The sequence below is a fragment of the Mycolicibacterium canariasense genome, assembly GCF_002101555.1.
Taxonomy (GTDB): Bacteria; Actinomycetota; Actinomycetes; order Mycobacteriales; family Mycobacteriaceae; genus Mycobacterium; species Mycobacterium canariasense.
Genome location: NZ_LQOL01000075.1, coordinates 1 through 56,006, shown reverse-complemented (window position 1 = coordinate 56,006; position 56,006 = coordinate 1). Strand labels below are relative to the sequence as shown.

54 protein-coding genes and 1 tRNA gene (1 of these 55 running past the window's edge) are annotated in these 56,006 nt (G+C 69.6%); 29 read left to right on the top strand and 26 right to left on the bottom strand.

Annotation, left to right across the window (positions count from 1 at the left end; genetic code table 11):
- The 7 genes from AWB94_RS25965 to pcaH all read right to left on the bottom strand — a co-directional run.
- On the bottom strand, positions 1–579 hold part of the coding region annotated (locus AWB94_RS25965; protein WP_085122526.1) for an HNH endonuclease signature motif containing protein (this coding region is incomplete at its 3' end). 668 nt of the annotated region lie to the left of the window's left edge; 579 of 1,247 annotated nt are visible.
- 123 nt (positions 580–702) lie between these two features.
- Entirely contained in the window at positions 703–1,209 is a 507-nt protein-coding gene (locus tag AWB94_RS25960) for a M15 family metallopeptidase (RefSeq protein ID WP_062654492.1), read from the bottom strand.
- A gap of 5 nt (positions 1,210–1,214) precedes the next feature.
- The gene (locus AWB94_RS25955; protein WP_062654493.1) at positions 1,215–1,619 is read right to left on the bottom strand and encodes a YchJ family protein; all 405 of its coding nucleotides are present in this window, start codon (positions 1,617–1,619) and stop codon (positions 1,215–1,217) included.
- 158 nt (positions 1,620–1,777) lie between these two features.
- On the bottom strand, positions 1,778–2,152 hold the full coding sequence (pcaC, locus tag AWB94_RS25950; protein ID WP_234811888.1) for a 4-carboxymuconolactone decarboxylase: 375 nt from the start codon (positions 2,150–2,152) through the stop codon (positions 1,778–1,780).
- Entirely contained in the window at positions 2,149–3,345 is a 1,197-nt protein-coding gene (locus AWB94_RS25945; RefSeq protein ID WP_062654494.1) for a lyase family protein, read from the bottom strand. The genes pcaC and AWB94_RS25945 overlap by 4 nt, the downstream gene beginning before the upstream one ends.
- On the bottom strand, positions 3,342–3,890 hold the full coding sequence (gene pcaG / locus AWB94_RS25940) for a protocatechuate 3,4-dioxygenase subunit alpha (RefSeq protein WP_062654495.1): 549 nt from the start codon (positions 3,888–3,890) through the stop codon (positions 3,342–3,344). The genes AWB94_RS25945 and pcaG overlap by 4 nt, the downstream gene beginning before the upstream one ends.
- Entirely contained in the window at positions 3,887–4,672 is a 786-nt protein-coding gene (gene pcaH / locus AWB94_RS25935; protein ID WP_062654496.1) for a protocatechuate 3,4-dioxygenase subunit beta, read from the bottom strand. The genes pcaG and pcaH overlap by 4 nt, the downstream gene beginning before the upstream one ends.
- 69 nt (positions 4,673–4,741) lie before the next feature.
- Here pcaH and AWB94_RS25930 point away from each other — a divergent pair, with 69 nt between their 5' ends.
- Complete coding sequence (locus tag AWB94_RS25930; RefSeq protein WP_062654497.1) at positions 4,742–5,491, top strand: IclR family transcriptional regulator; 750 nt, start codon at positions 4,742–4,744, stop codon at positions 5,489–5,491.
- Between the two features lies 1 nt (position 5,492).
- Here AWB94_RS25930 and AWB94_RS25925 read toward each other — a convergent pair whose 3' ends face one another.
- The 3 genes from AWB94_RS25925 to AWB94_RS25915 all read right to left on the bottom strand — a co-directional run bounded on the left by AWB94_RS25925 (position 5,493) and on the right by AWB94_RS25915 (position 8,471).
- Positions 5,493–6,827: an MFS transporter gene (locus tag AWB94_RS25925; RefSeq protein WP_062654498.1), complete on the bottom strand. Its 1,335-nt coding sequence runs from the start codon at positions 6,825–6,827 to the stop codon at positions 5,493–5,495.
- Between the two features lie 39 nt (positions 6,828–6,866).
- The gene (locus tag AWB94_RS25920) at positions 6,867–7,727 is read right to left on the bottom strand and encodes a shikimate dehydrogenase (RefSeq protein ID WP_062654499.1); all 861 of its coding nucleotides are present in this window, start codon (positions 7,725–7,727) and stop codon (positions 6,867–6,869) included.
- Positions 7,728–7,826: 99 nt separating this feature from the next.
- Positions 7,827–8,471: a TetR/AcrR family transcriptional regulator gene (locus AWB94_RS25915; RefSeq protein ID WP_062654500.1), complete on the bottom strand. Its 645-nt coding sequence runs from the start codon at positions 8,469–8,471 to the stop codon at positions 7,827–7,829.
- A 107-nt stretch (positions 8,472–8,578) separates the two neighbouring features.
- On the opposite strand from AWB94_RS25915, the gene AWB94_RS25910 reads away from it, so the two are divergent.
- From AWB94_RS25910 to AWB94_RS25900, 3 genes are read left to right on the top strand one after another with little or no spacing between them, the layout of a single operon-like run.
- Complete coding sequence (locus AWB94_RS25910; RefSeq protein WP_062654544.1) at positions 8,579–10,363, top strand: sugar phosphate isomerase/epimerase and 4-hydroxyphenylpyruvate domain-containing protein; 1,785 nt, start codon at positions 8,579–8,581, stop codon at positions 10,361–10,363.
- The gene (gene aroQ, locus AWB94_RS25905) at positions 10,360–10,800 is read left to right on the top strand and encodes a type II 3-dehydroquinate dehydratase (RefSeq protein WP_062654501.1); all 441 of its coding nucleotides are present in this window, start codon (positions 10,360–10,362) and stop codon (positions 10,798–10,800) included. The genes AWB94_RS25910 and aroQ overlap by 4 nt, the downstream gene beginning before the upstream one ends.
- The gene (locus tag AWB94_RS25900; RefSeq protein WP_062654502.1) at positions 10,797–11,183 is read left to right on the top strand and encodes a hypothetical protein; all 387 of its coding nucleotides are present in this window, start codon (positions 10,797–10,799) and stop codon (positions 11,181–11,183) included. Before aroQ ends, AWB94_RS25900 begins: the two co-directional genes overlap by 4 nt.
- On the opposite strand, the gene AWB94_RS25895 is transcribed toward AWB94_RS25900, so the two are convergent.
- Genes AWB94_RS25895 through AWB94_RS25885 form a run of 3 tightly spaced genes read right to left on the bottom strand, consistent with a single transcriptional unit; the run spans position 11,180 to position 13,312 of the window.
- On the bottom strand, positions 11,180–11,662 hold the full coding sequence (locus AWB94_RS25895) for a GNAT family N-acetyltransferase (protein ID WP_062654503.1): 483 nt from the start codon (positions 11,660–11,662) through the stop codon (positions 11,180–11,182). The two genes, AWB94_RS25900 and AWB94_RS25895, sit on opposite strands and share 4 nt — an antisense overlap.
- Complete coding sequence (locus AWB94_RS25890) at positions 11,655–12,737, bottom strand: isochorismate synthase (RefSeq protein ID WP_234811887.1); 1,083 nt, start codon at positions 12,735–12,737, stop codon at positions 11,655–11,657. Before AWB94_RS25890 ends, AWB94_RS25895 begins: the two co-directional genes overlap by 8 nt.
- The gene (locus AWB94_RS25885) at positions 12,722–13,312 is read right to left on the bottom strand and encodes an acid phosphatase (protein ID WP_062654545.1); all 591 of its coding nucleotides are present in this window, start codon (positions 13,310–13,312) and stop codon (positions 12,722–12,724) included. The genes AWB94_RS25890 and AWB94_RS25885 overlap by 16 nt, the downstream gene beginning before the upstream one ends.
- Positions 13,313–13,481: 169 nt before the next feature.
- On the opposite strand from AWB94_RS25885, the gene AWB94_RS25880 reads away from it, so the two are divergent.
- Positions 13,482–14,285 carry a ParA family protein gene (locus AWB94_RS25880; RefSeq protein WP_062654504.1) on the top strand — a complete coding sequence of 268 codons (804 nt, stop codon included), beginning with the start codon at positions 13,482–13,484 and terminating at the stop codon, positions 14,283–14,285.
- 6 nt (positions 14,286–14,291) lie between these two features.
- On the opposite strand, the gene AWB94_RS25875 is transcribed toward AWB94_RS25880, so the two are convergent.
- The gene (locus AWB94_RS25875; protein ID WP_062654505.1) at positions 14,292–15,509 is read right to left on the bottom strand and encodes an Rv3212 family protein; all 1,218 of its coding nucleotides are present in this window, start codon (positions 15,507–15,509) and stop codon (positions 14,292–14,294) included.
- Positions 15,510–17,006: a DEAD/DEAH box helicase gene (locus tag AWB94_RS25870; protein ID WP_062654506.1), complete on the bottom strand. Its 1,497-nt coding sequence runs from the start codon at positions 17,004–17,006 to the stop codon at positions 15,510–15,512.
- Between the two features lie 293 nt (positions 17,007–17,299).
- Between AWB94_RS25870 and AWB94_RS25865 the strand changes: the two genes are divergently transcribed.
- Positions 17,300–17,992: a ferritin-like fold-containing protein gene (locus AWB94_RS25865; RefSeq protein ID WP_062654507.1), complete on the top strand. Its 693-nt coding sequence runs from the start codon at positions 17,300–17,302 to the stop codon at positions 17,990–17,992.
- Here AWB94_RS25865 and AWB94_RS25860 read toward each other — a convergent pair whose 3' ends face one another.
- Positions 17,993–18,775 carry a hypothetical protein gene (locus tag AWB94_RS25860; protein ID WP_062654508.1) on the bottom strand — a complete coding sequence of 261 codons (783 nt, stop codon included), beginning with the start codon at positions 18,773–18,775 and terminating at the stop codon, positions 17,993–17,995.
- A 295-nt stretch (positions 18,776–19,070) separates the two neighbouring features.
- On the opposite strand from AWB94_RS25860, the gene AWB94_RS25855 reads away from it, so the two are divergent.
- Positions 19,071–19,319 (top strand): DUF3107 domain-containing protein, encoded by a 249-nt coding sequence (locus AWB94_RS25855; RefSeq protein WP_062654509.1) that lies wholly within the window; start codon positions 19,071–19,073, stop codon positions 19,317–19,319.
- On the opposite strand, the gene AWB94_RS25850 is transcribed toward AWB94_RS25855, so the two are convergent.
- Positions 19,306–19,965 carry an HTH-type transcriptional activator FasR gene (locus AWB94_RS25850; protein ID WP_024454419.1) on the bottom strand — a complete coding sequence of 220 codons (660 nt, stop codon included), beginning with the start codon at positions 19,963–19,965 and terminating at the stop codon, positions 19,306–19,308. The genes AWB94_RS25855 and AWB94_RS25850 overlap by 14 nt on opposite strands.
- A 127-nt stretch (positions 19,966–20,092) precedes the next feature.
- Here AWB94_RS25850 and AWB94_RS25845 point away from each other — a divergent pair, with 127 nt between their 5' ends.
- The 11 genes from AWB94_RS25845 (at position 20,093) to AWB94_RS25795 (ending at position 30,842) form a co-directional block, all read left to right on the top strand.
- Positions 20,093–21,154, top strand: a complete 1,062-nt coding sequence (locus AWB94_RS25845; RefSeq protein WP_062654547.1) for a DUF3152 domain-containing protein — start codon at positions 20,093–20,095, stop codon at positions 21,152–21,154.
- A 97-nt stretch (positions 21,155–21,251) separates the two neighbouring features.
- Positions 21,252–22,427, top strand: a complete 1,176-nt coding sequence (gene moeZ / locus AWB94_RS25840; RefSeq protein WP_062654510.1) for an adenylyltransferase/sulfurtransferase MoeZ — start codon at positions 21,252–21,254, stop codon at positions 22,425–22,427.
- Positions 22,428–22,464: 37 nt separating this feature from the next.
- A complete protein-coding gene (locus tag AWB94_RS25835) occupies positions 22,465–23,319 on the top strand; it encodes a TIGR02569 family protein (RefSeq protein WP_062654511.1) in 855 nt (284 codons plus the stop codon).
- A gap of 209 nt (positions 23,320–23,528) precedes the next feature.
- Positions 23,529–24,050 carry an MSMEG_0572/Sll0783 family nitrogen starvation response protein gene (locus AWB94_RS25830; RefSeq protein ID WP_062654512.1) on the top strand — a complete coding sequence of 174 codons (522 nt, stop codon included), beginning with the start codon at positions 23,529–23,531 and terminating at the stop codon, positions 24,048–24,050.
- 8 nt (positions 24,051–24,058) lie between these two features.
- Positions 24,059–24,928, top strand: coding sequence for a carbon-nitrogen hydrolase family protein (locus tag AWB94_RS25825; RefSeq protein WP_062654513.1), 870 nt, complete (start codon positions 24,059–24,061; stop codon positions 24,926–24,928).
- Complete coding sequence (locus AWB94_RS25820; RefSeq protein WP_062654514.1) at positions 24,921–25,205, top strand: MSMEG_0570 family nitrogen starvation response protein; 285 nt, start codon at positions 24,921–24,923, stop codon at positions 25,203–25,205. Before AWB94_RS25825 ends, AWB94_RS25820 begins: the two co-directional genes overlap by 8 nt.
- Entirely contained in the window at positions 25,202–26,470 is a 1,269-nt protein-coding gene (locus AWB94_RS25815) for an MSMEG_0569 family flavin-dependent oxidoreductase (RefSeq protein WP_062654515.1), read from the top strand. Before AWB94_RS25820 ends, AWB94_RS25815 begins: the two co-directional genes overlap by 4 nt.
- A 10-nt stretch (positions 26,471–26,480) precedes the next feature.
- On the top strand, positions 26,481–27,536 hold the full coding sequence (locus tag AWB94_RS25810) for an MSMEG_0568 family radical SAM protein (RefSeq protein ID WP_062654516.1): 1,056 nt from the start codon (positions 26,481–26,483) through the stop codon (positions 27,534–27,536).
- Positions 27,536–28,915 carry an MSMEG_0567/sll0787 family protein gene (locus AWB94_RS25805; protein WP_062654517.1) on the top strand — a complete coding sequence of 460 codons (1,380 nt, stop codon included), beginning with the start codon at positions 27,536–27,538 and terminating at the stop codon, positions 28,913–28,915. The genes AWB94_RS25810 and AWB94_RS25805 overlap by 1 nt, the downstream gene beginning before the upstream one ends.
- A gap of 8 nt (positions 28,916–28,923) precedes the next feature.
- Entirely contained in the window at positions 28,924–29,769 is an 846-nt protein-coding gene (locus AWB94_RS25800) for a carbon-nitrogen hydrolase family protein (RefSeq protein ID WP_062654518.1), read from the top strand.
- Positions 29,770–29,771: 2 nt separating this feature from the next.
- Positions 29,772–30,842 (top strand): MSMEG_0565 family glycosyltransferase, encoded by a 1,071-nt coding sequence (locus tag AWB94_RS25795; protein WP_062654519.1) that lies wholly within the window; start codon positions 29,772–29,774, stop codon positions 30,840–30,842.
- Here AWB94_RS25795 and AWB94_RS25790 read toward each other — a convergent pair.
- Together AWB94_RS25790 and AWB94_RS25785 are read right to left on the bottom strand one after the other, a co-directional pair.
- Complete coding sequence (locus AWB94_RS25790) at positions 30,827–31,126, bottom strand: MGMT family protein (protein ID WP_062654520.1); 300 nt, start codon at positions 31,124–31,126, stop codon at positions 30,827–30,829. The two genes, AWB94_RS25795 and AWB94_RS25790, sit on opposite strands and share 16 nt — an antisense overlap.
- Before the next feature lies 1 nt (position 31,127).
- Complete coding sequence (locus AWB94_RS25785) at positions 31,128–31,901, bottom strand: alpha/beta fold hydrolase (protein WP_062654521.1); 774 nt, start codon at positions 31,899–31,901, stop codon at positions 31,128–31,130.
- A 42-nt stretch (positions 31,902–31,943) separates the two neighbouring features.
- On the opposite strand from AWB94_RS25785, the gene AWB94_RS25780 reads away from it, so the two are divergent.
- Entirely contained in the window at positions 31,944–35,033 is a 3,090-nt protein-coding gene (locus AWB94_RS25780; RefSeq protein ID WP_062654522.1) for an ATP-dependent DNA helicase, read from the top strand.
- Complete coding sequence (locus AWB94_RS25775; protein WP_084394899.1) at positions 34,973–38,263, top strand: ATP-dependent helicase; 3,291 nt, start codon at positions 34,973–34,975, stop codon at positions 38,261–38,263. The genes AWB94_RS25780 and AWB94_RS25775 overlap by 61 nt, the downstream gene beginning before the upstream one ends.
- On the opposite strand, the gene AWB94_RS25770 is transcribed toward AWB94_RS25775, so the two are convergent.
- Positions 38,248–38,649 (bottom strand): DoxX family protein, encoded by a 402-nt coding sequence (locus AWB94_RS25770; RefSeq protein ID WP_062654523.1) that lies wholly within the window; start codon positions 38,647–38,649, stop codon positions 38,248–38,250. The two genes, AWB94_RS25775 and AWB94_RS25770, sit on opposite strands and share 16 nt — an antisense overlap.
- A 42-nt stretch (positions 38,650–38,691) precedes the next feature.
- Here AWB94_RS25770 and AWB94_RS25765 point away from each other — a divergent pair, with 42 nt between their 5' ends.
- Both AWB94_RS25765 and nudC read left to right on the top strand, forming a co-directional pair.
- Positions 38,692–39,777: a potassium channel family protein gene (locus AWB94_RS25765; RefSeq protein ID WP_062654524.1), complete on the top strand. Its 1,086-nt coding sequence runs from the start codon at positions 38,692–38,694 to the stop codon at positions 39,775–39,777.
- A 13-nt stretch (positions 39,778–39,790) separates the two neighbouring features.
- Positions 39,791–40,717: an NAD(+) diphosphatase gene (nudC, locus tag AWB94_RS25760; protein WP_062654525.1), complete on the top strand. Its 927-nt coding sequence runs from the start codon at positions 39,791–39,793 to the stop codon at positions 40,715–40,717.
- A gap of 20 nt (positions 40,718–40,737) precedes the next feature.
- Here nudC and mrx1 read toward each other — a convergent pair whose 3' ends face one another.
- Positions 40,738–40,980, bottom strand: a complete 243-nt coding sequence (mrx1, locus tag AWB94_RS25755) for a mycoredoxin Mrx1 (protein ID WP_036402270.1) — start codon at positions 40,978–40,980, stop codon at positions 40,738–40,740.
- A gap of 125 nt (positions 40,981–41,105) precedes the next feature.
- Between mrx1 and AWB94_RS25750 the strand changes: the two genes are divergently transcribed.
- A complete protein-coding gene (locus AWB94_RS25750) occupies positions 41,106–43,199 on the top strand; it encodes an ATP-dependent DNA helicase UvrD2 (protein ID WP_234811886.1) in 2,094 nt (697 codons plus the stop codon).
- A 466-nt stretch (positions 43,200–43,665) separates the two neighbouring features.
- A complete protein-coding gene (locus AWB94_RS25745) occupies positions 43,666–43,944 on the top strand; it encodes a WhiB family transcriptional regulator (RefSeq protein WP_024454440.1) in 279 nt (92 codons plus the stop codon).
- Between the two features lie 14 nt (positions 43,945–43,958).
- Here the strand turns inward: AWB94_RS25745 and AWB94_RS25740 are convergent, their stop codons facing one another.
- The 3 genes from AWB94_RS25740 to AWB94_RS25730 are packed head-to-tail and all read right to left on the bottom strand — an operon-like array spanning position 43,959 to position 47,546.
- Entirely contained in the window at positions 43,959–45,296 is a 1,338-nt protein-coding gene (locus AWB94_RS25740; protein ID WP_062654527.1) for a macrolide-binding ATPase MABP-1, read from the bottom strand.
- A 16-nt stretch (positions 45,297–45,312) separates the two neighbouring features.
- Positions 45,313–46,155, bottom strand: coding sequence for a bacteriocin biosynthesis cyclodehydratase domain-containing protein (locus AWB94_RS25735; protein ID WP_062654528.1), 843 nt, complete (start codon positions 46,153–46,155; stop codon positions 45,313–45,315).
- A 35-nt stretch (positions 46,156–46,190) separates the two neighbouring features.
- Complete coding sequence (locus AWB94_RS25730) at positions 46,191–47,546, bottom strand: zinc-dependent metalloprotease (RefSeq protein WP_062654529.1); 1,356 nt, start codon at positions 47,544–47,546, stop codon at positions 46,191–46,193.
- Between the two features lie 81 nt (positions 47,547–47,627).
- On the opposite strand from AWB94_RS25730, the gene AWB94_RS25725 reads away from it, so the two are divergent.
- The 5 genes from AWB94_RS25725 (at position 47,628) to AWB94_RS25705 (ending at position 53,812) form a co-directional block, all read left to right on the top strand.
- The gene (locus tag AWB94_RS25725; RefSeq protein WP_062654530.1) at positions 47,628–48,668 is read left to right on the top strand and encodes a YlbL family protein; all 1,041 of its coding nucleotides are present in this window, start codon (positions 47,628–47,630) and stop codon (positions 48,666–48,668) included.
- An 87-nt stretch (positions 48,669–48,755) separates the two neighbouring features.
- Positions 48,756–51,755 (top strand): UPF0182 family protein, encoded by a 3,000-nt coding sequence (locus AWB94_RS25720; RefSeq protein ID WP_062654531.1) that lies wholly within the window; start codon positions 48,756–48,758, stop codon positions 51,753–51,755.
- Positions 51,756–51,912: 157 nt separating this feature from the next.
- Complete coding sequence (locus tag AWB94_RS25715; RefSeq protein WP_062654532.1) at positions 51,913–53,325, top strand: FAD-binding oxidoreductase; 1,413 nt, start codon at positions 51,913–51,915, stop codon at positions 53,323–53,325.
- 51 nt (positions 53,326–53,376) lie between these two features.
- A tRNA-Met gene (locus tag AWB94_RS25710) sits at positions 53,377–53,453 on the top strand.
- 122 nt (positions 53,454–53,575) lie between these two features.
- Complete coding sequence (locus AWB94_RS25705) at positions 53,576–53,812, top strand: hypothetical protein (protein WP_062654533.1); 237 nt, start codon at positions 53,576–53,578, stop codon at positions 53,810–53,812.
- 834 nt (positions 53,813–54,646) lie between these two features.
- Here the strand turns inward: AWB94_RS25705 and AWB94_RS25695 are convergent.
- Both AWB94_RS25695 and AWB94_RS25690 read right to left on the bottom strand, forming a co-directional pair.
- The gene (locus tag AWB94_RS25695) at positions 54,647–55,306 is read right to left on the bottom strand and encodes a TetR/AcrR family transcriptional regulator (RefSeq protein ID WP_084394900.1); all 660 of its coding nucleotides are present in this window, start codon (positions 55,304–55,306) and stop codon (positions 54,647–54,649) included.
- 10 nt (positions 55,307–55,316) lie between these two features.
- Positions 55,317–55,940, bottom strand: a complete 624-nt coding sequence (locus AWB94_RS25690; RefSeq protein WP_062654536.1) for a hypothetical protein — start codon at positions 55,938–55,940, stop codon at positions 55,317–55,319.
- Between the last annotated feature and the right edge of the window lie 66 nt (positions 55,941–56,006).

The window sequence follows — 56,006 nt, the reverse complement described above, 5'->3', positions numbered from 1 at the left end:
GGCCGCGACGGCGTCGACGTTGGCCCATACCCCGCCCATGCCGGGTTGGGTAAGGGTGACCTCGACGTAGCGGTCGCGGCGGGGCCGGTCTGGATCACGCACGCCGATGGGGTCAGCCGTGGCGATGACCCCGTCGATGCGTTGCTCGATCTTCGGGCCGGACAGCCGGGCCCAGCGGGGTGCTTTCTGGGCCAGTTGGGTGTCGATGCGGGCCATCAGGGTGGGGTCGGTGATGAGTTCGGTGCGGGCCACGATGGTCGCGATCATGCGGTAGTCGATGGCGCCGGTGGCGTAGACGGCGGCCACGTTGGGCAGTCGGGTGCGCAGGGTGATGGCCAGTTTGACTTGGGCTTCTGCGCGTTTGCGGCTGATGGCCAGGGCGGTGGCGACCTCGGCGACCAGGCTGAGGTGCCCGTCGATGGCCCAGCACAGTTTTTCGGTGTCGTCCTCGGGGGCCAGGATCTCGTAGAGGTCGCCGATCGCGGCCAGCCGCCGGGCGCCGTCGGCGTTCTCGGCGCGGGCGGCAGCACTCATCTGGTTCACCGCGGCGGCGGCCCGCTCCCGTGTCTTATCGAACATGTGTTCGATGATACTCGTACCTACCGACGCGTCGACGCGCCAAAAATGCCGCCCCGCCACCCTCGTCGCTTAGATCAACTAGCAGATAGCGCACCTAAGCGACGAGGATGCGCAGAGGTGGCCTCAGCCGGCGGCGTCCGGCAACAGCGCCGGGCAGTTCCCGTAGGCATCGGCCGTCAGCTCGAAATGCCACAGCTCGTTGGCATACGTCCGGCACAACCCGAACCGCGCGCCGTTGGCGATCAGCCACTGGTCGGCCCCGGTCCCGCCGACGTCGACCGCCTCACCGATGACGTGCTTGGAGTGCTCGGGTGTCTGCACGTACTGCCGGGCCGCAGCGATGCTGCCATAGGTGGCCACCGCGTCGTCGAGCAGCCGCTGCTGGAACTCGGGAGAGCGCCAGCCGGAGGTGATGGTCATCGTGATGCCGTCGGCCGCGGCCGCGGTGGTGGCGTTCTGGATGGCGCTCAGCAGTGCCGGATCCAGCCTGCCGATGGCCGGATTCTGCACGTCGAAGGCGGTCAACACCTGATCACCGGCCAGCGATCCGTCCGCGGTGTCCGCCTGTGCGACCGGGGCCGCGCACACGGCGCCCACGGCCAGCGCACCCACCGCCATCATCATCCGCATGGCCCTCAGCCTACGTCCGGCGACGGGAACACCCCGTCGACGTAACGCCAGGCACCGTCCTCGTCACGCCGGAAGCGGCTGCGCTCGTGCAGGATGCGACGACGCCCGTCGGCGACGTACTGGGCGCGGAACTCCACGATGCCGGACGCGTCGCCGGGGCCACCGGCCTCGGTGTCGACGATCTGCAGTCGCCGCCACGTGAGCGTCTCGTCCAGCTCGAGCGAAGCGGGCCGGGTACCGCGGTCCCAACTCGACATCAGGTAGTCGGCCAACCCGAGCGCGTATGCGCTGAATCGGGAACGCATCAGCGCCTCGGCGGTCGGCGCCGTCCGGTCACCCCGGTGCAGCGCCCCGCAGCAGTCGTCGTACTCGGTGCCCGAGCCGCACGGGCATGGGTCAGCGCCGCGCACGCGCCACCGCCACACCGCCGGCGATCTGATCCACCAGGGCCTCCAGCTCCGGGCGGTCGGCCAGCCACGACAACGCGATTCTGGCCGGCGCCCAGGCGATGTACATGATGTACATCATGCTTTGCGACGCCGATACGTCTCCGATCGGGAAGCGTGGGTCAGATATCGCCGTCCTCGGCCAGCACGCGGGACGCGATCCGGAACGCGGTGTTGGCGTCGGGCACCCCGCAGTAGATCGCGGTTTGCAACAACAGTTCCTTGATCTCGTCCACGGTCAGGCCGTTGCGCCGGGCCGCGCGAACGTGCATCGCCAACTCCTCGTGATGGCCGCGGGCCACCAGGGCGGTCAGCGTGATCAGGGAGCGGCTACGCCGGTCCAGGCCGGGCCGGGTCCAGATGTCTCCCCACGCGTAGCGGGTGATCAGGTCCTGGAAGTCGGCGGTGAAATCGGTGGTGGTGTCGACGGCGCGGTCGACATGCGCGTCGCCGAGCACCGCCCGCCGCACCGCCATGCCCTCGTCGTAGCCGCTCACTGTGCCTCCTTGAGATGGTTGCGGGCTCGCTGCAGCACCAGATCCACCAACACGTCGGTGGCACCCAGGTACTGCGCGGCCGGGCTCCGGCCGGTCAGGCCGGCCATGGTCTGCTGTTCGGCGTAGATGCCCTGTGCGTCGTGCTGATGGGTGGCCGCCCGCGCGTTGTCCACGCGCAGCCCGGACAACAGTTCGGCCGCCTGCGACGCGGCGATCAGGGTGCGCCGGACGAGGGTCCGCAGGGTCGCCCACTCGGCGTGCCAGCCGCCGTCGGCGCGTTCGTCGACGCTGGCCGCCGACGCCGCGTGCAGGGTGGCGCCCAGTTGCGGGGCGGTCAGCGCGGTCCGGCGCAGCAGCACCGTCAGCACGGGATTGCTCTTGTGCGGCATGGTCGATGACCCGCCGCCGGAACCTTCGGCGAGTTCGCCGGCGCGCACCCCCACGGCGATGTCGTTGGCGATGTGTCCCCACGCGTCGCAGCAACCGACGAGCGCGTCACCGGTGCGGGTGAGCACCGCACGCGTGGTGTGCCACGGAAACGCCTGCGCCAACCCCAGCCTGTCCGCCCAAGCCCCCGCCAACGCGAGCGCCGCGTCCGCAGAGCCGGCCAGTTCGGTGCTGGCGGCCAGTGTTCCGGCCGCCCCGCCAGCCGAAATGGGCAGGGCGGGAAGTGCTTTGAGCGTGTCGACGGCGTCCAGGATGCCGGTCAGCCAGTTCGCGAATCTGCGCGCCGCCGTTCCGGGCAGCGCGGTCTGGGTCAGCGTGCGGGTCAGCATCGGCGTGGCCCGGTGCTGTTCGGTCAGCCCGATCAGGGCGTGCACCTGCCGGTCGAGCGCACCGGCCAGGGCGGCGAGGGCATCGCGCAGGCACAGCATCAGTGCGGTGTCCAGCACATCCTGACTGGTGAGACCGCGGTGCAGCCAGCGCGCGGCGTCCGCCCCGGCACGGTCCCGCAGTAGGGCGACCAGTCCGGTGACGGGATTGCCGTCGGCCTCCGCGCCCGCCGCGATTCCGGGGATATCCGCCTCACCGGTCAGGATGCCGAGATCGGCGGCGGCTGCCGGCGGAGCGATACCGGCCGCGACGAGGGTTGCCAGCCAGGCATTCTCGGCTCTCACCAGAGCCGCGAAGAAAGCTTGCTCACTCATGGCAGTCCCGGCGCGGTGGTCACCGGGCCAGAACAGATCGCTCACTGGCCCGGGAAACGCAGGAACACCGTCTCCGCCTCGCCCTGCAACCGGATGTCGAAACGGAGTCCGTGCTCGTCGCGCTGCGCGATCAGGGTGTCGCGGCGGTCGTCGGGCAGGCTGTCCAGCAACGCATCCGGGCCGGGATCGGGGAGGTAGGCGCGGGTGAACAAGCGGTTCAGCAGTCCGCGCCCGAACACCGTGACGGCGATGAACGGAGCCTTACCCGGTTCGGTGGGACCGGGTTCGACGGTGCTGAAGCTGAAACGCCCCTCGTCATCGGTGGCCATCCGGCCCCAGCCGGTGAACGTCCAGCCGTCGCGGTGCAGCGACCCCGCGGTGCGCGGTATCTGGCCGGTCGCGTCGGCTTGCCAGATCTCCAGCATCGCATCGGGGATCGGCTTTCCCGCGCCGTCGGTGACGATGCCGTGGAACCTGATGGAGCCCGGAACGCCGGGCGGTACAAGCTCATTCCCGCGGTGGAAGGGCAGGGCGTAACCGTAGAACGGTCCGATGGTCTGGCCCGGGGTCGGCGTCAGCAGTGTGCTCATCGGTGGTCCTCCTCGAAATGCGTGCGGTGCGAACCGGTCAGCACGATGTCCCAGCGGTAACCGGTGGCCCATTCGTGGCTGGTCACATCGTGATCGTAGGTGGCGACCAGTCGGTCGCGGGCCTTCTGATCGGTGATCGACCGGTAGATCGGATCCAGCGTGAACAGGGGGTCCCCGGGAAAGTACATCTGGGTGATCATCCGCTGCGTGAAATCGGTTCCGAACAGCGAGAAATGGATGTGCGCCGGGCGCCACGCGTTGTGGTGGTTCTTCCACGGGTACGGGCCGGGTTTGACGGTGGTGAAGCGGTAGGTCCCGTCGTCGTCGGTGAGGCAGCGACCGACGCCGGTGAAGTTGGGATCCAGTGGTGCACGGTGCTGGTCGCGTTGGTGGATGTAACGCCCCGCGGAGTTGGCCTGCCAGATCTCCACCAGCTGGCGGCGCACCGGGCGTCCGTCGCCGTCGACGATCCGGCCGGTCACGACGATGCGCTCACCGATCGGATCACCGGTGTGTTGGATGGTCAGATCCGATTCCAGTTGGTGCACATCGCGTTCCCCGAATACGGGTGCCCACAACTCCAGCGTCTCGGGATCGGCGTGGTGCAGGTCCTTGGTGGGATGGCGCAACAGACTGCTGCGGTAGGGCGCATAGTCCAGTCTCGGTTGACGTTCTTCCATACCCGTTTGCAGGTAAGCGGTTTCGATGGCGGCCATCTCGGCGTTGATCTCAGCCTGGCTCGCCGATGCGCTGTCGGGGTTGGTGTCGATGCGGGCTGTCATGGTTCGACGGTAGTCATCCCGGACGGCGACTCGGAAGATTAGACTTCCGCTCAGCGAAAGGATTGTGGGATGGCGGGGAACACCTCGGTGCCCGGCGCGACGGTGACGTCGCGATTGCTGGCGATCATCGGCGCCTTCGACGAACGGCATCGTGCGCTCACGTTGACCGAGATCGCACAGCGGTCCGAGCTACCCGTGCCCACGGTGTCGCGGCTGGCCGGTGAACTGGTGTCCGGGTCCGCGCTGCAACGCCGCCAGGACGGCCGGTTCGTCATCGGTCGCCTGATCTGGGAGGCAGGGCTGCGGGCACCGGTGGAAGGGCGATTGAAGCAGGTGGCCGAACCGTTCATGCACGACGTGTACGCCGCGACCCTGGCCACCGTGCACCTGGCCGTCCGGGAGGGGACGCAGGTGCTCTATCTCGAGCGGATGTCCGGCCGGGCCTCGGTGCCGATCGTCAGCACGGTCGGCAGCAGGCTGCCGTTGCATTGCACGGGGGTGGGAAAGTTGTTGCTCGCCCACGCCCCGGCCGCCATCCAGCGTCAGGTGTTCGCCGAGCTGACGCGGGTGACGCCGTACACCATCACCTCGGCCGGTGTGCTCCGCAACCAGCTCGAGCGGATTCGGCGCGACGGGGTGGCCACCACCTCACAGGAAATGTCACTGGGCGCGTATTCGCTGGCGGTGCCGGTGGTCCGCAGCTCGGACGACACCGTGGCGGCCGCGATCGGGGTGGTGGTGCCCACCCTCAAACGCGACCGCCAGCGGTTGCTCGGTGCATTGCAGGTTGCCGCGCGAGGTATCGGGCGCCTGCTGTAGGTCAGTGCCGGACGAGTTCGCCGGCGGTCGCCCCGTGGCCCAGCGCTTCGGTGGGCACGTCCTTGGTCTCCCGCGCGGTCAGGGCCGATGCCGCGGCGATCACGCAGACCACGCCGGTGAAAATGCTGATCACCACCCAGCCGCCCTCGCGCACCCCGCCCAGCGCGGTGACGATGCTCGGTGCGAAACCGGCCACCAGGAAACCCAATTGGGTGCCGATCGCCACTCCGGAGAATCGCACCGGCGTGGCGAACATTTCGCCGTAGAAGGCGGGCCACACCGCATTGGCCGCGGCGTAACCGAAGGAGAAGGTGGCCACCGCGAGTGCGAAGGTCAGCAGCTGGTTACCCCCACTCATCGACAACATGTAGAAGGGCATCAGCACCGCCGAGGACAGGGCGCCGTACACGAACACCGGCTTGCGGCCGATCCGGTCGGCGAGCTTGCCGAACAGCGGCTGGGTGGCCAGGGCGAACACGTTGGCCACCACGACCAGCCACAGCGTGATGTCGGCCGGCAGGCCGACCTTCTTGCCGTAGGCGATGGCCAGGTTGCTGAACACGGTGGACACCGCGGCGATGAACGCGCAGAAGATCACCCGCAGCACGTCGGCCCAGTGGTCGCGCAGCAGCGGGATCAGTGGCATGCGGGCGATGGTGCCGGCGGCCTTGGCCTCGGTGAACTGCGGGGTCTCGTGCAGCCGGCGGCGGATGAAGTAGGCCACCACGACCACCACCGCGCTGAGCCAGAACGGCACCCGCCAGGCCCAGGTGTACTTCACCTCGTCGGGCAGCGACACGAAGGGGATGAGCACCAACGAGGCCAGGATCAGACCACCCTGGGTGCCGGTCAGCGTCCAGGACGTGTAGTAGGCGCGTTGGTGGTCGGGGGAGTGTTCGAGGGTCAGCGAGCTGGCGCCGGCCTGCTCACCGGCCGCCGAAAAGCCTTGCATCAGACGGCAGATCACCAGCAGCGCCGGCGCGGCCCAGCCGATGGTGGCGAAGCCGGGCAGGCAGCCGATCAGGAAGGTCGAGACCCCCATGAGCACCAGGGTGAACATCAGCACGCGCTGGCGGCCGATGCGGTCACCGAAGTGGCCGAGGATGATGGCACCCACCGGCCGCGCGACATAGGCGAAGCCGAAGGTGGCGAACGACATGACCAGCGCCGCTTCCTCACCGGACGGGAAGAACACATGCGGGAAGATCAGCGCCGCGGCCGAGCCGAACAGGAAGAAGTCGTAATACTCGACGGCGCTGCCCATGAAGCTGGCCAGGGCGGCCCGCCGCGGGGTGCGGGCCGTGGTGGCCTCGGGTGGTTGCGCGGTGGTGGTCATCGGTTCTCCTTTGAACGAATTATGTTGGGCTGCTCTGGCTTAGCCGACGAGTTCGCGGAAATGGGCCGACATCCGGCCGGCGTCCGGGCTGATCCCGGTGATCAGGGCGAAGGCGTCGACGGCCTGGTGCACGGCCATGTGGCCGCCGTCGAGGGTGCGGCAACCGACGTCGCGGGCCGCCCGCAGCAGCGCGGTGTCCAGCGGGCGGTAGACGATGTCGGCCACCCACATCCGCGGATGCAGCAGAGCGGGATCGAAGGCGATGCCGGGGTGCTGGGCCATCCCGGTGGGCGTGGCGTGCACGATGCCGTCGGCCTCGGGCAGCAGCACCGCCAGTTTGTCGAACGAGGACGCATCGACGTGGGCCAGCGGGTGCCGTGCCGTCAGGTCGGCGGCCAGTGCGGTGGCCCGGTCGGGATCCAGGTCCACCACGGTCAGGTGGCCGGCGCCGAGCCGTAACAGCGCGGCGGCCACCGCGGTGCCCGCGCCACCCGCGCCGACCAGCACCACCCGGCCGGTATCGGCGCCCGCCAGGCCCTCGCCGAACCCGTGGGCGAAACCGGTGATATCGGTGTTGTGCCCGAAGGCTTTTCCGTTGCGGAACAGTACGGTGTTCACCGCGCCCAGCTCGCGGGCGGTGTCCTCGATGTCGTCGAGGTGCTCCAGGACGAGTTGTTTGCAGGGGTGGGTGATGTTCAGCGCGTCGTAGCCCAGTGCCCGTGCCCACTGCAGGAGCTCTCCGACGCGGCCGGGGGACAGGCCCAGCGCGTCGAGGTCCAGGGTGCGGTAGACGTAGTCCAGGCCGTGGGCCCGGCCCTCGGCCATGTGCAGCGCCGGGGTCAGCGACGGGCCGACGCCGGTGCCGACCAGCCCGACGAGATAGGGGTGCGGTGAGGGCATCAGCCCGTGCTCCTTAATGTACGAACTAGTACGTCCGCAAAAGTAGAGCACTGTGGTGCGCATCGCGTCAAGCGTTGAGTGTGAGGCGGGTCTCGCCCGTCAGGGTCGGCTGGTCAGCCAGCCGACGACGACGTCGCCCAGCATCCGGCGCAGGTGTGCGCGTCGCGATGTCTCGGTCAGGTCGGTGTCGAAGAGAAAGCCGAACGTGTACCGGTTGGCCACCTGGAACACGCAGTACGAGCTGATCACCAGGTGCACGTCCAGGGCGTCGACATCGTCGCGGAATGCGCCCGCGGCGCGGCCGTCGCGCAGGATCTCGTCCAGCAGGGAAGTGGCGGGCCGGGACAGTTCTCGCAGGTCATCCAGCCGTCTGATGAATTCGCCGCGGTGGATGTTCTCGATCGACACCAGCCTGATGAACGCGTCGTGGGCGATGTGGTGGTCGAACGTGACCTCGGCCAGTCGGCGGATGGCCTCCACCGGATTGGCGTGGTCGACCCGCAATTTCTGCTCGGCGTCGCGGATGCCGCGGTAGGCGTGCTCCAGAACGGCCAGGTAGAGCTGCTCTTTCCCGCCGAAGTAGTAGTAGATCATCCGCTTGGTGGTGCTGGTGCGTTCGGCGATCTCGTCCACCCGCGCGCCGGAGTAGCCGGACTCGGCGAACACCTCGGTGGCCACCGTCAGCAGTTCGGCGCGGGTGCGCTCGGCATCGCGCTGAAGTTCGGCTTTGGGCTTGGCGGCCATGACGGCTGAGCTTACCGAGGCAGCGCGGCGGATCACCGCAGCGCTTCCCGCGCTATTAACTATTTGGTACATTGACAGCGAGAGTGGCCCCCGTCACAGGAGGAATGATGAAGGCATCGATCGCCACGGTCTCGCTGTCGGGCTCGCTCGTCGAGAAACTGCACGCCTGCGCGGCGGCCGGCTTCGACGGGGTCGAGATCTTCGAGCCCGACCTGATCGCCGGTGATCACTCCCCGGAGGAGATCCGCCAGCTGGCCCGCCGGCTCGGCCTGTCGCTGGACCTCTATCAGCCGTTGCGCGATCTCGAGGGTGTCGACGAGACCGTCTTCGCCGACAACCTGCGCCGGGCGGGGGCCACCTTCGCCACCGCCCGGCGGCTCGGCATCGACACCGTGCTGGTCTGTTCCAACGTGGCGACGGCGACCATCGACTCCGACGAGGTGTCGGCCGCCCAGCTGCGCCGCATCGGTGAGCTGGCCGCCGGTTACGGCATCCGGATCGCTTTCGAGGCGCTGGCATGGGGGCGCTACATCGACGACTACCGCCGCGCCTGGCGGGTGGTCGAGCTGGCCGCGCACCCGAATGTCGGTGTGTGCCTCGACAGTTTTCATGTGCTCTCGCGCGGGCACGACCCATCGGAGATCGAACGGATCCCCGGCGAGAAGATCTTCTATCTACAGCTGGCCGACGCACCGGCGCTCAGCATGGACGTGCTGTCCTGGAGCCGGCACCATCGGCTGTTCCCCGGCGAGGGCTCCTTCGATCTGGCCGGGTTCGTGCGGCACACCTTGGCCGCCGGCTACACCGGTCCGTTGTCACTGGAGGTCTTCAACGACACGTTCCGCCAGACCGATCCCGGGCACACCGCCGTCCACGCGCTGCGCTCGCTGGTGTGGCTGCACGATCAGGTGTCGCACACCCTCACCGACGCGAAACCGCCGACCGGCTTCGACTTCGTCGAGATCAAGGCCGAGGACACCAGTGAGGTCGAGGTGTTGCTGCATCGGCTGGGCTTCACCCCGCGCGGCCGGCACCGCAGCAAGCCGGTCTCGTTGTGGTCGGCCGGCGACGCCCGGATCGTGCTCAACGAGCAGCAGGCCCGCGACCAGGTGCCCCACGTCGCGGCGATCGGGCTGCAGGTGCCCGACACCGAAGCCACCTCCCGCCGGGCGGCCGAACTGATGGCTCCCGCCGCATACCGGCGTACCTACGCTGCCGAGCAACCGTTCGGTGCCACCGTCGCGCCCGACGGGACCCAGTTCTTCTGGGCGTCCTCGGGAGCGGCCGAGCCGGCCTGGGTCGCCGAGTTCGAGGGCGGCCTGTCCGCCACGGCGCCGCACCTGGTGATCGACCACGTCAACCTCAGCCAGCCCTGGCAGACCGCGGAGGACGCCGTGCTCTTCCTGACCAGTGTGTTCGGTCTGAGCGCCGGCGAGCCCGCCGAGGTGCCCGGTCCCAAGGGGCTGGTGCGCAGCCAGGTCATGCACAACGCGGACAAGTCGGTCCGGCTGCCGCTGAACGTGGCGCCGCACATCATGGACGACGCCGGCCTGCCCCAACACATCGCCTTCGCCTGCGCCGACGTCCGCGCGCTGGCCCGCACCGCGCGCGCGGCCGGGCTGCAGTTCCTGGCCATCCCGGACAACTATTACGACTACCTGTCCGGCCGGTTCGGGCTGGCCGAGGACACCGTCGCCGAACTTCGGGAGCTCAACCTGCTCTACGACCGGGCGTCCAGCGGCGCGGAGTTCGTCCACTTCTACACCGGCACCGTCGGCACGGTGTTCCTGGAGTTCGTGCAGCGTATCGGTGGCTACGACGGCTACGGCACCGACAACGCCCCGGTGCGCCTCGCCGCGCAGCGTGGGCGTCTCGGTACCGTACGGTCGTGACCGAACGCGTAGTGCTGCTCGTCAACGGGCCCAATCTGAACCTGCTGGGCACCCGCCAGCCCGAGGTGTACGGCGCCACCACGCTGGCCGAGATCGAGGCCGCGGTCGCCGCGCTCGCCGCCGAGTTCGGTCTTGCCGTGCGCGCCGTGCAGAGCAATCACGAGGGCGTGCTGATCGATGCCATCCATGCCGCCCGCGGTGAATGCGCCGGCATCATCATCAATCCCGGTGCCTACAGCCACACCTCGATCGCCATCCGGGACGCGCTGTCCTCGGTCGACCTGCCGGTGGTGGAGGTGCACCTGAGCAACATCCACGCCCGCGAGGAGTTCCGGCACCACTCCTTCGTCTCCGCTGTCGCCGAGGCGGTCATCGCCGGGGCCGGCCCGGCCGGCTACGAATACGCGGTGCGCCACCTGGCGGCGAAGTTCGCATGAGCCTGCAACCGCCGATCGTCCGCTACGCCGGATTCCTGGTGGCCGCCGAGGCCGTCGCCGCCCTCGTGGTGGCCGTCGTGCTCGCGGTGCTGGCGACCGGCGGCACCGACAAACACACCCAGGGGTTCAACGCCTACGGCACCGCGGGCTGGTTCGCGATCATGGGGTGCGGCCTGCTCGCCGGCGGCTGGGCGCTGATCACCGGCAGGCGCTGGGGCCGCGGTATCGGCATATTCGCCAACCTGCTGCTGCTCGGGGTGGCGTGGTACCTGTTCACCTCACACCAGGTGGCCTACGGGATCGCGGTGGCCCTGCTGGCAGTGCTCACCGTGGGCATGCTGTTCAGCCCGTCGGCGGTGCACTGGACCACCGGGCAGGACTAGACCTCGTTCGCCAGGGCGCTCAGCTCCGGTCCGGACACCCGGTAGGTGGTCCACTCGGTCTGCGGCTTCCCGCCGACCGCGTCGTACAGCGCGATCGCATTGACGTTCCAGTTCAGCACCGCCCAGGACAACCGCGTCCCGCCGCGCCGCACACACTCGGCGGCCAAGGTGGCCAACAACTTCCGGGCCAGCCCGCGGCGCCGGAAGGCCGGGCGCACGAACAGGTCCTCCAGGTAGATGCCCGTCACCCCGTCCCAGGTGGAGAAGTTCAGGAACCACACCGCGGTCGCCGCGGCCTGCCCGTCGACCTCCACCACATGCGCATAGGCCACCGGTTCGGGACCGAACAGCGCCTGGTGCAAAAGGGTTTCGGTGACGGTGCATTCGTCGAGGGCGTTCTCGAACTCGGCCAGTTCGCGGATCATCGACACGATGTCCGGCTCGTCACCCGGTCGGGCCCAGCGGATCGACTCAGTCATCTTCTGCTCCCAGTCCTGTCAGGATCGTCCGGAACTTCGTGGTGGTCTCGTCCACCTCGTCGTCGGGATCGGATTCGGCGACGATCCCCCCGCCGGCGTGCGCCAGCGCCGTCCGCCGGTCCGGGCTGAGCACCGCACACCGGATCGACACCACCCAACGGCCGTCACCGCGGGCGTCGCACCAACCGACCGCGCCGGCGTAGAAGCCGCGGTCACCCTCGAGTTCGGCGATCAGGGCGGCGGCCGCGTCGGCCGGCACCCCGCCGACGGCCGGGGTCGGGTGCAAGGCGAGCGCGAGATCCAATGCGCTGGTGGCACTTTGGCGCAGCCTGCCGCGGATCGGGGTGCTCAGGTGCCACAACGCGTCGGTGCCGTGCAGCTCGGGTTCGTCGGCGATCTGCAGATCCGCGCACAGCGGTTCCAGTGCCGTGCGCATGATGTCGACGACGAACGCGTGCTCGCGCCGGTTCTTGCCGGAGGCCGCGAGCGCGGCGGCATTGGCGGCATCGGTCTGCGGGTCCGTCGACCGCGGCGCCGACCCGGCGAACGGCCGGCAGATCACCGTCTCGCCCGCGCGCGCCACCAACAGTTCCGGGCTGGCGCCCACCAACGTGCCGGCCGCGCCCAGTTCGGCCAGGTACACGGTGGCGGCCGGATCGGCGGCGGCCAGCCGGCGCAGCACCGAGCGCGAATCCCAGGCGCCGTCGGCGCTCAGCCGCAACGCGCGGGCCAGCACCACCTTGTCCAGCGCCGAGTTCCGCAGCCGCGCCACCGCCTCGGCCACTCGGGCTCGGTGCTCCGAGCCGGCCGGCAGCGTCTCACGGTGCAGCACCGCTGGTGCGGGCCGCACCGGCCAGTCCGGCAGGGCCTGCGGGAATTCGACCCGTTCGGGGGTGAACAGCGCGGTCTGGGCGCTCAAGTCAAAAGGCAACGCGCCCAACACGATCGGGACGGTGCCGCAACGCAGTGCCCGTTGCGCGTCGGGAATCGTCGAGAACTCCTGCCGCACGCCGTCGGCCAGCACGGTGCCGTCCGGCCCGGACAGCACGAACGACGGTGTCACGCCGGCAGGCACGGGTTGACGTGACCGGTCAGGCCCAGCGCGGAAATCTGGCGCACGCCGTGTTCGAACCCGCATACCGCGATCGAGGCCGCCGCCATCGACAACCGGATGCCCTCGGACACCGGCAGCTCGATCCAGCGGGTCAGCATCGAGCGGGAGAAGTGGCCGTGCCCGACGAACACCACATCGCGCTCGGCCATGTTGTCCAGGGCCAGGGCGACCGCCGCGTCGGCGCGCGCGGTCACATCGGCCATGCTCTCCCCACCCGGGCACGGATGCGTCCACACCGTCCAGCCCGGCACGCTCTCCCGGATCTCCACGGTGGTCAGGCCCTCGTAGTCGCCGTAATCCCACTCGGCCAGCAGGGGGGTGACCTCGTCGACGGTCAACCCGGCCAGTTCGGCGGTGAGCAGCGCCCGCCGGCGCGGGCTGCTGACCACCAGCGGATCGCGCAACTGCAGGTCGCCCAACGCCTCCGCGGCGAGCTTGGCCTGGTATCTGCCGGTGTCGGTGAGATCGAGATCGGTGCGGCCGGTGTGCTTGCCGCTCTTGGACCATTCGGTCTCGCCGTGCCGGAGCAGGAACAGCCGGTGCTGCTGGACGGTCTTCTCTGGGCGAGCGGAGCGACGGGGAAGATCCTTCTCTGGGCGAGCGGAGCGACGGGGAAGATCCTTCTCTGGGCGAGCGGAGCGACGGGGAAGATCCACGTGTGGATTCTGCCCCACGGCGGGCCGAGGGGACCGCCCGCGTGCTTGGATGGGCGGTGTGACGCGAGTATTAGCGGTCGCCAATCAAAAGGGTGGGGTCGCCAAGACGACGACGGTGGCGTCGCTGGGTGCCGCCTTCGTCGAGCACAAGCAGCGGGTGCTGCTGGTGGACCTGGACCCGCAGGGCTGTCTGACGTTCTCGCTGGGCCAGGATCCGGACAACCTCGCCGTCTCGGTGCACGAGGTCCTCCTCGGTGACGTGGAACCCGATACGGCGCTGCTGTCCACCGCGGAGGGCATGACGGTGTTGCCCGCCAATATCGACCTGGCCGGTGCCGAGGCGATGCTGCTGATGCGGGCCGGCCGCGAGTACGCGCTCAAGCGGGCGCTGGGGAAGCTGGCCGACCAATTCGATGTCGTCGTCGTCGACTGCCCGCCGTCGCTGGGTGTGCTGACCCTCAACGGTCTCACCGCTGCCGACGAGGTGATCGTGCCGTTGCAGTGTGAGACGCTCGCGCACCGCGGGGTGGGGCAGTTCCTGCGCACCATCGGCGATGTCCAGCAGATCACCAATCCGGAGCTGAAACTGCTCGGCGCGCTGCCCACCCTGTACGACTCGCGCACCACCCACAGCCGGGATGTGCTCTTCGACGTCGTCGACCGCTACAACCTGCCGGTGCTCGCGCCCCCGATTCCCCGCACGGTTCGCTTCGCGGAGGCCAGCGCCTCCGGTGCCTCGGTGCTGAAGGGCCGGAAGAACAAGGGCGCCAACGCCTATCGCGATCTGGCCGGGGCGTTGCTGCGGCACTGGAAAACGGGAAAGGCACTGCCGACGTTCACGCCGGACCTCTAGCGGACGTCAGCCCAGCGCCACCACGGTGCCGCCGCGCTGCTCCAGCAGCGTCGATCCGGCCACCGCGGGAATCACCGGATCCTGTGACGGCGGGCGCTTGACGTCGATGTGGCGCACGCCGGCGCCCGTCTCGGGGTTGAAGACGTCATAGCCGGAGGTCACCGGCACCAGCAGGGAACCGGCCATGATGGTGGCCGGACCCACCGGCGCATTGGCGCCCGACGGCGCCACGGTGTACTTGTAGCGCAGCTGGTTGGCGTCGAACACCAGCACCGAGTCACCCGTCCACCAGGTGATCAGGTCCCCGGGATGCGACATCACCGCCTTCGCCGACGCGGGCTTGGGCAGCAGCGTGCTGGCGGTCACCGTGCCGGTGTCGTCGACGACGTTGACCGCCGGCTTCGGGGTCGGTACGTAGACCGCGGTGGTGGTGTCGGTGACCGCGACGACCCGCGCGTCGGAATCCACCGAGACGCCGGGCTGCTGCTGGAACTTCGCCGTCGGGGTGTCCTCCTCGTCCGACGGGGTCAGCAGGGTCAGCCGCATGTCGGCCTGGTTGGGGCAGGCCTCCAACACCGACACCTGTGACGAGCTGGCCGCGGCGGACACCAGCCGGCACAGCGGGTCCTGCGGGACGTCGGGTTTGATCCGGGCGTCCAGCGTGCCCCAGCTGAGCATGCGCACCATGTCCGAGCGCCACAATTCCAACCGGCTGTCACCGGCCGAGAGCACCGTGCTGCCGTCGGAGGACAGCGTCACCTCGGGGTCGGCGTACGCCGTGCGGGTCGGGCCGCGCCGCCCGGTCTGGGCGTCGATGGTGCTGACCTGGCCGCAGCCGCGGCGGTCCGGGTACACCGCGACGGCGTACTGGTACACCCAGGTGACCCCGCACAGCTCCAGATCGCGCGTGTACGACCACAGCGGCGCGCCGCCGGCCGGATCGCGCCCGGTGACCCCGCGGCCGTCGCCGGTCACGACCGCGCCACCCACCACCAGGGGCTGGGTGGTCTTACCGCTGGGAGCCGACCACAGTTCGTGCAGGGTGTCGGGAACCTCGGCGGCCGGCTTGAGGGCCGGTACGGCCGTGGCGGCGGGCTTGCTGATGGTGGCCCGCGCGTCGCTGGTCCACCAGATCAGGGCGGCCACCACCGCCACCACCACCGCGATGGCCGCAGCCGCCAGCATGTCGCCGCGGGTGCGGCGTTCCGGACGGATACCGGGCATCTAGCCGGCTGCGGGGGCGGCGGCCTTGCGCGGACGGCGCCGGCGCCGGCGCTTGGGGGCGCCGGTCTCGTCTGTGCCGTCCGCGCCGGTCGGGCTGTCCGAGCCGGCCGCGTCGGCGGGCTCGGTCTCGGCGACCTGCTCGGGATGACCGGTGGCGGGCTGGCCGCCGCGGGTACGCCGGCGGTTGCGGTTGCGGGTGCGGGCCGGCCGCTCGGCCCGCTCGGCGCGTTCCCCTTCGGTGCGGGTCTTCGGCGTGCGCGGTGCGGCGATCGAACCGGTGGCCTCGGCCGGGATGTTCAGCTCGGTGTACAGGTGCGGCGAGCTGGAGTACGTCTCGGCCGGGTCCGGGGTATCCAGGCCCAGGGCCTTGTCGATCATCGTCCAGCGCGGCAGCTCGTCCCAGTCCACCAGGGTGACCGCGATGCCGGTCTTGCCGGCGCGGCCGGTGCGGCCGATGCGGTGCACGTACGCCTGTTCGTCATCGGGAATCTGGTAGTTGATGACGTGGGTGATGTCGTCGATGTCGATACCGCGGGCCGCGACGTCGGTGGCCACCAGGACATCGACGTCGCCGTTGCGGAACGCCTTGAGGGCCTTCTCCCGCGCGATCTGGCCCAGGTCGCCGTGCACAGCGCCGACCTTGAAGCCGCGCTCGCCGAGCTCGTCGGCGACCTTCTGCGCGGTGCGCTTGGTGCGGGTGAAGATCATCGTCGCGCCGCGGCCCTCGGCCTGCAGGATGCGGCTGACCATCTCGACCTTGTCCAGCGCGTGCGCGCGGTAGACGAATTGCTCGGTGGTGTCGTGGGTGGCCGCCGAGTGCGGCGCCTCGGCCCGGATGTGGGTCGGCTGGTTCATGAAGGTGCGCGCCAGCGTGATGATCGGGTCGGGCATGGTGGCCGAGAACAGCATGGCCTGCCTGCTGTCCGGGGTGAGCCGCAGGATCCGCTCGATATCGGGCAGGAAGCCCAGGTCCAGCATCTCGTCGGCCTCGTCGAGCACCAGCACGGACAGCCCGCCCAGCTGCAGGTGGCCCTGCTGGGCCAGGTCCAGCAACCGGCCCGGGGTGCCGACGACGACATCGACGCCGTTGCGCAGCGCCTCGATCTGCGGCTCGTAGGGGCGGCCGCCGTAGATCGAGGTGACGGTGAATTTGCGGTCGCCGGCGCGCAGGTGCTTGGCGGCGGTGGTCAGGTCGTCGAACACCTGCAGACACAGCTCGCGGGTGGGCACCACGACCAGGGCCCGCGGGGCGCCGGTCAGTGGCCGGGTCTCGTCGGTGGAGACCCGGTGCAGCAGCGGGACGCCGAACGCCAGGGTCTTGCCCATACCGGTGCGGGCCTGGCCGATCAGGTCGTCGCCGGCCAGCGCGAGCGGCAGGGTGAGCTCCTGGATGGCGAACGGATGTTCCTTGCCGGACTCGGCCAGGGCGCGCACGATCTCGTCGCGCACGCCGAGATCGGCGAAGGTGGTTTCGGTTTTGCTGGTGAGTGCGGTCATATGGTGGTGGTCGGCATCACATGCGATGCCTTACTGCCTTTCGTTGTCATTCCTCGTCGCGTATGTCGTCACGCGCGCACGAAGATGACGAGAAAGGGGCCGCTTCTCCCCGGCTGGGGTGATGTCAGCCCGCTGGGCCCTGCCCCGTCTGAGAGGGTCCGGCCGAACCACGTGCACGCACATTTCCTAGGCGGCGGCGCCACGGTGGGCCTCAAAAAGCCACTGCCTGTGCCCATGATAGCTGGCTTCTTTGCCGGTCGGTCGACGTGGCACTCGGCGTCTAGAGTTGGGCCATGCCACAGACGTCCTCAGCACAGCCGGGCACCGGGGGTAAACCGGCGGTCAGGGCCGATCATCCCGGCGTCACCGAACTGTTCGCGCTGCTGGCCTACGGCGAGGTGGCGGCCTTCTACCGGCTGACCGAAGAGGCGCGCATGGCGCCCAACCTGGCCGGCCGGATCAGCATGGCCAGCATGGCCGCGGCCGAGATGCGCCACTACGAGCTGTTGCGCGACGCGCTGGCCGAACGCAATGTCGACGTGGTGCCCGCGATGACGAAATATGCTTCGGCACTTGAGAACTACCATCGGCTGACGACGCCCAGCACCTGGCTGGAGGCATTGGTCAAGACCTATATCGGCGATGCGCTGGCCGCCGATTTCTACCTGGAGATCGCCGATGCGCTCCCCGACGACGCGGCCGGGGTGGTCCGGTCGGTGCTCGCGGAGACCGGCCACTCCCAGTTCGTGGTCGCCGAGGTGCGTACCGCGGTGACCGCCAGTGACCGGCAGCGGCATCGACTGGCGCTGTGGTCGCGCCGGTTGCTCGGCGAGGCCATCACCCAGGCCCAGTTCGTGCTGGCCGATCACGACGAGCTCGTCGACCTCGTGCTCACCGGCAGCGATGGGCTGCTGCACCTGGCCGAGTTCTTCGAGCGGCTGCAGCGCACCCACGCCAGCCGGATGCAGGAGCTGGGCTTGGCCTAGTTATCGGGTGCAGGTCGCGATCATCGTGTTGTTGGCCTGCGCCACCAGCGGCGCACCGGCCGCATCGGTGATCGAGCAGTTCAGCCGGCTGGTGACGCTGGTCGCGGTCACCGAGCTCAACTGCACGCCCGGGTCCAGGGCGATGGTCTTGCGCCACGGCAGCGCGACGTTGACGTCGGTCTGCAGGGCGCCCTGCGCGTCGGTGTAGATGATGGTGACCAGATCCAGCAGTGATTTGTCGCCGTACACGGTGTAGGTGATGGTGCGCGCGGCGGCCGCCGGATCGGGCGCAGCTGCCGGCGGGGCGACGGGTGGAACCTGCGCCTCGGTGGTCGGTGGAGGCGGCGCGGTGGCCGTCGCCGAGGGCGTGGGTGTCACCGTGGTGACGGTCTCCGGTGCCAGCGCCGGGTTCTGCGCCGTGACCGGCGGCGGGACCGGGACGGCCGTCGTCGACGGCGCGGCGGAAGTCGTGGCCACCGCGGAGGTGGTGGCCTGGGTGGCCGAGACCGAACCGCTGTCGCCGCCGCCGAGGATGATGCCGGTGCAGATCACCGCCACCATCAGGATGACGCCGGCAACCCCTGCGACCCAGATCCAGCGCCGGTCCAACTCGTCGTGGTAGTCGGCGGGATATTCGTACCCGTATGCGGGCTCGGCGGCCGTGTCGGGATCGTCGTGATCATCGTCGTGGCCGAGGTACTCATAGCTGTCGTCGGCATACGGATAGCGCGTCCGGTAACCGGCGTCGCGCGTCGCGGAGTTACGTGAATAAGGCCTGGTCATTGCGCTTCCCAAGTGGTTTCGGTGCGTACCGGGCCGATGCTAACGGGGCTGCAGTGACAGATGAGGCCGACGCGACGGGACCCCGTGTCACGGTCCGGCCTCGGTGTGGTGACCGTCGGGGCACGGCGCGGTCAGCGCCCATCGGCACGGCGCGGTCAGCGCCCATTGGCACGGCGCGGTCAGCGCCCATTGGCACGGCGCGCTTCGCTATCGGCTTAGCGCCCTCGCGTGGGCGGCCGCGCCGCGTCCACTAGCCTGATGGCGAGCATTGCCCACCAACGAAAGAGGCCACAGCGTGGACATCAAGATCGGGGTCACGGACAGCCCGCGGGAGCTGATCATCAGCAGCGCGCAGACCCCCGGCGAGGTCGAAGAACTCATCACCAAGGCGCTGGGTTCCGACGGTGTGCTCGCGCTGACCGACGAGAAGGGCCGCCGGTTCCTGGTGCAGTCGGCGAAGATCGCCTATGTGGAGATCGGCGCGGCGGACGTGCGCCGGGTCGGCTTCGGGACCGTGGGAGCCGAGGCCGTCAAGAACGGGTGAGTGGCACGTGTGACAGGCCGCCCCAGGCGAACTGCACCGTGCCCTCCACGGCCGCCTCTTTGGAGATGGGGCGGTCGTTGTCGAGCCAGTAACGCGCACAGTCCACGCTGGTGGACACCAGGCCCACCGCGATCATCCTGGCTCGGTGTGCTTCCAGGCCGGAGTCCCGGCTGATCAGGTCGAACACCGCATCGGTACACGATTCGGTGGCTACCTTCACTTGCGCGGACACCTGCGGCTCGGTGACGTAGTCGTTCTCGAAGATCAGCCGGTACCCCTGGCTGTCGTGCTCGACGAAATCGAAGAAGGCCTGCACCGCGGCGCGCAGCCGCTGCCGGTTGTCGGTGGTGGTGCGCAGCGCTTGCCGCACGCCGGAGACCAGGTTGTCCACGTGGCGCTGCAGCACCGCGAGGTACAGTTCCAGCTTTGACGAAAAGTGTTGGTACAGAACGGGTTTGCTGACACCGGCCCGGTCGGCGATCTCATCCATGCCCGCGGCGTGGTAGCCGCGGTCGACGAAGACCTCGCTGGCGGCGATCAGCAGCTGCCCGCGGCGTTCATCACGGGGCAGCCGGTTACCGCGCCGGGTGCCGCCGGTGCCCGCCTTGGCGCCTCTTCGATCGGCGGCATTGGCGAGATCGCTCATCAGGTCCTCAATCTTGTGTTGATCGTCACGACATTACTACCGCACGTCGGGGGAGGTGCTGCTGCTGGCACTCGGATCGGTGGCGTGCCGGACCGGTGCACGTCACGGTTTGTGCAATCCTGGTGCGGTGACCTACGACCCGGGGCGTCGCGGGGCCGACCGTATGCCCGGCGGGGGCGAGCGGGGGAATGTCCCCGTGTTGCGCAGTGAATGGCGGGAGCCGCTGCGCGCCCAGCGTGATCCGTTGGCCGAGGACCACGGCCGGCCGCGTTCCAACCGCGACGACCGTCAGCACCTGCGCAAGCAGACCTGGCTCGGTCGGTTCGTGTCCACCTACGGCTGGCGGGCCTATGCGCTGCCGGTGCTGGCCATCCTGACCGTGGTGGTGCTGTACCAGACCGTGACCGGCACCAGCGCGCCCACACCGGCCAATGCCGAAGGCCCGGTCCAGGGACCGCCGACCATCGAGGCCCCCGGTACCGCGATCATCGGTGCGCCCCCGAAGGGCCTGTCCCAGTTCGACGTCAACCTGCCGACCGGCATCCTGCCCAACGGCGGCCCGTTCACCGAGGCCGGCGCTCGAACCTGGCACGTGGTGCCCGGCGCCACGCCCAAGGTCGGCGCCGGGGACACCAAGACCTTCCGCTACACGGTCGAGGTCGAGGACGGCGTGGACACCGCCTCGTTCGGCGGCGACGAAGGCTTCGCGCGGATGGTCAGCGAAACCCTCGCGAACCCGAAGAGCTGGACGCACAACACCCAGTTCGCCTTCGAACGGGTCGACAGCGACGCCGGCGGGCCGCCCGACTTCCGGGTGTCGCTCACCTCGCCGATGACGGTGCGCGACGGCTGCGGGTACGACATCCCGTTGGAATCGTCGTGCTACAACCCCGCCTACGACGGCAGCCAGCCCCGGGTGTTCATCAACGAGGCCCGCTGGGTGCGCGGCGCGGTCCCGTTCCAGGGTGATATCGGGTCCTACCGGCAGTACGTGATCAACCACGAGGTCGGCCATGCGATCGGCTACCCGAAGCACGAACCGTGCCCGGAGAACGGCGCTCTGGCCCCGGTGATGATGCAGCAGACCTTCTCCACCGACAACGACGATGCCGCCAAGTTCGATCCGGAATCGGTGAAGCCCGACGGCCGCACCTGCCGGTTCAATCCGTGGCCGTACCCGATCGCCTGATGGTCGCGCCGGGGAAGGTTTACCCCTGGATTACCGTTGAAGCTGTGGGCCTGGTGAGATTGACGCCAGGATTGCGATCGACTCAAGGAGGCCGACGGTGACGTCGCTACCACCGCTGGTGGAACCAGCCGCCGAACTGACCCGCGACGAGGTCTCTCGGTACAGCCGTCACCTGATCATCCCGGATCTCGGGCTGGACGGGCAGAAGCGTCTCAAGAACGCCAAGGTGCTGGTCATCGGTGCCGGCGGCCTGGGATCCCCGACGCTGCTGTACCTGGCCGCCGCCGGCGTCGGCACCATCGGCATCGTCGAGTTCGACGTGGTCGACGAGTCGAACCTGCAGCGCCAGATCATCCACGGCCAGTCCGATATCGGCCGGTCCAAGGCACAGAGCGCGCGCGACTCGGTGCTCGAGGTCAACCCGTACGTCAACGTGGTGTTGCACGAGCTGCGCCTGGAACCGGACAACGCGGTCGACCTGTTCGCCCAATACGACCTCATCCTGGACGGCACCGACAACTTCGCAACCCGCTATCTGGTGAACGACGCCGCCGTGCTGGCGCACAAGCCGTACGTGTGGGGCTCGATCTACCGGTTCGAGGGCCAGGTGTCGGTGTTCTGGGAGGACGCCCCCGACGATCTCGGCCTGAACTACCGTGACTTGTACCCCGAACCGCCGCCGCCGGGCATGGTGCCGTCCTGCGCCGAAGGCGGCGTGCTGGGCATCCTGTGCGCCTCCATCGCCTCGGTGATGGGAACCGAGGCCATCAAGCTCATCACCGGCATCGGCGAAACCCTGCTGGGCCGGCTGATGGTGTATGACGCGCTGGACATGAGCTACCGGACCATCAAGATCCGCAAGGACCCCGCCCGGGAGAAGATCACCGAACTGATCGACTACGAGGCCTTCTGCGGTGTCATCACCGACGAGGCCGCGGCCGCGTCGGTCGGCTCCACGGTCACCCCGCTGGAGCTGCGCGAGCTGCTGGACTCCGGCAAGCCGGTCGCCCTGATCGACGTGCGCGAACCCGTCGAGTGGGAGATCAACCACATCGAGGGTGCCGAGCTCATCCCCAAGTCGGCGCTGGAGGCCGGCAGCGGTCTGGCACAGCTGCCGCAGGACCGGGTCCCGGTGCTGTACTGCAAAACCGGCATCCGGTCGGCCGAGGCCCTCGCCGCCGTGAAGAAGGCCGGGTTCGCGGAGGCACTGCACCTGCAGGGCGGCATCGTGGCGTGGGCGAAACAACTCGAACCCGACATGGTGATGTACTGAGCGCTCTGTGACGCAGGCACCGCTTAGGCTGACGTGCGTGACTGACGAACTGCCACCTGACCACGTGTTGGCGGCATTCGGTCTGGCCGGGTTGCGTCCCGTCCCGCTGGGTTCCAGTTGGGAGGGCGGCTGGCGCTGTGGCGAAGTGGTGCTGTCCATGGTCGCCGACCATGCGCGCGCGGCCTGGTCGGCCAAGGTGCGCGAGACCCTCTTCGCCGACGGTATCCGGTTGGCTCGGCCGGTCCGCTCCACCGACGGCCGCTACGTCGTCGCGGGTTGGCGCGCCGACACCTTCGTCGCGGGCACCCCTGAGCCGCGACACGACGAGGTGGTGTCCGCGTCGGTGCGATTGCACGAGGCGACGGCCAATTTGGAGCGGCCCCGATTCCTCACCCAGCCCCCGGTGGCCCCGTGGTCGGATGTCGACGTGTTCATCGCCGCCGACCGGGCGGCGTGGGAGGACCGGCCGTTGCACGCGCTGCCGGCCGGCGCACGGGTGTCGCCCGGCTCGGCCGACGGACAGAAGTCGATCGAGCTGATCAATCAGCTGGCCACCCTGCGCAAGCCCACCCGCAGTCCCAGTCAGCTGGTGCACGGCGACCTGTACGGCACCGTGCTCTTCGCCGGGGCGGCCGCACCGGGTATCACCGACATCACCCCGTACTGGCGGCCCGCGGCGTGGGCGGCCGGGGTCGTCGTCGTGGACGCATTGGCCTGGGGCGACGCCGACGACGGTCTGCTCGAGCGCTGGAGCCCGCTGCCGGAGTGGCCGCAGATGGTGTTGCGCGCGTTGATGTTCCGCCTCGCCGTGCACGCACTGCACCCGCGGGCCACCGCGGCCGCCTTCCCGGGCCTGGCCCGCACTGCGGCACTCGTCCGCCTGGCGCTGTAGCTCGCGCGCGCGTTCACGCGGCGCTCAGGGCGTCGTCTGCTCGTACTTCTGCGCCATGGCCTCCAAGTCAACGTGCCGTCGGCTGTGTTACGGGCCCGTTTCGGCGGTGAGCACCTCGCAATGCAGATGTATTCCATCCCTAACCACCCGGTAATGGTGGCGGCCTGTAATTGGAGACATCCAACACCACCCCAAACTTGGAGTCCTCCATGGCATTTGATGCATCCATCGCCGAGAACATCGCCACCTCGCTGGCCGAGATCCCGCACCCGTCGCTGCCCAAGGGCTCGAACATCTACGGCGGTACCAAGATCTTCCCCGACTACCAGGCCGAGGAAGGTGAAAGCTACTTCACCCTGGTGCACGGAATCGCCCACGAATCCTCGGTCTCCTTCGTCGCGGTGTTGCAGGCCACCCGCGCGCTACGCAAGGGCTTCGAGTCGGCCATCTACTTCTACGGGCCGGGCGCCATCAATTGCCTTGCCACCCGCGGCTTTCCGAAGACCGGCGACTCCGGATTCCCCGGCGAGCAGAACATCAACGACGCGCTGGCCACCTTCATCTCCGAGGGCGGCACCGTGTTCGCCTGCCGGTTCGGGCTGGCCCTGCACGGCGGCCGCGAAGAGGATCTCATCGCCGGCGTCATCCCTGCGCATCCGCTCGACGTGCAGGACGCGCTCATCTACTACGCCCGCAAGGGCGCCATCATCAACTCGACCTACATGGTCTAGGGCGCATCATGACCACACTTGCCGCGGTCTCGGCCAACTTCACCCGGGATCTGGAACAGAATTACGCGCTGATCGAGGCGCTCACCGAGGATGCCCGCGCTAAGGGCGTCGACTTCCTGGTGTTCCCCGAGGCCGCCATCGGCGGCTACCTGTCCTCACTGGGCAATCACGGCGATACCGTGAAGACCACCAAACGCTCACTGCCGCCGGCCATCCGGCTCGACGGGCCGGAGATCGCCCGGGTGCAGCAGATCGTGGGCGACCTGGTGATCGCCATCGGGTTCTGCGAGCTGGCCGACGACGGCGAGACCCGCTACAACGCCGCGGCGGTGCTGGACGGCAACACCGTCTACGGCAGCTACCGCAAGGTGCACCAGCCGCTGGGGGAGGGCATGTCGTATTCGGCGGGTTCCGGTTACGACGTCTTCGACACCCCGGTCGGCCGGGTGGGCCTGCAGATCTGCTACGACAAGGCATTTCCCGAAGCCGCCCGCGTGATGGCACTGGCCGGCGCCCAGATCATCGCCAGCCTGTCGGCCTGGCCGGCGGCACGCACCGCCACCGCCGAGAATCTGCAGGACGACCGCTGGACCTACCGCTTCAACCTCTTCGACACCGCCCGTGCCCTGGACAACCAGGTCTTCTGGATCGCCTCCAACCAGAGTGGAACCTTCGGCTCGCTGCGCTACGTCGGCAACGCCAAGATTGTCGATCCGGGCGGAAACATCCTGGCGACAACGCTTCTCGGTAGCGGCATCGCCGTCGCCGAGGTCGACATCGACCATACGTTCCGCACCATGCGGGCCGGCATGTTCCACTTGCGCGACCGCAGGCCCGACGTCTACGGCCCGCTCACCGAAGAGTTCGCCCATGCCTGAGATGACCTTCGAGGTGCGCTGGCCCGACGGCAGTACCCAGCGCTGCTACTCGCCGAGCCTGGTCATGCACGACTATCTGAGCGCCGGAACGCACTACACCGTGGGCGATTTCGTCGACCGCTCCACCCGCGCACTCGGCGAGGCAAGCGAGCGGGTACGGGCCAAGTTCGGATTCGCCTGCACCTCGGCGGCCGATACCGCCGAACGCATCGGCGTCGCCGCCGCCCGCTTCCCGCAGCAGGCCCTCGTGCAGATCACCCGGATGGAGCAGCCATGACCACCACCCACACCCCGGTCGCCATCATCGGCGGCGGGCAGGCCGGGCTGTCGGTCAGCTGGTATCTGAGCCGGATGGGTATCGAGCACGTCGTGCTGGAAGCCCAGACCCCGGTGCACGCCTGGGCCGACACCCGTTGGGACAACTTCACTCTGGTGACACCCAACTGGCACTGCAAACTGCCCGGCTACACCTACACCGGACCGGACCCGGACGGCTTCATGACCCGAGACGAAGTGGTGGCCTGGCTGGCCGGCTGGCTGGACACCTTCACCCCGCCACTGCGTACCCACACCCGGGTGACCCGGCTGGCGCAGGGGCCCGACGGCGGGTTCGAACTCACCCTCGACGGGCGGGAGACGCTGCGCTGCGACCACGCCGTCATCGCCACCGGCGGCTACCCGCTTCCCGTGATCCCCGCCTACGCCAACACACTCGACACCGACGTCACCCAGATCCACTCCGAGCTCTACCGCAATGCCGACCAGTTACCCGACGGTGCGGTGCTGGTGGTCGGCACCGGACAATCGGGTGCCCAGATCGCCGAGGACCTGCACCTGGCCGGCCGGCAGGTACACCTGGCCGTCGGCAGCGCGCCTCGGGTGGCGCGCTTCTACCGCGGCCGGGACTGCATGACCTGGCTGGCCGATATGGGCCTGTACGACAAGCCGGCTCAACAATATCCGGGTGGCAAGGCCGCGATCGAGAAGACCAACCACTACGTCACCGGCCGCGACGGCGGCCGCGATGTCGACCTGCGCCAGTTCGCCGCCGAGGGGATGAAGCTCTACGGCACCCTGGCCGACGGCAAGGACGCGCTACTGCGGTTCGAGCCCACCCTGGCCAAGGCACTGGACCACGCCGACGCGGTCTACAACTCGATCTGCTCGGATATCGACCGCTACATCGACGCCGCGGGTATCGACGCGCCGCCGCCGTCCCGGTACGCGCCGGTCTGGTCACCCGAAAGCGAGACCACCACACTGGATCTGACCGAGGCCGGTATCACCAGCATCGTGTGGGCCATCGGCTACCGGCCCGACTACCGCTGGATCGAGGCCAGCGCCTTCGACGGTGCCGGCCGGCCCATGCAGACCCGCGGCATCACCAACGTCGACGGGCTGAGCTTCATCGGCCTGCCGTGGATGCACACCTGGGGCTCGGGCCGCTTCCTGGGCATCGACCGCGACGCCAGACACGTCGCCGAAACCATCAACGCCAAGGTTCGCCGTCGCACCTTCCACACCGACGCCGTCGCGATCTAGGGGAGCCCCGATGTCAGTATCCACGCGTGTCGACCTGGCCCTGTTGGGCTTCCGCGGCCGACCACCGGTCAGCCGCACCGCAGGCGCCGGACCGAGCGCCGACGGCCACCTCGTCATCGACGGTCTCAACGCCGCCATCCCGCGGAACCCGCAGAGCCCGTTCGTATTCGACGGCACCCGGGTGCTGCTCGACGGCGAGGACACCGGCCTGGACGTTGAGGTCGTCAACCGGCCCCGGTTCTACGACCTGACCACCGCCGAGGGGGTGCCGTACGAGAAGCTCGCCCGGCTGCACGGCCGCAACGTGCTGGCCACCACCGTGGTGCAGACCTGCATCCGCTACGTCGAAGACCAGCGGTGCCGGTTCTGCACCATCGAGGAGTCGCTGCGCAGCGGTGCCACCACCGCGGTGAAACGCCCCGCCGAACTCGCCGAGGTGGCCGCGGCCGCCGTCCGGCTGGACGGCGTCACCCAGATGGTGATGACCACCGGCACGTCCGCCGGAACCGACCGCGGCGCACGGCATCTGGCCCGGTGTGTGCGGGCGGTCAAAGCGGCCGTCCCGGACCTGCCCATCCAGGTGCAGTGTGAGCCACCGGCCGATCTGGGCGTGCTGACCGAACTGCGCGACGCGGGTGCCGACGCCATCGGCATCCACGTCGAATCCCTCGACGACGAGGTGCGGCGGCGCTGGATGCCGGGCAAGGCCACCGTGCCGATGGACAGCTACCGGGCCGCCTGGCGCGAGGCCGTGCGGGTGTTCGGCCGCAACCAGGTGTCCACCTACCTGCTGGTCGGGCTCGGCGAGGACCCCGACGAATTTATCAGCGGGGCAGCCGAATTGATCGAGATGGGCGTCTACCCGTTCGTGGTGCCCTACCGACCGCAGCCGGGATCACTGGCCGTCGATGTCGACGGCGCCGCGGCACCGGATGCCGCACTGGTGGAGAAGGTGTCCCGTGAGGTTGCCGCCCGGCTGGCCATGGCAGGAATGGCCGGGGCCGACCAGCGGGCCGGGTGCGCGGCATGCGGCGCCTGCTCGGTACTGCAGAACCTGGGGGCGTGATGACCGAACTGTCCATTCTGGCCGGAACCCGCAAGGCCGCAGCGCTTCTCATCCATCCCGCCGACGGCACCGAACTCGATGCCTACCGGAGGCTGCGCCGCAGTGCCTTCGTCGGCGAACAGGGCCTGTTCGCCGGCACGGACCACGACGACATCGACGACGATCCGCGCACCGTGGTGCTGGTCGCCACCGCGCCGGGCGGGGGTGTTCTCGGCGGCGTGCGACTGGCGCCCGTCGGCGACGTGGACCTGGGTTGGTGGACCGGGAGCCGGCTGGTGGCCCAGCCCGACGCGCCCAGCGGCATCGGCCCGGCCCTGATCCGCGCCGCGTGCGCGCACGCCGAATCGGCCGGGGTGCTGCGCTTCGAGGCCACCGTGCAACGGCGCTACCTGCCGATGTTCGCCGCGCTCGGCTGGCAGACCCTGCGGCACACCGAGTTCGTCGGCCGGCCGCACACGTTGATCCGCTGGCCGCTGAACCCGTTCCGGGCGCTCACCGCGGCCACCAAGACGTTCCTCGGCCCGGCCCTGGCGCCGCTGCGCTCGACGGCGGGAGCGCTCGGCCCGGCCGGGTTCGTCGGCGACGACGGGGCGCCGGTTCCCGGCAGCGATCTGATCGCCGCGTGCGACGCCATCATCCCGTCCATGGTCGAGCGCGACCCGGAGTGGGCGGGCTGGTGCTCGGTGCTGGTGAACGTCAACGACCTGACCGCCATGGGGGCCGCGCCGCTGGGACTGCTGGACGCGGTCGGCGCCCCCACCCGGGCATTGCTGGATCGCATCATCGGCGGTGTCGCGGCGGCCTCGCGGGCATGGGAGGTACCGGTGCTGGGTGGGCACACCCAGCTCGGTGTCCCGGCGGCGCTGGCCGTCACCGCCCTGGGCCGAACCGGCACACCGGTGCCCGGCGGCGGCGGGCGGGCCGGTGACCCGCTGGCGCTCACCGCCGACCTCACCGGCAACTGGCGCCCCGGATACACGGGCCGGCAATGGGATTCGACAAGCGGTCGCAGCGGCGCCGATCTGCGCGCCATGACCGGCCTGGTCGCCCGGATGGAGCCGCGGGCCGCCAAGGATGTCAGCATGGCGGGCATCGTCGGGACCCTGGGCATGCTGGCCGAAGCCGGCGGGACCGGCGCCGAACTCGACGTCGCGGCCATCCCGCGCCCGGCGGGCGCGGCGATGGGTTCGTGGCTGACCTGTTTCCCCGGTTACGCGATGCTCACCGCGGGTGGCGGCGCACCGGCCGGTTCGCCACCCGGGGTCACGACCGCCGTCTGCGGGTCGCTCACCGCCTCGCCCGGTGTGCGCTTACGCTGGCCTGACGGGGTGACGACGACGGCGCTCACGTCGCCGGTCACCGGTCTCGGAGCGGCCTGAGGGGAGCCATGGCAGCAGTCACGCTGGGAGCGGTCGCCGCCCATTTCGGCCGCGATATGGACCGCGGGGTGTCCAAGGTCGTCGGGATCATCGAGTCGGCGGCCCGCGACGGGGTCGACCTGCTCGTGTTACCCGATGCCTGCCTCGGCGGCTACATCGGCGATTTCGCCGCACCCGACCCCGACGATCCGCCGCCCGCCCTGGATCCGGACGGCCCGGAGATCGCCGCCGTGATCGCCGCGGCGGGGAGCATGACCGTCTGCGTCGGCTATGCCGAGTCGGCCCCCGGCGGTGCCCGGTACAACGCGGCGGTCTGCGTGTCCGGGGACGGCGTGCTCGGTACCTATCGCAAGGTGCACCAACCGGCCGGGGAAGCACTGACGTATCTGGCCGGCGACGCGTTCGGCGCCTTCGACACCCCGGTCGGCCGGGTCGGCATGCTCATCGACTACGACAAGACCTTTCCCGAGGCGGCGCGGGCACTGGCCCTCGACGGAGCCCACATCATCGCTGCACTGTCCGCGTGGCCGGCCAGCATCACCGACCGCGCGTCGCGGTTGCCCGCCGACCGGCAATCGCGGTTGTTCGATCTGTACGACTGTGCCCGCGCAGCGGAGAATCAGGTGGTCCTGGTGTCCTCCAACCAGACCGGCGTGATGGGCAAGCTGCGCTTCCTCGGACAGGCCAAGGTGGTCGGGCCGGGCGGGGACATCCTGGCCACCACCCGGTCCAAGGGTGGCATGGCCAAGGCCGAGATCGACGTCGAGGCCGAGATCGCCCGCGCCAGAAAGGTGCTCAACCACCTCGCCGAGCTGCGCCCGGACACCTATCGCGCCAAGTCGGTGCGGGGCTGACCGTGCGCATCGCGCTGCTGACCTACTCCACCAAACCCCGTGGGGGCGTGGTGCACACGCTCTACCTCGCCGAGGCGCTGGCCCGGTCGGGAGCCGATGTGACGGTGTGGTCGCTGGCCCGCGCCGGCGACCGGGGCTTCTTCCGGGACGTCGACCCGGCCGTGACCGTACGGTTGGTGGAGTTCACCGATCACCCTGCGGACACCGTCACCGACCGGATCGTGCGGTCGATCGAGGTGCTGCGCCGCGCGTTCACCCCGGATGACTACGACATCGTGCATGCCCAGGACTGCATCAGCGCCAACGCCGTCGGACGCTGCATCCGCACCATCCATCATCTCGACCGGTTCACCACCCCGGTGCTCGCCGAATGCCACGAGAAGGCGATCGTCGAACCCTACGGCCGCATCTGCGTATCCTCGGCCGTCGCCGCCGAGGTGCGCGCGGGCTGGGGATTCGAACCCACGGTGATCCCCAATGGGGTTGATGCGCAACGCTTCGCCGATGCCGCCGCCGACATGGACGGCCAGGCCCGCTGGCGAGCCGAGCTGGGCCGGTACGTGTTGACGGTCGGCGGTATCGAACCACGCAAGGGCACCGTCGACCTGGTCGGCGCGTATCACCAACTGAGGCGCAGTCATCCGGAGCTGTTGTTGGTGATCGCGGGTGGCGAGACGCTGTTCGACTACCGCGACTACCGGGCCGAGTTCGAGACACGGTGCGCCGAACTGGGTGTCGAACCCGTCATCCTCGGCGCCGTCGCCGATGACCGGCTGCCCACACTGGTTGCCGGGTGCGATGTGTTCGCGTTCCCGTCCACCAAGGAAGGATTCGGCTTGGCGGCGATGGAGGCACTGGCCGCGGGCCGGCCCGTCGTCACCAGGGACCTGCCGGTACTGCGCGAGGTATTCGGGGCGACCGTGCGGTTCGCCGCCGACGTGCCGGAGTTCGCCGCGGAAATGGCTGCCGCGCTGGATAGTCCGGCCGATCCGGGGCCGGGACGGGAGCTCGCCGCGTCGATGACCTGGGAGTCGGCGGCGCGGGCGCACCTGGAATTTTATTCGAACTGGTGACGGTATTCGCCCAGCGGCACCCGGCCGTCGGCGGCCAGGACGCCTTCGGCGCACAGCCGTTCCAGCTGCCGGGTGGCCAGGTGTGCGGCAGGGCGCCCGGAAGCGGGAATCACCCTGTGCCACGGCAGATCCGACGAGTCGGTGCGCATCACCCAGCCCACGATCCGCGGGCTGGACAGCCCCGCGGCGTCGGCGATGTCCCCGTAGGTGCTCACCCGGCCCGCCGGTATCGCGGCCACCAGCGCGCGGACCGACTCGACCTGCTCCTCGGTGACGCGCGCCATCTCAGCCCAGCTGGTCGCGGATGACGGCGGCGGTCTCGGCGGGGCGGGCCTGTCCCACCATGTGATCACAGTCCAGATCGACCAACGCGAACCGGTCGCCCAGCGCCGCGCGCAGGGCGTCGATCAGCGCGTCGCTGACATACGGCGGCGTGGTGCGGGTCGCCCGGATCAGGGTCACCGGAATCCTGTTGGCCGGCACGGCGATCGGGCGGGTCAGCTCGCTCCAGTACGACATCGCCGCGGGGATGCTGATCCGCCAGCCCACCCGCCCGTCGGGCAGCGCGACGAGATGTTCGTCGAGCTCGCGTTCCAGTTCGTCGGGCGGCACCTCACCCCACGAACCCGACAGCTTGTCCGCGCGGGCCTCGTCGCGGTCCGGGTAATCGGGGGAGGACAGCATCGCGTCGGCGATCTCGCGCATCCAGTCACCGTCCAGCGCCACGGCCGGATCCAGCAGCACCAGACCGGACACCAGATCGGGCCGGGAGGCGGCCAGGGTCAGCGCCACCGCGCCCCCGAACGAGTGCCCGGCCACCAGCACCGGACCGGTCGCCTCGGAATCCAGCAGATCGGCCAGCGCCGCCACATTGGCCTCGATGGTCCACGGGGCGGCCCATGTCGACCGGCCGTGCCCGATCAGGTCGGGTGCCAGGACGGATACATCCGGCAGGTGGCCGGACGCCAGGGTCTCCCACCGCTTGCCGTGCCCGGTGAGGCCGTGGATGGCCAGCACCTGGACGGGGGAGGCGGGACCGTACCGGTAGGTGTGCAGCACGGTGCGAGGTTACTTGTCGGACCCCCGTGGTGACATGTCGGCATGACCGCATCGACCACCGTGCTGGCGCCCGCCGCACTGGCCGACCCAGGTCTGCGGGGCACGGTACGGGTGCTCGGCGGCCCGGGCACCGGAAAGACCAGCCTGCTCACCGGCTCCGCCGCCGCGCATATCGCCGCCGGCATGCCGACCGAATCGGTGTTGCTGCTGACCGGTTCGGCGCGGTTGGGCGCGGCGGCCAGGGCCCAGATCACCGCCGCCCTGCTGCGCAGTGGGTCCGGCGTGGTTCGGGAACCGCTGGTACGCACCGTGCACTCCTATGCCTTCGCGGTGCTGCGGCTGGCCGCCCAGCGGGGCGGTGACCCGCCGCCGCGGCTGATCACCGGAGCCGAGCAGGACGGCATCATCCGGGAACTGCTCGCCGGGGATCTCGAAGACGGTGCGGCCACCTGGCCGGCGACGCTGCACCCGGCCCTCGGTACCGCAGGCTTCGCCTCCGAACTGCGTGATCTGATGGCGCGCTGCGCCGAACGCGGGGTCGACCCGTTGGCGCTGCAACGCCTGGGCCGGTTGTCGGGCCGCGCGGAATGGGTGGCGGCGGGGCGCTTCGCCCAGGTTTATGAGCAGGTGATGCTGCTGCGCGCGGCGGTCGGGATGGCCGCACCACAGGCCACCGTGCCCGCCCTGGGAGCTGCCGAGCTGGTCGGCGCGGCGCTGGACGCGCTGGCCACCGACGCCGACCTGCTCGCCGCCGAACGGGCCCGCATCAAGCTGTTGCTCGTCGACGACGCGCAGCACCTGGACCCGCAGGCCGCACTGCTGGTGCGGGTGCTCGCCGCCGGCGCGGATCTCACCGTGCTCGCCGGTGACCCCAACCAGTCGGTGTTCGGCTACCGCGGGGCCGATCCCGCCCTGCTGCGTACCGACGCACCGGCCATCACGCTGACCGCCTCGCATCGGTGCTCGGCCGCGGTGGCCGCCGCCGTCTCCGGCATCGCCCGCCGGCTGCCCGCCGCCGAAGGACTCGGTGAATTCACCAGTGCCACCGGCGATCCTGGGCAGGTATCGGTGCGGATCGCCGCCACCGCACACGCCGAGGCCACGATGGTCGCCGACGCCCTGCGCCGCGCCCACCTCGTCGACGGGGTGCCGTGGTCGCAGATGGCGGTGGTGGTCCGGTCGGTGCCGCGCGCCGGCGCCGCACTGGGGCGCACGCTGGCCGCCGCCGGTGTTCCGGTGGACCTGCCGGCCGCCGAACCGGTGCTCGCCCGCCGGCCCGCCGTGCACGCATTGCTGACCGTGCTCGGCGCGACCGCCGACGGGCTGACCGGCGGGGCGGCACTGGATCTGGTCACGGGGCCGATCGGCCGTGTCGATCCGGTCTCCCTGCGGCAGCTGCGCCGGGCGTTGCGCCGCCTCGATGATCGGCAGCGCGACTTCCCGGACCTGCTCGCCGACGCCGTGCTCGAGGTCCCGGACGGGCTGGCGCCCGAGCACGGCCGCAGTCTGCGGCGGGTCGGTGCGGTCGTGGCGGCCGCGCGTCGCAGCCACCGCGCCGGGGCGGACCCCCGTTCCACGCTGTGGCAGGCGTGGCAGCGCAGCGGACTGCAGCGCCGGTGGGTCGCCGCGGCCGAGCGTGGCGGTGCCGCGGGGGCGGCGGCCGAGCGTGACCTGGACGCCGTCACCGCCCTGTTCGACGTGGCCGAGCAGTACGTCACCCGCACCAGCGGAGCGACGCTGAGGGGCCTGCTCGACCACGTCGAGGGGCTCAGCCTGCCGGTCACCGCCGACCGCACACCCCGCGGTGAGGTGGTCGCGGTGTGCAGTGCGCACGCGGTGCTGGACCGGGACTGGGAGTTCGTGGTGATCGCGGGCGTGCAAGAGGGGCTGTGGCCCAACACCGTTCCCCGCGGCGGGGTGCTGGGCACCCAGCATCTGGTCGACATCCTGGACGGGGTGACCGAAGCCGGCCGGCCGGTCTCGTTGCGGGCACCGCTGGTGGCCGAGGAGCGGCGCCTGCTCATCGCCGCGATGGGCCGCGCCCGCAGCCGGCTGCTGGTGACCGCCGTCGACGGTGGCGCCGGTGACGACGATGCCATGCTGCCCTCGCCGTTCTGCGCCGAGCTCGCCGAGCTGACCACCGACGACGGCCGGCCCGACAGCATGCCGGTCGTCGCCCCGCGGGTGCTGACACCCGCGGCGCTGGTGGGTCGCCTGCGCGCGGCGGTGTGTGCCCCCGACGGTGAGGTGAGTGACGAGGTCCGTGCCTGTGCCGCAAGCCAATTGGCCCGGCTGGCCGAGGCTGGGGTGGCGGGGGCGGATCCGGACTCCTGGTACGGGCGCACCGAGCCGTCCACCAGCGAACCGCTGTGGTCCGGTGCCGAGCAGGTGGTCACGCTGTCCCCGTCCACCGTGCAGACGCTGTCGGATTGCCCGCTGCGCTGGCTGCTGGAACGCCACGGTGGTAGCGACAGCCGCGACGTCCGGTCGGCGGTGGGGTCGTTGGTGCACGCCCTGCTGGCCGATTCCACCAAGACCGAGCGGCAGTTGCTGGCCGAACTGGAAACCGTCTGGGTCGGGCTGCCGTACGAATCCCAGTGGTACGCCGACAACGAACTGGCCCGGCACGGGGCCATGCTGTCGGCGTTCGCGCAGTGGCGTGAACTGACCCGCCGCCAGCTGACCGAGGTGGGCACCGAGGTCGGCGTCGACGGGATGGTCGCTCCGGGCGTGCGCGTGCGAGGCCGCATCGACCGGCTGGAACGGGACAACGCCGGACGACTGGTGATCGTCGACGTCAAGACCGGTAAGAGTCCGGTCACCAAGGACGACGCGCAGCGGCATGCCCAGTTGGCGATGTACCAACTCGCCGTCGCCGAAGGCGTGCTGCCGCAAGGAGATGAGCCCGGCGGTGGGGTCCTGGTGTATCCCGGCAAGCCCAGCGCCGGTGGGGCCACCGAACGCACGCAGGACGCCCTCACGCCCGAGGCCGCCGCCCGGTGGCGCGAACAGGTGGTGGCCGCGGCGGCGGCCACCCAGGGTCCGACGTTTGTCGCCAGGGTCAACGACAATTGCGGGCACTGCCCGGTGCGCGCCATGTGTCCGGCACATCAGCAGGGGGAGGGCCAGTGATCGCCACCACGTACAGCCCGGCCGAACTGGCCGACGCGCTCGGCCTTTTCGCGCCCACCGATGAGCAGGCGGCGGTCATCGCCGCGCCGCCGGGACCGTTGGTGGTGATCGCCGGCGCCGGTGCGGGCAAGACCGAGACGATGGCGGCGCGGGTGGTGTGGCTGGTCGCCAACGGCTACGCCGCGCCGGCGGGGGTGCTCGGGCTGACGTTCACCCGTAAGGCCGCCGGCCAGCTGCTGCGCCGGGTGCGGGCCCGGCTGGCCCGACTCGCCGGTGCCGGACTGTGCCCGCAGCTGCGGGCCGAGGACCCGCCCACCATCAGCACTTATCACGCATTCGCCGGAACCCTGTTGCGTGAGTACGGTTTGCTGCTGCCGGTGGAGCCCGACACCCGGCTGATCGGCGAGACAGAACTGTGGCAGTTGGCCTTCCGGGTGGTGTGTGAGCACCCCCGGGTGTTGGAGACCGACAAGACCCCGGCCGCCGTCACCGGTCAGGTGTTGCGCCTGGCCGGCGCGCTGTCCGAGCACCTGGTGGACACTGCCGCGCTGACCGACACCCATGTCGAGCTCGAGCGGTTGATCCTGAACCTGCCGCCGGGCCCGAACCAGCGCGACACGGGCCCGGCCCAGTGGCTGCTCAAGCTGCTGGACACCCAGACCGAACGGACCCGGTTGGTGCCGCTCATCGACGAGTTGCACCGCCGGATGCGGGCGGCCAAGGTCATGGACTTCGGTGCCCAGATGTCGGCGGCCGCCCGGTTGGCGGTGGCGGCGCCCCAGGTGGGTGACCAACTGCGGCAACGGTATCGGGTGGTGCTGCTGGACGAGTACCAGGACACCGGTCATGCGCAACGCATCGCGCTGTCGGCGCTGTTCGGCGGCGGGGTTGACGACGGCCTCGCCCTGACCGCGGTGGGGGATCCGGTCCAATCCATCTACGGCTGGCGCGGGGCGTCGGCCACCAACCTGCCGCGGTTCGCCACCGATTTCCCGCTGTCCGACGGCACCCCGGCGCCCACCCTGGAATTGCGGACCAGTTGGCGCAACCCGCCGGAGGCGCTGCACCTGGCCAACGAGGTGTCCGCGCAGGCCCGTCGCCGGTCGGTCAGCGTCCGTGAGCTGCTGCCGCGTCCCGGTGCCGAACCCGGCGATATCCGGTGCGCCCTGCTCAATGACGTGGTTGCCGAACGTCATTGGGTGGCCGACGAGGTCGCGCGGCGATATCTGGCCGGCCCGACACCGCCCACCACGGCGGTGCTGGTGCGCCGCAACGCCGACGCCGCGCCGATGGCCGAGGCGCTCACGGCGCGCGGCGTTCCCGTCGAAGTGGTCGGCCTGGCCGGGCTGCTGTCGGTTCCCGAGGTGGCCGACGTGGTGGCCATGCTGCGGCTGATCGCGGACCCGACCGGTGGCCCCGCAGCGATGCGGGTGCTCACCGGTCCGCGGTGGCGCCTCGGTGCGCGCGATATCGCGGCGCTGTGGCAGCGTGCGGTCGAGTTGGACGGGCCCGCGGCGGCGGCCACCACCGCGCAGATCGTCGCGCAGGCCGCGCCGGACGCCGATGCCGCCTGCCTCGCCGATGCCATCTGCGATCCCGGGGCCGAGTCCCGCTATTCGGTGCCGGGTTACGCCCGCATCGTCGCGCTCGGTCGCGAATTGACCGCGCTGCGAGCGCATCTGGCTCATCCACTGCCCGAACTGGTCGCCGAGATCCGCCGGGTGCTGGGTGTCGACGCCGAAGCCAGGGCGGCCCGTCCGGTGGCGGCCGGGTGGGGCGGCGCCGAACACCTGGACACCTTTGCCGACGTGGTGGCCGATTTCGCCGACCGTGCCGACGCCACTGTCGACGGGCTGCTGGCCTACCTCGAGGTGGCCGCGGTGGTCGAGAACGGGTTGGCCCCGGCGGAGACCACGGTCGCCACCGACCGGGTGCAGATCCTCACGGTGCACGCGGCCAAGGGGCTGGAGTGGCAGGTGGTCGCGGTCCCGCACCTGAGCAGCCGGGTGTTCCCGTCCACCGCGATGGCGCGGACCTGGCTGTCCGACGCCGGTGACCTGCCGCCGCTGCTGCGCGGGGACCGGGCCACCGACTCCGACCATGGGGTGCCGGTGCTCGACACCTCCGACGTCTTCGACCGGAAGGCCTTGGCGGACAAGATCGCCGCGCACAAGGACCGTCTGGCCCAACGGCGCGTGGACGAGGAGCGGCGCCTGCTGTACGTCGCGTTGACGCGATGCGAGCACACCTTGCTGGTGTCGGGTCATCACTGGGGCCCCACCGAGTCGAAACCCCGCGGACCATCGGATTTCCTGCTCGAGCTGCGGGCCATCGTGGAGGCGTCGGCCGAGGCCGGGGCGCCGTGCGGCGTCATCGAGCACTGGGCGCCCGCGCCCGCCGATGGCGATCCGAACCCGTTGCGGGACAACGCCGTCGAGGCGGTGTGGCCGGCCAGGCCGACGGGCTCGCGGCGCGCTGCGCTGGATCGCGGCGCGGAGTTGGTGCGGGTCGCCGACACTTCGGCGGACCCGGCCCCCGCGGACGCGGAGAACTGGGCCGCCGACGTCGACGCGCTGCTGGCCGAACGCGCCAGGGCCGGCGAGCCGGAACCGGTGCCGCTGCCGGGCCAGCTGTCGGTCAGCATGCTGGTCGAGCTGGGCAAGGACCGGGCGGGCGCGATGCGGCGGTTGCGCCGCCGCCTGCCGGTCCGGCCAGACCCGAATGCCTTGCTGGGCACCGCTTTTCACGACTGGGTGCAGCGCTTCTTTCACGCCGAGCGGCTCTTCGACCTCGACGATCTGCCGGGGGCAGTCGACGGTGACGCCGGCCGGGCGCACGCCGATGAGCTGGCCGAGTTGCAGGCCGCATTCGCCTCGTCGGTGTGGGCGGCGCGCACCCCGGTCGACGTGGAGGTGCCGTTCGACATGATGGTCGGCGCCACGGTGGTGCGGGGGCGGGTCGACGCGGTCTTCGACGACGGCGACGGCGCACACGTGGTCCTCGATTGGAAGACCGGCGACCCGCCGGGAACCCCGGAAGCTGCGCGGCACGCTGCGGTGCAGCTGGCGGTGTACCGGCTGGCGTGGGCCGGGATGACCGGCCGGCCGCTGGATTCGGTGCGGGCGGCGTTCCACTACGTGCGCAGCGGGGTCACCGTCCGGCCCGACGACCTACCCGGGCCGGACGAGCTCGCTGCGCTGCTGGCGGAGGCGGACTACGAGGTGCGGTAGATCTTGTAGGCCTGGGTGATCATCGGGATCTGCAGGGGTAGGCGCGCGATAGCGCCGATCCGCATCGGCAGCGGCTTGGCGGGGGCTTTGAACCACAGCCGGACCATGTTGACGTTGGCCGGAAACACCCCGAGGTACAACGCGATCGCGGCCAGTGCGCCCAGCTTGCGGGTGCGAGGTGCCAGCAACAGCGCACCGGTGGCGACCTCGGCGACACCTGAGGCGTGGGTGTAGAACCGGGCGCTGCCCGGCAGCTCCGCCGGGACGATGGCGTCGAACGGCTTCGGCGCGACGAAATGCAGGATGCCCATTCCCACCAGTGAGCCGCCCATGAACCGGGCGCGGGACGGATTGGACTGCTGAACGACGGGCGCAGGTGATGTCATGGTTTCATTGTGGCGTGCTCACCTCCCCCCGATCGGTGAATCGTGGCCAAAGGTAGGTTGCGCCGGCGCCTGGAGGCGATCGACCAGAATCTGACGTCGCGCCCGGACGCCGACCTGGTCGACATCCTCAACATCCCGGAGAAGTTCGTCAGCCCCGGCCGCAAGATCTTCCTGCGGGTGTTGTGGGCGCTGAGCGCGCTGGTCGCCGCGGTGTTCATCGTCTACATCGACAGGCACGGCTATCGCGACGTCGCGTCCACGCCGGAGGAAAGCGATCCGCTGTCGCTGCTGGACTGCATCTATTACGCCACCGTGTCGCTGTCCACCACCGGCTACGGCGACATCACGCCCTACACCGAATCAGCCCGCCTGGTCAACGTCCTGGTGATCACGCCGCTGCGGGTGGCGTTCCTGATCGTGCTCATCGGTACCACGGTCGAGACCCTGACCACCCAGTCGCGCCAGGCACTGAAGATCCAGCGATGGAGGAGATCCGTGCGCAACCACACCATCGTCGTCGGCTACGGGACGAAGGGCAGGACCGCGGTGTCGGCGATGATCGGCGACGACGTGGCGCCGGGCGACATCGTCGTGGTCGACGACGACCCGGCCGCCCTGGAGCGCGCCAAGAGCGCGGGGCTGGTCACCGTCCGGGGCAGCGCCACCGACTCCGAGGTGCTCAGGCTCGCCAGCGCCCAGCATGCGAAGTCGATCATCGTCGCGGCCAACCGGGATGACACCGCGGTCCTCGTCACGCTCACCGCCCGGGAACTGGCCCCCAACGCCAACATCATCGCCGCGGTCCGGGAGGCCGAGAACCAGCACCTGTTGCGTCAATCCGGCGCGAACACCACCGTGGTCACCTCGGAGACCGCGGGCCGGCTGCTGGGCATCGCAACGCAGACCCCCAGCGTTGTCGAGATGATGGAGGACCTGCTCACCCCGGACGCCGGATTCGCCATCGCCGAGCGACCGGTCGAGCTCAAGGAGGAGGGCGGCTCGCCGCGCCACCTGGCCGATATCGTGCTCGGGGTGGTGCGCGGCGGGGAGCTGTTGCGCGTCGACGACGAGCGCGTGGATGCGCTCGAACTCAGCGACCGATTGCTGTACATCCGATCCAAAGATTGAGCAGAGACACTCGATGAGCGGCTTCACCCTGCGCAACGTCCCCCTGCTGTCCCGGATCGGCGCCGACCGCGACGATCAGGTGCGCACCGATATCGACGCCGCGATCGCCGGCTGGCCGGACGCGGCCGTGCTGTACGTCGACCGGCGCAACCAGGTGCTGATCTCCGGCGGGAGCGTGGTGCTGAGCAGGACGACCGCGCTCGGCGCCACCCCACCCGCCGATGCGGTGTTCCTCGGAACCCTGGCAGGCGGCCGGCATGTCTGGGCGGTCCGTGGCGCCCTGCAGGCTCCCGAGGGCGACACCGCCGAAACGGAGGTGCTCGACCTGCGTCGCGCCGGACCGATCTTCGACGACGCCAGCGCCCAACTGGTCGCCACCGCGACCGCGCTGCTGAACTGGCATGACGCCGCCCGCTTCAGCCCGGTGGACGGCGCACCGACCAAAGCCGCCAAGGCCGGCTGGGCGCGGATCAATCCGGTCAACGGCCACGAGGAATTCCCCCGCATCGACCCGGCGATCATCTGTCTGGTGCACGACGGCCACGACCGCGCGGTGCTGGCCCGCCAGACCCTCTGGCCGGAGCGGCTGTTCTCGCTGCTGGCCGGATTCGTGGAGGCGGGGGAGTCCTTCGAGTCGTGCGTGGAGCGGGAGATCGCGGAGGAGGTCGGGCTGAACGTTCGGGACATCCGCTACCTGGGCAGCCAGCCATGGCCGTTCCCGCGCTCGCTGATGGTCGGGTTCCACGCCGTCGGTGACCCGGAGCAGCCGTTCTCGTTCAACGACGGCGAGATCGCCGAGGCCGAGTGGTTCACCCGCGCTCAGGTGCGTGAGGCGTTGGAGCACGGTGACTGGAACAGCGATTCGTCGTCGCGGCTGCTGTTGCCGGGATCCATCTCGATTGCCCGGGAGATCATCGAATCCTGGGCGTTCGCCGGCTGACCGAGGCCGGCTTGGGGCGCTCAGCCCAGCTTCGCCTTGACCTGCTTGATGCTCGGGTTGGTCAGCGTGGAGCCGTCGGCGAACTTCACCGTCGGAACCACGTGGTTGCCGCCGTTCACCGAGCCGACGAATTCCGCTGCCGCCGGATCGCCCTCGATATCGACCTCGTCCCAGGAGATGCCCTCGGCCTTGAGGGCCATCTTCAGTCGCGAGCAATAGCCACACCAGGACGTGGTGTACATGGTCAGCGCAGCGGTAGTCATAGCGGCAACAACCTAACCGACGGCATCGGTATTTCCCAACGCCGGAGCGCGGTCGCCGGTGTTCGGAGCGGCGGGCGCAGATCCGATACCGCCCGTTGTCGGGGCGTCCTGCCATGATGGACGCCATGCCGTCCGTCGACAGCCTGCTCGTCGACCTCGACGACGAACAGCGCGGGGCCGTCCTGGCGCCTCGTGGTCCGGTGTGTGTGCTGGCCGGTGCCGGCACCGGCAAGACCCGCACCATCACCCGCCGCATCGCGCACCTGGTGGCGGCCGGCCACGTCGCGCCGGGCCAGGTGCTCGCGGTGACGTTCACCGCGCGAGCGGCCGGCGAAATGCGCGGCCGGCTGCGCGCCCTCGGGGAACAGTCCGGGGTGGCCACCTCGACGGTGCAGGCGGTCACCTTCCACGCCGCCGCGCGCCGGCAGTTGCAGTACTTCTGGCCCCGCGTCGTCGGCAACACCGACTGGCAACTGCTGGACAGCAAGTTCGCCGTGGTGGCCCAGGCCGCCAATCGCGCTGCGCTGCGTGCCAGTACCGACGATGTGCGGGACCTGGCCGGTGAGATCGAGTGGGCCAAGGCGTCGCTGATCACCCCGGAGGGCTACGCCGACGCGGTGGCCAAGGCGGCCCGCGACATCCCGCTCGACGCCGCCACCGTGGCCAAGGTGTACGACGGCTACGAACACCTCAAAACCCACCGGGACGGCACCGCGCTGCTGGACTTCGACGATCTGCTGCTGCACACCGCGGCCGCGATCGAGAGCGACGCCGCGGTGGCGAGCGAATTCCGGGACCGGTACCGGTGTTTCGTCGTCGACGAGTACCAGGACGTCACCCCGCTGCAGCAGCGGGTGCTCAACGCCTGGCTCGGTGAACGGGACGACCTGACGGTGGTCGGCGACGCCAACCAGACCATCTACTCGTTCACCGGGGCCACCCCGCGGTTCCTGCTGGATTTCTCACGGCGGTTCCCGGAGGCCACGGTGGTCCGCCTGGAACGGGACTACCGGTCCACCCCGCAGGTGGTGTCGCTGGCCAACCAGGTGATCGCGGCGGCCCGGGGCCGGATGGCCGGCAGCCGGCTGCATCTGGTCGGCCAGCGCGATCCCGGGCCGAAACCGTCGTTCAGCGAGCACTCCGACGAGGCGGCCGAGGCCGCCGCGGTGGCCACACGGGTCGGCAAGCTGATCGAATCCGGAACGCCCGCATCGGAGATCGCGGTGCTGTACCGCATCAACGCCCAGTCCGAGGTGTACGAGGAGGCGCTCACCGAGGCCGGCATCGCGTTCCAAGTGCGGGGCGGGGAAGGATTCTTCAGCCGGCAGGAGGTGCGCCAGGCGCTGCTGGCCATGCAGCGTGCCGCCGGCGCCGAGCACGAGGGTGACCTGCCGCAGGTGGTGCGCGCGCTGTTGGAGCCGCTCGGACTGACCGCCGAACCGCCGACCGGTACCAAGGCCAGGGAGCGGTGGGAGGCGCTGGCCGCGCTGGCCGAGCTGGTGGACGACGAAGTGGCCCAACGCCCTTCGCTGGATCTGCGGGCCCTGCTGGTCGAGCTTCGGAACCGGGCCGAGTCCCGGCATCCACCGGTGGTGCAGGGCGTCACGCTGGCGTCGCTGCACGCGGCCAAGGGCCTGGAATGGGACGCGGTCTTTTTGGTCGGCCTCACCGACGGCACCCTGCCCATCTCGCACGCGCTGGCCCATGGAGCCGACAGCGAAGCCGTGGAAGAGGAACGCCGCCTGCTGTACGTCGGAATTACCAGGGCCAGAGTGCATTTGAACCTGAGTTGGGCGCTGGCCCGGGCCGCGGGCGGCAGGCAGGGGCGCCGGCCGTCACGCTTCCTCAACGGGGTGGCGCCGCAGTCCCCGGCTGACGCCCCGGTCGGGCGGCCGCGCAGAGCCCGCGGTCCGGCGCCGCGCTGCCGGGTGTGCAACAAGGTGCTCGACACCGCGGCGGCGATCACGCTGCGGCGTTGCGAGAGTTGCCCGTCCGATCTGGACGAGACGTTGCTGGCCGACCTCAAGGAATGGCGGCTGCGCACCTCCAAGGAGCTGAATGTGCCGGCCTATGTGGTGTTCACCGACAACACCCTGATCGCCATCGCCGAGACCCTGCCGACCGACGAGGCGGCGCTGGTGTCCATTCCGGGTATCGGCGCGCGCAAGCTGGAGCAGTACGGGCCGGACGTGCTGGAGCTGGTCAAGAACCGGTCATGACACCCACAGATCCTGCCAAAACCGCAGGTCAGAAAATCGCTTGTGGGTTTGTGCGCTAGGCTCTAATCTCAAGATCACCAAATCTGTGCGGCTCGGCGAAGGGAGGGGAGCGAGATCATGATCAACATTCACGCAATGTCCGGCGTACGCGTCGATGGAATGTATGCGCTTTCCTGGGTGCCCGTGCACCCCGCCGCGCCCGCCGTCGCCTCCGCCCATCGAGCTGGTTCGGCGCCCGCTGCCGCCAACCCGCAGCTCAAGCGCCGCACCGCCGCCGCGACACCCAGGTCCGTGAATCGGGGCACCACCTAGGTAGCCCCCACAACGCCGAAACGGCCACGGACCCGAAGTCAAAACGGATCCGTGGCCATTGTTTTCGGGAAATCCGATCTGGAACCCCGAACACCTGGTCACCGGTCCGAATCAAGACCGACACCGACACAACGACCAGGAAGTAGGGAAAGACATGTCGGACCTGACATGCCAAGAACTCGAACTGCCCGCGGTGCCGTGCCATGGGGGGAATCCTGACCTGTGGTTCGCCGAGAGCCCGGTCGAATTGGAGCAGGCCAAGGCGCTGTGCGCCGACTGCCCGATTCGCAGCCTGTGCCTGTCCGAGGCATTGGAGCGCCAGGAGCCGTGGGGCGTCTGGGGCGGCGAGATCATCGAGCGCGGCGCCATCGTGGCGCGCAAGCGTCCGCGTGGTCGCCCGCGCAAGGACGCCAGAGAAGGCCAGGCGGCCTAGCTTCGGCTGGGCCGTCAGGCCGCCTCGCCGTCGGCGAAGCCTGGAACCAGTTCTGTCGCAATGGCTTTCACCGGAACATGGGCGTCGAGCTGACAGCAGATGGCGATCGTCGACGCGATCACCCGCAGCGGGATGGCCAGCTGGGCGGGTAGGTCGAGCTGGCGGGCCATCTTGATCTGGGCCACCGAGTTGTCCATCTGGCCGGCGGCCATCTTCTGCAGCCAGCGACGGTTGTAGTGGAAGACGTCGACCTCGATGGGCTGGACGTACTGGCGCAGCATGTCGTCGACCTCCTCGGCCGAGACCTGTTGACCCTTCTGGATGAAACCGGCCGCTTCCATGGCCGGCAGCGCCTCGTCGTAGTTCTTGTCCCGCGCCAGCCGGATCGTGGCGCCCAGTGCCACCGGAAAACCCCCCGGCAGCGGTGCCACCGCGCCGAAGTCGATGACACCCATCCGGCCGTCGGGCAGCAGCATGAAGTTCCCGGGATGCGCGTCGCCGTGCATCATGTGCAGCCGCTTGGGCGCACCGAAGGTCAGTTCGGTCAGCCGGGTGCCCATCAGATCACGCTGCTCGGGTGTGCCCTCGCGGATGATCACCGACATCGGGATGCCGTCCATCCATTCGGCGATCACCACTTTCGGTGCGCTGGCCACGATGTGCGGCACCGCGAAATGCGGGTCGTTCTCGTACTCCTTGGCGAAGGCCCGCTGGTTGTCGGCTTCGAGCCGGTAGTCCAGTTCCATCTCGGTGCGCTGGATCAGCTCGTCCACCACGCCCTGCACGTCGGCGCCGGGGGCCAGCTGCTTGAACACGCTGACCAGCCGCTGGATGGTCTTGAGGTCGGCGCGCAGCGCCTCGTCGGCGCCCGGGTACTGGATCTTGACGGCGACCTCGCGGCCGTCGGACCAGATCGCCTTGTGCACCTGTCCGATGCTGGCCGAGGCCACCGGGGTGTCGTCGAACGAGGCGAACCGGTCCCGCCACTTGGTGCCCAGCTGCGCGTCGAGGACGCGGTGCACCTTGGCCGCCGGCAACGGAGGCGCTTCACGCTGCAGCTTGGTCAGCGCCTCGCGGTAGGGCTTGCCGTACTGCTCGGGGATCGCGGCCTCCATCACCGACAGCGCCTGGCCGACCTTCATCGCGCCGCCCTTGAGCTCACCCAGCACCGTGAACAACTGCTGGGCCGCCTTGTCCATCAACTCGGCGGTGACCTCGTCCTTCGACTTGCCGGTCAGGCGCTTGCCGAAACCGAGCGCCGCCCGGCCGGCGAATCCGACCGGCAGGGTCGCGAGCTTGGCGTTGCGTGCAACGCTCCCACGCTTGATATCAGCCACGTGTCCATCATCCATGACGTTGCTGAGTAGGTCAGCAGGGACAACCCGGATGCCGGGACCAGCGCCGCGCCAGTACCGAGCCGCTGCCGACGTCGAACTCCAGGGTGGTGTCCAGCGTCATCGGCGGTTCCGGGGCGTCCAGCGCGGCATCCCCGCCCGAGCGTATGGCGCGGACCACCCGGTCCACCTGGTTCAGCGCCAGCGCGGCGGTGCCCATCAGGGTGGCGCGATCCGCGGCGCCGACGGTGTGCCGCAGCTGGGCGGCGACCGCGGGCCAGGCGGCGTCCCGGTCCCGGCGGTGCCGGTCGGCGCAGGCCAGGCACGATGTCACACCGGGGATCACCAGCGGCCCCACCAACCCCCTCCCGTCGCGGACCCGCACCGGCAGGTGCGGCAGCGCCGCCGCATGCAGATCGCGTACCACCCGCGGATCGGCGACCAGGGCGTCGGTGAGCAGCACCAGGTCGGCGTGATCGGTGCTCACGACGGCGTGCGGCCGGCTGCTCTGGGTGACGCGGTTGCCCGAGCACCTGAGTGCGCCGGCCAGCAGGTCCGACAGCGGCCCACGGCCGTGGATGCGGATGGTCACCGACCGCGCCGAAGGTCGGCCGGCGGTCAGCACACCGGCCCGGCGCAGAGCATCGAGCAGATCGGTCACAGCGGACTCCGGCATTCCCAGCCTGACGGCGCGCGCCGACAGTTCGTCCTTGGTCACCGCGGCCTGCATACCGCGCAGCAGGGAGGCCAGCGCGGCGGCGTTCACACCGGCCGGCGGATGCACCACCACGGCACGGCGCGGGTCCCAGCCCACCTGGACGGTGTCATCCGGGCGCAGCAGCACCGGCATCGACGGGTTGAGCAGATAGCGCCTCATGCACCGACTGTGCCACGGCCGGACGGTCGCCCGTTTCAGTTATCCACAGGCCCGTCAGGGCCGGGCGTCTGGTCGTCTTCGAGCTCGGCCAGCGCCTGGTCGATGCCCGAGGTGTCGCCGCCGATGGCCCGGTCGATGAACGCGGCCGGCTCATCGAGGTCGTCGGCGCCGGGCAGCAGGTCGGGATGCTGCCAGACGGCGTCGCGGGCGTCGGCCCCGACGGCATCGGTCAGCTTCTCCCACAGCACCGCGGCCTCGCGCAGCTTGCGCGGCCGCAGCTCCAGGCCCACCAGCGTGGCGAAGGTCTGCTCGGCCGGGCCGCCGGTGGCCCGGCGCCGGCGCAGCATCTCCGAAAGGGCGGCGGTACCGGGAATCCGGTCACCCAGCGCGGCGGTCACCACGGTCTGCACCCAGCCCTCGATGAGGGCGAGCAGGGTTTCCAGCCGCTCCAGCGCGGCAACCTGTTCGGGGGTGGCCTTCGGTTCGAAGATGCCCTGGTTGAGCAGCTGCTCCATGGCGGCCGGGTCGGCGAGCGCGGCGGGGTTGATGCCGCTGGCCAGATCCTCGATGCCGCTCATGTCGATCTTCATGCCCTTGGCGAACGCCTCGACGGCGCTGAGCAGCTGGCTGGACAGCCACGGGACATGGCTGAACAACCGGTGGTGGGCGGCTTCGCGGGCGGCCAGGAAGGTCAGCACCTCGCTGCGCGGCTGCTCCAGCCCTTCCGACAGGCTCTCGACGGCTTCGGGCAGCAGTGCCGCCACGCCCTTGGGCCCCAACGGCAGACCGATATCGGTGGAGGTCAGCACCTCCTTGGACAGCTTGCCCAGCGCCTGGCCGAGCTGGCTGCCAAAGGCCATCCCGCCCATCTGCGACATCATCGCCAGCAGTGGACCGGCCATGGTCTTGGCCTCCTCGGGCAGCGCCGAGGCCCACACCGTGGAGATCTGCTCGGCGACCGGGTCGCACAATCGCTTCCAGGTGCCCAGCGTGTTGTCGATCCAGTCGGTGGGGGTCCACGCCACCGCCTTCGTGGTGCCGGCCGGCAGCGCCGTCACCCCGTCCAGCCACGTCTCGGCCAGGTGCACGGCATCGGCGATCGCGGCGCCGGTCTTTTCCGACACCGGGGCGACGAATCCGATCGAGCTGGACGCCAGCTGACGGGCCAGGTCGTAGTTGACCGGACCGGCCTGCTGGCCGGTGTTCATCACATTGCCTGCGCCGCTGAACATTTCGCCGAGCTTGGTGAAGATCTGGCCCAGATCGGCCATATCGAAGCCCGCGCCGCCCAGCCCGAACGGGTCCGCGCCCGATCCCGGGCCGGGGTTCTCTTTGCGCTTGTCACGGTCGGGGTCGTCCCCGCTGGAGAAGCCGAAGGGCAGGTCAGCCATGGCTTCAACGGTACTCACCCCCGGCGGCGCAGGTGGGGCCGCGGGTCACGCTGTGGGTGAACGCGCTCTACTGTGGGCGGCGTGAACAGGCGGATTATGACGCTGGTGGTGGCGCTGGTGCCGATCGTGGCGTTCGGTGTGCTGCTGTCGTTGGTGACGGTCCCATACGTCTCGCTGGGCCCCGGGCCGACGTTCAACACCCTCGGTGAGGTGGACGGCAAGCAGGTTGTCGACATCAAGAGCACCGATGGCACCGGCGGCTCGATCGTCCACCCCACCTCGGGTCACCTCAACATGACCACGGTGTCGCAGCGCGACGGGCTGACCCTGGGCGAGGCCCTGGCGTTGTGGATGTCCGGGCGCGACCAGCTGGTGCCGCGCGATCTGGTGTATCCGCCGGACAAGTCCAAGGACGAGATCGACAAGGCCAACACCAACGAGTTCAAGTCCTCGGAGGACAACGCCGAATACGCCGCGCTGTCCTACCTGAAATACCCGAAGGCGGTGACCGTGGAGTCGGTGACCGATCCCGGCCCGTCGGCGGGCAAGCTGCAGGCCGGCGATGCCATCGACATGGTCAACAATGTCGCGGTGCCCGATATGGAGGCTTTCCAGGCGATCGTGAAGGCCACCAAGCCGGGGGATCAGATGATCATCGACTATCGGCGCAAGAATCAGCCCGCCGGCACCGTGACCGTGACACTGGGTTCCAATCCCGACCGCTCGCACGGGTTCCTCGGCATCGCGGTGCTGGATGCCCCGTGGGCGCCCTTCGACATCGAGTTCAACCTCGCCAATATCGGCGGACCCTCGGCCGGACTGATGTTCAGCCTTGCCGTCATCGACAAGCTCACCACCGGCGACCTCAATGGCGGCAAGTTCGTCGCCGGCACCGGCACCATCAGCGCCGACGGCGCGGTCGGCCCGATCGGCGGCATCACGCACAAGATGATGGCCGCCCAGGACGCCGGTGCCACCGTGTTCCTGGTGCCCGCCGACAACTGCGACGAAGCGTTGACGGCCCGCGATGATCGGCTGCAGCTGGTGAAGGTGGACACCCTGACCACTGCCGTGGACGCCCTGCACACCATTTCTGCCGGCGGCGAACCACCCCGTTGCTGAGAATGCGCTTGGCAGGCAATGCGTAGAGTTGGTGCAGTTGAGGCCCCAGACGTGCCGGCGGCCACGGACCAGGACTGGAGTTGACGAGTGGGTATGCGGCCCTCGGCGCGAATGCCGAAGCTGACACGACGTAGCCGGATCCTCATCGGGGTGGCCCTGGCCGTCGTCTTGCTGCTGTTGGTGGGACCACGGCTCATCGACACCTACGTCGACTGGCTGTGGTTCGGCGAGTTGGGCTACCGGTCGGTGTTCACCACCCGGCTGTTCACCGAGATCGTGCTGGCCCTGGTGGCCGCGGTGGTCATCGGTGCGTTGGTGTTCTCGGGGATGACGCTGGCCTACCGCACGCGGCCGGTGTTCGTGCCCACCAACGGGCCCAACGACCCGATCGCGCGGTACCGCACCACGGTGATGAGCCGGCTGCGGCTGTTCGGCATCGGCATCCCGGTGCTCATCGGTCTCGCTGCGGGCGCCTTCGCGTGGAACTCCTGGACCACGGTGCAGTTGTTCATGCACGGCGGCGATTTCGGGGTCACCGATCCGCAGTTCGGCCGTGACCTCGGTTTCTACGCCTTCGACTTGCCGTTCTACCGGTGGGTGCTCAGCTTCCTGTTCTTCGGCGTGTTCCTGGCCTTCCTGGCAAACCTCGTGGGGCACTACCTGTTCGGCGGGATCCGGCTGTCCGGGCGCACCGGTGTGTTGAGCCGGGCGGCACGCATCCAACTGGTGGCGCTGGCCGGCACCCTGGTGTTGTTCAAGGCCGCCGCCTACTGGCTGGACCGTTACGAGCTGCTGAGCAACACGCGCGGCGGCAAGCCGTTCACCGGCGCCGGCTACACCGATATCAACGCCGTGCTGCCGGCCAAGCTGATCCTGCTCGCGATCGCGCTGATCTGTGCGGCCGCGGTGTTCTCCGCGCTGGTGCTGCGGGATCTGCGGATCCCGGCAATCGGTTTGGTGCTGCTGTTGCTGTCCTCGTTGATCGTCGGCGCGGGCTGGCCGATGATCGTCGAGCAGTTCAGCGTCAAACCCAATGCGGCGCAGAAGGAAAGCGAATACATCAGCCGCAGTATCACGGCCACCAGGCAGGCCTACGGGCTGACCGATCAGACCGTCACCTACCGCGATTACAGCGGCAACTCGCAGGCCACCGCCCAGCAGGTGGCCGCCGACCGCGCCACCACCTCGAACATCCGGCTACTGGACCCGACCATCGTCAGCCCGGCCTTCACCCAGTTCCAGCAGGGCAAGAACTTCTACAGCTTCCCCGAGCAGCTGGCCATGGACCGCTACGTGGGGCCCGACGGCAACCTGCGCGACTACGTCGTGGCCGCCCGTGAACTCAACCCGGAACGGTTGATCGACAACCAGCGGGACTGGATCAACCGGCACACCGTCTACACCCACGGCAACGGTTTCATCGCCTCGCCGGCCAACACGGTGCGCGGTATCGCCAACGATCCCAACCAGAACGGTGGCTACCCGGAATTCCTGGCCAGCGTGGTCGGCGCCAACGGCGGTGTGGTGTCGCCCGGTCCCGCGCCGCTCGATCAGCCGCGTATCTACTTCGGCCCGGTGATCGCCAGCGCGCCCGGTGATTACGCGATCGTCGGCCGCAACGGCGGCGACCGCGAGTACGACTACGAGACCAACACCGAGACCAAGAACTACACCTACACCGGTGCCGGTGGGGTGCCGATCGGCAACTGGCTGGCCCGCAGCGTGTTCGCGGCCAAGTTCGCCGAGCGGAACTTCCTGTTCTCCAACGTGATCGGCTCCAACAGCAAGATCCTGTTCAATCGTGATCCGGCCCAGCGCGTGGAGGCGGTGGCGCCGTGGCTCACCACCGACAACGGGGTGTACCCGGCCATCGTGAACAAGCGTCTGGTGTGGATCGTGGACGGCTACACCACGTTGGACAACTACCCGTACTCGGAGCTGACGTCGCTGTCGAGTGCCACCATCGACTCCAACGAGGTGGCGGTGAACCGGCTGCTCCCGGACAAGCAGGTGTCCTATATCCGGAACTCGGTGAAGGCCACCGTCGACGCCTACGACGGCACCGTGACGCTGTACGCGCAGGACGAGAACGATCCGGTGCTCAAGGCCTGGATGGCCGTCTTCCCCGGCACCGTCAAGCCCAAGAGCGACATCTCCCCGGAGCTGCAGGCCCACCTGCGCTACCCCGAGGACCTGTTCAAGGTGCAGCGCCAACTGCTGGCCCGCTACCACGTCAACGACCCGGTGACGTTCTTCTCCACGTCGGACTTCTGGGACGTGCCGCTGGATCCCAACCCGACCGCCAGCAGCTACCAGCCGCCGTACTACATCGTCGCCAAAGACATTGCCCAGAACGATAATTCGTCATCGTTCCAGCTGACCAGTGCGATGAACCGGTTCCGGCGGGACTTCTTGGCCGCCTACATCAGTGCCAGCTCCGATCCGGCGACCTACGGCAAGATCACCGTGCTGACCATCCCTGGTCAGGTCAACGGGCCCAAGTTGGCGTTCAACGCCATCAGCACCGACACCGCGGTCAGCCAGGACCTCGGTGTCATCGGCCGGGACAACCAGAACCGGATCCGCTGGGGCAACCTGTTGACCCTGCCGGTGAGCGACGGTGGGCTGCTCTACGTGGCGCCGGTGTACGCCTCACCGGGCGCCAGCGATGCCGCATCGTCGTACCCGCGGCTCATCCGGGTGGCGATGATGTACAACGACAAGGTCGGCTACGGCCCGACCGTCGGCGACGCACTGACCGAGATCTTCGGCCAGGGCGCGGCGGCGACGGCCACCGGGCCGGCTCCCACCGACGCGAAACCGCCGGCGTCGCCGCCGCCTGCGGCGGGCCAGCAGCCCCCGGCCGCGCCGCCGCGGCAGGGCCAGGCGCCCGAGGTGCCGGTTCCCGTCGCGGCCGTGCCCGGTGGCGGCGTCCAGCTGTCGCCCGCCAAGGCCGCAGCGCTGCAGGACGTCAACAATGCGCTCGACGCGGTACAGCAGGCGCAGCACAACGGCAATTTCGCGGATTACGGTGACGCCCTGCAGAAGCTCGACGACGCGATGAACAAGTACCGCGAAGCCAAGTAAGCCGCGTCCGCCCGGTTTGTGCGGTCTCATACGCGACGCGCTGTCGCGCGCGTATGAAACCGCACAACCGCGGCCCACGTGATCTGCATTCCAAGAACTTCCCAAGTGGGGTTGTGGACCCTTTCGGCCGTCATACGCGCACGGTGAAAGGATTCCGATGACTCTGGCCGACACTCTCGGCGACCCTGGTTTCGACAACGACGGGCTGTCGACACTGCCCGACCACCTGAGCGCGTTGGTCGCGCTGCCCGGCGAACCAGGCTACGAACGCTGCGCCCCATGGAATGTCGCGGCGACGGTGCGGCCCGCGGCGGTGGTGTTCGCCACGGCGCCGCACCACGTCGCCGAGGCGGTCCGGTTCGCCGCCGGGCACGGCTTGCGGGTCGCGGTCCAGGCGACCGGGCACGGGGCCACCGCGGTCGACACCGACACCATCCTGGTGCTCACGTCGGCGATGACCGAATGCATGATCGACGTCGTCGACCGCACCGCCCGGGTGGCCGCGGGTACCACCTGGCAGCAGGTGATCGATGCCGCTGCCCCGCACGGCCTTGCGCCGCTGTGCGGTTCGGCACCCGGTGTGGGCGTGGTGGGGTTCCTGACCGGTGCCGGGGTGGGGCCGCTGGCCCGCAGCGTCGGGGTGTCCTCGGACTACGTGCGGTCCTTCGACGTCGTCACGGGGACGGGGGAGTTGCTGCACGCGACGCCGGAGCAGCACGCCGAGCTGTTCTGGGGGCTGCGCGGCGGTAAGGCGACGCTGGGCATCGTCACCTCGGTGCAGATCGAGCTGCTGCCGATCCCCGAATTCTACGGTGGCGCCCTGTATTTCGACGGCGCGGATGCACCGGCCGTGCTGCGTGCCTGGTACGGCTGGTGCGCCGGGTTGCCCGAAAACGTCAACACCTCGATTGCGCTGCAACACCTGCCACCGCTGCCGGGGGTGCCCGAACCGCTGGCCGGCCGGCTGACCGTCGCCGTCCGGTATGCCGCGCTCGACGACTTCGAGGAGGCGGCAACGCTTTTGGAGCCCCTGCGGGCCGTGGCGACACCGATACTGGACACCGTGGGGGTGCTGCCGTACGCGGCGATCGGTGCCGTCCACGCCGATCCGGTCGATCCGATGCCCGTGCACGAGGATCAGACGTTGCTGCGCGAGCTGACCTCCGAGGCAGTGGACATCCTGCTGGCCGCGGCCGGGCCGGGGTCGGCCTCGGTGCAGACCATCGTCGAGATCCGGATGCTGGGCGGTGCCTACGCGCGGCAGGCCGAGCACAGCAGTGCGTTCTGCCATCGCAATGCCGCGTACGCGGTCACCACCATCGGCGTGCCCGCCGGCGCGACTTCGGGCTTGGTGGCGGCCCAGGCCGGTGCCTTGATGCGGGCGCTGGCGCCGTGGTCGACCGGTGGTCTGCTGCCCAATTTCGCGCCATCGGCCGACCCCCGGCGGATGGCGCGGGTGTACGACGAGCAGACCCGGGGATGGCTGGCTGATCTGGCCGACCGGTACGACCCCGAAGGGGTGCTCCGGACCGGTCAGGTGGTGCGCTCGGAGCCCCAAAACCACCTCTGAGCACACGATTTGGAGCTGTGCACACCCCTTCGGTAACGTTGTGTTCACCGACGCGGGGTGGAGCAGCTCGGTAGCTCGCTGGGCTCATAACCCAGAGGTCGCAGGTTCGAATCCTGTCCCCGCTACCAGGTAGAACGGCCCCCGGAGATCACTCCGGGGGCCGTTCTCATTCCTTTTGTGAACGGAGTTGTGAACGTTAGTCAAGCTAACTAGAGCGCTCTCCCTCCGAGGTTGCTGTCCGGGCCGGTCTGTGGCTTCGCTCGCCGACTACGAGCGTGAGCTGATCAAGGAGCGAGCCGGCCTTGATGCGGGGGTCATTCCGCGTCAGTGGCACAAGGTTTGGGAGCCCTCCCGGCCGCGTGTGGCCCTGCTTGGCCCGGTCGTCGGCGAGCCAGTCGCCGCATTCGGGTGCCGTGGCACGCTGTTCGGCATCGGGGAGCGCGTCGCGGTGGGCATCGTCGAGCTCGGTGCAGGTGGTCCGCGGTGAGCTCATCGACTGGCTGACAGCGTTTTTCGCGAATAGGCACGCTATTCACAGCGGAGAGCAGCCCAGCCGAACTTATGATTCTGTGCGCGGAATTTCTTGATCACGGATTCGGTGGTCAATGTGGACGGCTCAGTGCGGGCCCGCGGTTCGGACACGAATATGGCGGGCACCGGAGCGACGAACTCCGTAACCCAGGCTCGGTTGATGTGGCGCCAGCGTCGATGAGCGCCGGACCCGCCGGTACCCTTGTCGACGGACTTGAGCACGGCCAGTTCCGCTTTCGAGGTCCCGACAACTCCGGGACTCCCGTCAACTCTGCGCAGCGGGTGTCGATCAGGTCCTCCACGGCCTGCCGCGCGAGGAACGCCGCCAACCGGGCGGAGTTGCCCAAGGCGGTGCGGTCCGGCGAGTCGAGGAGTTTGTCGGCCCGTGCGAGCAGTACCTCGGCGTCGCTGGTCACCGGCCCTCCACGATGTCACGAACCGTGTCACGAAGGTCCCGGATGGTGCCGCGGTCCGGCGTGGCGCCGCGATGGGTACCCCCGACGCGGAAATCTTCACGGTCGAGAATCGCTGCGTCCGATACGACTTCCAGCCGGACACGTCTGCATCCGCGGTCGCGGTAACGGTGAGCGCCACTCTCCGCCGGGTGGTCTTCGCCTCCTCGCAAGCGGTGTCGGTCTCGTGGTACGCCGCGGCGGCCCTTCGGGCGTTCGCCGAAGTACCGCTGGTGGGCGGCGGCTTCGATCGCCATCCGGAACAGGCCTGGTGCCGCCTTCGGCTTGATCAGGTCGTCGATGTCGTCGTCGAGGACCTCGGCTGCGGCGGCTTGGGGTTACTCGACGGCGTCGGCGGCGAAGGCGGCCTCGACGTCATCGCGGCTTACCGGCGGAGCCGGCAGATCGCGGGCATCGGTTGCCTGCAGTCCGTGCACGAACAGCGCAACGTGGCGACGGGCGATGCTCGCCGAGTTGGGGCCGTGCGGTAGCGGTTGCGTGATCATCGCGCCGCACGCGATGACGTCGGTGGCATTGACGTCGGCGCGAACGGTGCCCTGCGCGCGTCCGTCGGCCAGGAACTGCTCCAAGGCGTGGAAGATGCGTCGCCGCGCGTCGATGGCGGCAGGGTCGGTCAAGGGCGGCGCCCCGCGCAGGGGAAGCACGAGTTGGTCTCCCAGCCGCAGGCATTCCTCCAGATAGGCCTGCACCGCGGGGGCGCCGGTGCGCCCGGATTCACCGATGGAGGCGAGAGCGGCGAGGAGCAAATCGTGGGCGCGGCGTTCCAGAGCATGCAGAAGCGCGGTGCGGTCGCGGTATCCGCGATAAAGAGTGCCGACGCCGACGCCGGCTGCCTCGGCGATGTCGGCCAGCGGAACGTTGCGCCCGCGGCGGCCCATCAACTCCGCGGCCACGGTCAGGATGCGTTCCCGATTGATTTGAGCGTCGTGGCGCATCGCGCGCCGGCGGCCAGGTTGGTCAGTGGCGCCAGCAGTCATCGGTCGAGTTTCACACACCGCCGGAAGTCGCCGACAGACGTGTTGGCGCGATGCGATGGTGGGGGTCGACCGCGGCTCGCACTTGAGTCAAGCGCTTTAGATCCGAGTCGGGAAGCCCGTCGGCGACCGCCGCCCGACCGTCGGCGAAATTGGCCGCGGCCAATCCGACGTCCGCGGGCTTCGCGATCGCCTCGAGTTCGGCGAGTCCGTGCTCGGCCGCGGCCCGCGATCCGGGATCGGCCGCCACGCCCACCGCGTGCAGCAGGTAGGCCCCTGGCACGGCTGTTTGCGCTCCAGACCGCGCAGGCGCCGAGTTGTCGAGGTTGCGCAACTCGATCATCGCCACCGGCGAGTCCTGTGTCGCCACCCGCGTGAGCAGGTCGTGTGCCACCGCCGGTGCGGTGGTTCCCAGCCAGCGACCGACGCCAAGGGCAGGCAACGGACCCGGCGGGTCGAGGTGAATCTCGGCCAGTCGCGCCGCATCGGCCGGAGCCCAGGCGCTGTCCACCGTCGGCGGGGGAACATGGCGCAAGGCGTGCAGCAGGGGAGCCGCGGCCGGTTCACCCGCCGCCGAAGCGAACGCCAGGTGCACGATCGGAACGTTCTGCAACTGAGGGGGAAAGGGGCTCTTCATGATTGAGGGTGTAGAACGGTCAGCTGCTGTCGGCCTGTGATTGGGGTGTCTGGTTGGCTGGGTGTG

What these genes read in the sequence shown, in the direction of transcription:
- AWB94_RS25690 (WP_062654536.1), bottom strand. Translation starts at nt 55,940, where the DNA reads ATGAAGAGCCCCTTTCCCCCTCAGTTGCAGAACGTTCCGATCGTGCAC.
- AWB94_RS25920 (WP_062654499.1), bottom strand. Translation starts at nt 7,727, where the DNA reads ATGCCCTCACCGCACCCCTATCTCGTCGGGCTGGTCGGCACCGGCGTC.
- pcaG (WP_062654495.1), bottom strand. Translation starts at nt 3,890, where the DNA reads ATGAGCACACTGCTGACGCCGACCCCGGGCCAGACCATCGGACCGTTC.
- AWB94_RS25780 (WP_062654522.1), top strand. Translation starts at nt 31,944, where the DNA reads ATGACCGCATCGACCACCGTGCTGGCGCCCGCCGCACTGGCCGACCCA.
- AWB94_RS25925 (WP_062654498.1), bottom strand. Translation starts at nt 6,827, where the DNA reads ATGACCACCACCGCGCAACCACCCGAGGCCACCACGGCCCGCACCCCG.
- AWB94_RS25870 (WP_062654506.1), bottom strand. Translation starts at nt 17,006, where the DNA reads ATGACCGCACTCACCAGCAAAACCGAAACCACCTTCGCCGATCTCGGC.
- AWB94_RS25850 (WP_024454419.1), bottom strand. Translation starts at nt 19,965, where the DNA reads ATGAGCGATCTCGCCAATGCCGCCGATCGAAGAGGCGCCAAGGCGGGC.
- AWB94_RS25815 (WP_062654515.1), top strand. Translation starts at nt 25,202, where the DNA reads ATGACCACCACCCACACCCCGGTCGCCATCATCGGCGGCGGGCAGGCC.
- AWB94_RS25820 (WP_062654514.1), top strand. Translation starts at nt 24,921, where the DNA reads ATGCCTGAGATGACCTTCGAGGTGCGCTGGCCCGACGGCAGTACCCAG.
- AWB94_RS25830 (WP_062654512.1), top strand. Translation starts at nt 23,529, where the DNA reads ATGGCATTTGATGCATCCATCGCCGAGAACATCGCCACCTCGCTGGCC.
- AWB94_RS25805 (WP_062654517.1), top strand. Translation starts at nt 27,536, where the DNA reads ATGACCGAACTGTCCATTCTGGCCGGAACCCGCAAGGCCGCAGCGCTT.
- AWB94_RS25810 (WP_062654516.1), top strand. Translation starts at nt 26,481, where the DNA reads ATGTCAGTATCCACGCGTGTCGACCTGGCCCTGTTGGGCTTCCGCGGC.
- AWB94_RS25865 (WP_062654507.1), top strand. Translation starts at nt 17,300, where the DNA reads ATGCCACAGACGTCCTCAGCACAGCCGGGCACCGGGGGTAAACCGGCG.
- AWB94_RS25895 (WP_062654503.1), bottom strand. Translation starts at nt 11,662, where the DNA reads ATGACTGAGTCGATCCGCTGGGCCCGACCGGGTGACGAGCCGGACATC.
- AWB94_RS25915 (WP_062654500.1), bottom strand. Translation starts at nt 8,471, where the DNA reads ATGGCCGCCAAGCCCAAAGCCGAACTTCAGCGCGATGCCGAGCGCACC.
- AWB94_RS25730 (WP_062654529.1), bottom strand. Translation starts at nt 47,546, where the DNA reads ATGGCTGACCTGCCCTTCGGCTTCTCCAGCGGGGACGACCCCGACCGT.
- AWB94_RS25745 (WP_024454440.1), top strand. Translation starts at nt 43,666, where the DNA reads ATGTCGGACCTGACATGCCAAGAACTCGAACTGCCCGCGGTGCCGTGC.
- AWB94_RS25910 (WP_062654544.1), top strand. Translation starts at nt 8,579, where the DNA reads ATGAAGGCATCGATCGCCACGGTCTCGCTGTCGGGCTCGCTCGTCGAG.
- AWB94_RS25880 (WP_062654504.1), top strand. Translation starts at nt 13,482, where the DNA reads ATGGGCGGTGTGACGCGAGTATTAGCGGTCGCCAATCAAAAGGGTGGG.
- pcaH (WP_062654496.1), bottom strand. Translation starts at nt 4,672, where the DNA reads ATGACAGCCCGCATCGACACCAACCCCGACAGCGCATCGGCGAGCCAG.
- nudC (WP_062654525.1), top strand. Translation starts at nt 39,791, where the DNA reads ATGAGCGGCTTCACCCTGCGCAACGTCCCCCTGCTGTCCCGGATCGGC.
- AWB94_RS25695 (WP_084394900.1), bottom strand. Translation starts at nt 55,306, where the DNA reads ATGACTGCTGGCGCCACTGACCAACCTGGCCGCCGGCGCGCGATGCGC.
- AWB94_RS25875 (WP_062654505.1), bottom strand. Translation starts at nt 15,509, where the DNA reads ATGCCCGGTATCCGTCCGGAACGCCGCACCCGCGGCGACATGCTGGCG.
- AWB94_RS25770 (WP_062654523.1), bottom strand. Translation starts at nt 38,649, where the DNA reads ATGACATCACCTGCGCCCGTCGTTCAGCAGTCCAATCCGTCCCGCGCC.
- AWB94_RS25825 (WP_062654513.1), top strand. Translation starts at nt 24,059, where the DNA reads ATGACCACACTTGCCGCGGTCTCGGCCAACTTCACCCGGGATCTGGAA.
- AWB94_RS25930 (WP_062654497.1), top strand. Translation starts at nt 4,742, where the DNA reads ATGGCGGGGAACACCTCGGTGCCCGGCGCGACGGTGACGTCGCGATTG.
- AWB94_RS25960 (WP_062654492.1), bottom strand. Translation starts at nt 1,209, where the DNA reads ATGCGGATGATGATGGCGGTGGGTGCGCTGGCCGTGGGCGCCGTGTGC.
- AWB94_RS25800 (WP_062654518.1), top strand. Translation starts at nt 28,924, where the DNA reads ATGGCAGCAGTCACGCTGGGAGCGGTCGCCGCCCATTTCGGCCGCGAT.
- AWB94_RS25735 (WP_062654528.1), bottom strand. Translation starts at nt 46,155, where the DNA reads ATGAGGCGCTATCTGCTCAACCCGTCGATGCCGGTGCTGCTGCGCCCG.
- AWB94_RS25740 (WP_062654527.1), bottom strand. Translation starts at nt 45,296, where the DNA reads ATGGATGATGGACACGTGGCTGATATCAAGCGTGGGAGCGTTGCACGC.
- mrx1 (WP_036402270.1), bottom strand. Translation starts at nt 40,980, where the DNA reads ATGACTACCGCTGCGCTGACCATGTACACCACGTCCTGGTGTGGCTAT.
- AWB94_RS25750 (WP_234811886.1), top strand. Translation starts at nt 41,106, where the DNA reads ATGCCGTCCGTCGACAGCCTGCTCGTCGACCTCGACGACGAACAGCGC.
- AWB94_RS25860 (WP_062654508.1), bottom strand. Translation starts at nt 18,775, where the DNA reads ATGACCAGGCCTTATTCACGTAACTCCGCGACGCGCGACGCCGGTTAC.
- AWB94_RS25900 (WP_062654502.1), top strand. Translation starts at nt 10,797, where the DNA reads ATGAGCCTGCAACCGCCGATCGTCCGCTACGCCGGATTCCTGGTGGCC.
- AWB94_RS25790 (WP_062654520.1), bottom strand. Translation starts at nt 31,126, where the DNA reads ATGGCGCGCGTCACCGAGGAGCAGGTCGAGTCGGTCCGCGCGCTGGTG.
- AWB94_RS25715 (WP_062654532.1), top strand. Translation starts at nt 51,913, where the DNA reads ATGACTCTGGCCGACACTCTCGGCGACCCTGGTTTCGACAACGACGGG.